Annotated in this window: 62 protein-coding genes and 1 tRNA gene (2 of these 63 only partly in view); 28 read left to right on the forward strand and 35 right to left on the reverse strand. The window is 66.2% G+C overall.

The annotated features are described in order from the left end of the window. The 6 genes from ACWHYQ_RS12630 to ACWHYQ_RS12655 form a co-directional block, all read right to left on the reverse strand. Positions 1–681, reverse strand: the 5' portion of a protein-coding gene (locus tag ACWHYQ_RS12630; protein ID WP_447972477.1) for a polysaccharide biosynthesis/export family protein. 516 nt of this gene lie to the left of the window's left edge; the window shows 681 of its 1,197 coding nt (coding positions 1–681); the start codon lies at positions 679–681; its stop codon lies beyond the left edge, outside the window. Between the two features lie 47 nt (positions 682–728). Beyond that, positions 729–1,955: an HD-GYP domain-containing protein gene (locus ACWHYQ_RS12635; protein WP_447972478.1), complete on the reverse strand. Its 1,227-nt coding sequence runs from the start codon at positions 1,953–1,955 to the stop codon at positions 729–731. After that, the gene (locus tag ACWHYQ_RS12640; protein ID WP_447972479.1) at positions 1,939–2,769 is read right to left on the reverse strand and encodes an ExeA family protein; all 831 of its coding nucleotides are present in this window, start codon (positions 2,767–2,769) and stop codon (positions 1,939–1,941) included. Before ACWHYQ_RS12640 ends, ACWHYQ_RS12635 begins: the two co-directional genes overlap by 17 nt. Before the next feature lie 125 nt (positions 2,770–2,894). Then, a complete protein-coding gene (locus tag ACWHYQ_RS12645) occupies positions 2,895–3,758 on the reverse strand; it encodes a hypothetical protein (protein ID WP_447972480.1) in 864 nt (287 codons plus the stop codon). A gap of 3 nt (positions 3,759–3,761) precedes the next feature. After that, on the reverse strand, positions 3,762–4,394 hold the full coding sequence (locus tag ACWHYQ_RS12650) for a hypothetical protein (protein ID WP_447972481.1): 633 nt from the start codon (positions 4,392–4,394) through the stop codon (positions 3,762–3,764). Between the two features lie 82 nt (positions 4,395–4,476). Further along, entirely contained in the window at positions 4,477–4,821 is a 345-nt protein-coding gene (locus ACWHYQ_RS12655) for a hypothetical protein (protein ID WP_447972482.1), read from the reverse strand. Positions 4,822–5,044: 223 nt separating this feature from the next. On the opposite strand from ACWHYQ_RS12655, the gene ACWHYQ_RS12660 reads away from it, so the two are divergent. From ACWHYQ_RS12660 to ACWHYQ_RS12685, 6 genes are all read left to right on the forward strand, one after another. Further along, positions 5,045–5,923, forward strand: a complete 879-nt coding sequence (locus tag ACWHYQ_RS12660; RefSeq protein ID WP_447972483.1) for a hypothetical protein — start codon at positions 5,045–5,047, stop codon at positions 5,921–5,923. After that, the gene (locus ACWHYQ_RS12665; protein ID WP_447972484.1) at positions 5,920–6,138 is read left to right on the forward strand and encodes a hypothetical protein; all 219 of its coding nucleotides are present in this window, start codon (positions 5,920–5,922) and stop codon (positions 6,136–6,138) included. Before ACWHYQ_RS12660 ends, ACWHYQ_RS12665 begins: the two co-directional genes overlap by 4 nt. Before the next feature lie 45 nt (positions 6,139–6,183). After that, entirely contained in the window at positions 6,184–6,477 is a 294-nt protein-coding gene (locus ACWHYQ_RS12670) for a PqqD family protein (protein WP_447972485.1), read from the forward strand. A 16-nt stretch (positions 6,478–6,493) separates the two neighbouring features. Beyond that, entirely contained in the window at positions 6,494–7,627 is a 1,134-nt protein-coding gene (locus ACWHYQ_RS12675; protein WP_447972486.1) for a nucleotidyltransferase family protein, read from the forward strand. Between the two features lie 110 nt (positions 7,628–7,737). After that, positions 7,738–8,067 (forward strand): hypothetical protein, encoded by a 330-nt coding sequence (locus tag ACWHYQ_RS12680; RefSeq protein ID WP_447972487.1) that lies wholly within the window; start codon positions 7,738–7,740, stop codon positions 8,065–8,067. A gap of 42 nt (positions 8,068–8,109) precedes the next feature. Further along, on the forward strand, positions 8,110–8,895 hold the full coding sequence (locus ACWHYQ_RS12685) for an ElyC/SanA/YdcF family protein (protein WP_447972488.1): 786 nt from the start codon (positions 8,110–8,112) through the stop codon (positions 8,893–8,895). 15 nt (positions 8,896–8,910) lie between these two features. On the opposite strand, the gene ACWHYQ_RS12690 is transcribed toward ACWHYQ_RS12685, so the two are convergent. From ACWHYQ_RS12690 to ACWHYQ_RS12760, 15 genes are all read right to left on the reverse strand, one after another. Continuing rightward, entirely contained in the window at positions 8,911–11,475 is a 2,565-nt protein-coding gene (locus ACWHYQ_RS12690) for a DNA internalization-related competence protein ComEC/Rec2 (protein ID WP_447972489.1), read from the reverse strand. A 28-nt stretch (positions 11,476–11,503) separates the two neighbouring features. Further along, positions 11,504–12,859, reverse strand: coding sequence for a phosphoglucosamine mutase (gene glmM, locus ACWHYQ_RS12695; protein WP_447972490.1), 1,356 nt, complete (start codon positions 12,857–12,859; stop codon positions 11,504–11,506). A gap of 64 nt (positions 12,860–12,923) precedes the next feature. Continuing rightward, a complete protein-coding gene (gene folP / locus ACWHYQ_RS12700; RefSeq protein WP_447972491.1) occupies positions 12,924–13,745 on the reverse strand; it encodes a dihydropteroate synthase in 822 nt (273 codons plus the stop codon). 151 nt (positions 13,746–13,896) lie between these two features. Beyond that, positions 13,897–15,711 (reverse strand): ATP-dependent zinc metalloprotease FtsH, encoded by a 1,815-nt coding sequence (ftsH, locus tag ACWHYQ_RS12705; RefSeq protein WP_447972492.1) that lies wholly within the window; start codon positions 15,709–15,711, stop codon positions 13,897–13,899. A gap of 97 nt (positions 15,712–15,808) precedes the next feature. After that, a complete protein-coding gene (hpt, locus tag ACWHYQ_RS12710) occupies positions 15,809–16,357 on the reverse strand; it encodes a hypoxanthine phosphoribosyltransferase (protein WP_447972493.1) in 549 nt (182 codons plus the stop codon). 6 nt (positions 16,358–16,363) lie between these two features. Continuing rightward, positions 16,364–17,854, reverse strand: coding sequence for a tRNA lysidine(34) synthetase TilS (gene tilS, locus ACWHYQ_RS12715; RefSeq protein ID WP_447972494.1), 1,491 nt, complete (start codon positions 17,852–17,854; stop codon positions 16,364–16,366). Between the two features lie 11 nt (positions 17,855–17,865). Next, complete coding sequence (locus ACWHYQ_RS12720; RefSeq protein WP_447972495.1) at positions 17,866–18,813, reverse strand: bifunctional riboflavin kinase/FAD synthetase; 948 nt, start codon at positions 18,811–18,813, stop codon at positions 17,866–17,868. Positions 18,814–18,831: 18 nt separating this feature from the next. After that, a complete protein-coding gene (gene hemB / locus ACWHYQ_RS12725; protein ID WP_447972496.1) occupies positions 18,832–19,806 on the reverse strand; it encodes a porphobilinogen synthase in 975 nt (324 codons plus the stop codon). A 91-nt stretch (positions 19,807–19,897) separates the two neighbouring features. Then, a complete protein-coding gene (locus ACWHYQ_RS12730; protein ID WP_447972497.1) occupies positions 19,898–20,290 on the reverse strand; it encodes a CBS domain-containing protein in 393 nt (130 codons plus the stop codon). A 12-nt stretch (positions 20,291–20,302) separates the two neighbouring features. Beyond that, the gene (gene cobA / locus ACWHYQ_RS12735) at positions 20,303–21,883 is read right to left on the reverse strand and encodes a uroporphyrinogen-III C-methyltransferase (RefSeq protein ID WP_447972498.1); all 1,581 of its coding nucleotides are present in this window, start codon (positions 21,881–21,883) and stop codon (positions 20,303–20,305) included. Further along, positions 21,880–22,827 (reverse strand): hydroxymethylbilane synthase, encoded by a 948-nt coding sequence (gene hemC / locus ACWHYQ_RS12740; RefSeq protein WP_447972499.1) that lies wholly within the window; start codon positions 22,825–22,827, stop codon positions 21,880–21,882. The genes cobA and hemC overlap by 4 nt, the downstream gene beginning before the upstream one ends. A 7-nt stretch (positions 22,828–22,834) precedes the next feature. After that, entirely contained in the window at positions 22,835–23,170 is a 336-nt protein-coding gene (locus tag ACWHYQ_RS12745; RefSeq protein WP_447972500.1) for a hypothetical protein, read from the reverse strand. Between the two features lie 255 nt (positions 23,171–23,425). Beyond that, positions 23,426–24,817, reverse strand: a complete 1,392-nt coding sequence (gene hemA / locus ACWHYQ_RS12750; RefSeq protein WP_447972501.1) for a glutamyl-tRNA reductase — start codon at positions 24,815–24,817, stop codon at positions 23,426–23,428. 21 nt (positions 24,818–24,838) lie between these two features. After that, a complete protein-coding gene (ccsA, locus tag ACWHYQ_RS12755; protein ID WP_447972502.1) occupies positions 24,839–25,642 on the reverse strand; it encodes a cytochrome c biogenesis protein CcsA in 804 nt (267 codons plus the stop codon). Positions 25,643–25,789: 147 nt separating this feature from the next. Beyond that, on the reverse strand, positions 25,790–26,329 hold the full coding sequence (locus tag ACWHYQ_RS12760) for an NUDIX hydrolase (protein ID WP_447972503.1): 540 nt from the start codon (positions 26,327–26,329) through the stop codon (positions 25,790–25,792). Positions 26,330–26,469: 140 nt separating this feature from the next. On the opposite strand from ACWHYQ_RS12760, the gene rsmI reads away from it, so the two are divergent. Continuing rightward, positions 26,470–27,210 carry a 16S rRNA (cytidine(1402)-2'-O)-methyltransferase gene (gene rsmI / locus ACWHYQ_RS12765; protein WP_447972504.1) on the forward strand — a complete coding sequence of 247 codons (741 nt, stop codon included), beginning with the start codon at positions 26,470–26,472 and terminating at the stop codon, positions 27,208–27,210. On the opposite strand, the gene ACWHYQ_RS12770 is transcribed toward rsmI, so the two are convergent. From ACWHYQ_RS12770 to ACWHYQ_RS12780, 3 genes are all read right to left on the reverse strand, one after another. After that, a complete protein-coding gene (locus ACWHYQ_RS12770) occupies positions 27,182–27,457 on the reverse strand; it encodes a sulfurtransferase TusA family protein (protein ID WP_447975566.1) in 276 nt (91 codons plus the stop codon). The two genes, rsmI and ACWHYQ_RS12770, sit on opposite strands and share 29 nt — an antisense overlap. A gap of 129 nt (positions 27,458–27,586) precedes the next feature. Then, positions 27,587–28,330 carry a hypothetical protein gene (locus ACWHYQ_RS12775; protein WP_447972505.1) on the reverse strand — a complete coding sequence of 248 codons (744 nt, stop codon included), beginning with the start codon at positions 28,328–28,330 and terminating at the stop codon, positions 27,587–27,589. 226 nt (positions 28,331–28,556) lie between these two features. Continuing rightward, positions 28,557–28,643: transfer RNA gene (locus ACWHYQ_RS12780), tRNA-Leu, on the reverse strand. A 182-nt stretch (positions 28,644–28,825) separates the two neighbouring features. Here ACWHYQ_RS12780 and ACWHYQ_RS12785 point away from each other — a divergent pair. The 15 genes from ACWHYQ_RS12785 to ACWHYQ_RS12855 all read left to right on the forward strand — a co-directional run bounded on the left by ACWHYQ_RS12785 (position 28,826) and on the right by ACWHYQ_RS12855 (position 40,556). Beyond that, positions 28,826–29,137, forward strand: coding sequence for a Fe(2+)-trafficking protein (locus ACWHYQ_RS12785; protein ID WP_447972506.1), 312 nt, complete (start codon positions 28,826–28,828; stop codon positions 29,135–29,137). A 134-nt stretch (positions 29,138–29,271) separates the two neighbouring features. Continuing rightward, complete coding sequence (locus ACWHYQ_RS12790) at positions 29,272–29,727, forward strand: bifunctional nuclease family protein (RefSeq protein WP_447972507.1); 456 nt, start codon at positions 29,272–29,274, stop codon at positions 29,725–29,727. Positions 29,728–29,872: 145 nt separating this feature from the next. Continuing rightward, complete coding sequence (locus ACWHYQ_RS12795) at positions 29,873–30,352, forward strand: bifunctional nuclease family protein (protein WP_447972508.1); 480 nt, start codon at positions 29,873–29,875, stop codon at positions 30,350–30,352. 20 nt (positions 30,353–30,372) lie between these two features. Further along, positions 30,373–30,801, forward strand: a complete 429-nt coding sequence (gene rplM, locus ACWHYQ_RS12800) for a 50S ribosomal protein L13 (RefSeq protein ID WP_447972509.1) — start codon at positions 30,373–30,375, stop codon at positions 30,799–30,801. 55 nt (positions 30,802–30,856) lie between these two features. After that, complete coding sequence (rpsI, locus tag ACWHYQ_RS12805) at positions 30,857–31,249, forward strand: 30S ribosomal protein S9 (protein WP_447972510.1); 393 nt, start codon at positions 30,857–30,859, stop codon at positions 31,247–31,249. 100 nt (positions 31,250–31,349) lie between these two features. Next, positions 31,350–32,435 (forward strand): N-acetyl-gamma-glutamyl-phosphate reductase, encoded by a 1,086-nt coding sequence (gene argC, locus ACWHYQ_RS12810; RefSeq protein ID WP_447972511.1) that lies wholly within the window; start codon positions 31,350–31,352, stop codon positions 32,433–32,435. 13 nt (positions 32,436–32,448) lie between these two features. Then, on the forward strand, positions 32,449–33,696 hold the full coding sequence (argJ, locus tag ACWHYQ_RS12815; RefSeq protein WP_447972512.1) for a bifunctional glutamate N-acetyltransferase/amino-acid acetyltransferase ArgJ: 1,248 nt from the start codon (positions 32,449–32,451) through the stop codon (positions 33,694–33,696). Positions 33,697–33,938: 242 nt separating this feature from the next. Further along, the gene (rpsB, locus tag ACWHYQ_RS12820; RefSeq protein WP_447972513.1) at positions 33,939–34,724 is read left to right on the forward strand and encodes a 30S ribosomal protein S2; all 786 of its coding nucleotides are present in this window, start codon (positions 33,939–33,941) and stop codon (positions 34,722–34,724) included. Between the two features lie 80 nt (positions 34,725–34,804). Further along, positions 34,805–35,401 carry a translation elongation factor Ts gene (gene tsf / locus ACWHYQ_RS12825; RefSeq protein ID WP_447972514.1) on the forward strand — a complete coding sequence of 199 codons (597 nt, stop codon included), beginning with the start codon at positions 34,805–34,807 and terminating at the stop codon, positions 35,399–35,401. Then, positions 35,398–36,126 (forward strand): UMP kinase, encoded by a 729-nt coding sequence (pyrH, locus tag ACWHYQ_RS12830; RefSeq protein ID WP_447972515.1) that lies wholly within the window; start codon positions 35,398–35,400, stop codon positions 36,124–36,126. Before tsf ends, pyrH begins: the two co-directional genes overlap by 4 nt. 18 nt (positions 36,127–36,144) lie before the next feature. After that, positions 36,145–36,702, forward strand: a complete 558-nt coding sequence (gene frr / locus ACWHYQ_RS12835; RefSeq protein WP_447972516.1) for a ribosome recycling factor — start codon at positions 36,145–36,147, stop codon at positions 36,700–36,702. An 11-nt stretch (positions 36,703–36,713) separates the two neighbouring features. Next, complete coding sequence (gene alr, locus ACWHYQ_RS12840) at positions 36,714–37,958, forward strand: alanine racemase (RefSeq protein WP_447972517.1); 1,245 nt, start codon at positions 36,714–36,716, stop codon at positions 37,956–37,958. Continuing rightward, on the forward strand, positions 37,955–38,734 hold the full coding sequence (locus ACWHYQ_RS12845; RefSeq protein WP_447972518.1) for an MlaE family ABC transporter permease: 780 nt from the start codon (positions 37,955–37,957) through the stop codon (positions 38,732–38,734). The genes alr and ACWHYQ_RS12845 overlap by 4 nt, the downstream gene beginning before the upstream one ends. A 25-nt stretch (positions 38,735–38,759) precedes the next feature. Further along, entirely contained in the window at positions 38,760–39,566 is an 807-nt protein-coding gene (locus tag ACWHYQ_RS12850) for an ABC transporter ATP-binding protein (protein ID WP_447972519.1), read from the forward strand. A gap of 12 nt (positions 39,567–39,578) precedes the next feature. Next, a complete protein-coding gene (locus ACWHYQ_RS12855) occupies positions 39,579–40,556 on the forward strand; it encodes an MlaD family protein (protein ID WP_447972520.1) in 978 nt (325 codons plus the stop codon). Positions 40,557–40,710: 154 nt separating this feature from the next. On the opposite strand, the gene ACWHYQ_RS12860 is transcribed toward ACWHYQ_RS12855, so the two are convergent. Together ACWHYQ_RS12860 and ACWHYQ_RS12865 are read right to left on the reverse strand one after the other, a co-directional pair. Further along, positions 40,711–41,019: an MTH1187 family thiamine-binding protein gene (locus tag ACWHYQ_RS12860; RefSeq protein ID WP_447972521.1), complete on the reverse strand. Its 309-nt coding sequence runs from the start codon at positions 41,017–41,019 to the stop codon at positions 40,711–40,713. Positions 41,020–41,047: 28 nt separating this feature from the next. Beyond that, entirely contained in the window at positions 41,048–41,692 is a 645-nt protein-coding gene (locus ACWHYQ_RS12865) for a precorrin-2 dehydrogenase/sirohydrochlorin ferrochelatase family protein (protein WP_447972522.1), read from the reverse strand. Between the two features lie 196 nt (positions 41,693–41,888). Here ACWHYQ_RS12865 and ACWHYQ_RS12870 point away from each other — a divergent pair, with 196 nt between their 5' ends. After that, on the forward strand, positions 41,889–42,341 hold the full coding sequence (locus ACWHYQ_RS12870; protein WP_447972523.1) for a c-type cytochrome biogenesis protein CcmI/CycH: 453 nt from the start codon (positions 41,889–41,891) through the stop codon (positions 42,339–42,341). 38 nt (positions 42,342–42,379) lie between these two features. On the opposite strand, the gene ACWHYQ_RS12875 is transcribed toward ACWHYQ_RS12870, so the two are convergent. After that, entirely contained in the window at positions 42,380–42,925 is a 546-nt protein-coding gene (locus ACWHYQ_RS12875; protein ID WP_447972524.1) for an HNH endonuclease, read from the reverse strand. A gap of 173 nt (positions 42,926–43,098) precedes the next feature. Here ACWHYQ_RS12875 and ACWHYQ_RS12880 point away from each other — a divergent pair, with 173 nt between their 5' ends. After that, the gene (locus ACWHYQ_RS12880) at positions 43,099–43,407 is read left to right on the forward strand and encodes a Rieske (2Fe-2S) protein (protein ID WP_447972525.1); all 309 of its coding nucleotides are present in this window, start codon (positions 43,099–43,101) and stop codon (positions 43,405–43,407) included. On the opposite strand, the gene ACWHYQ_RS12885 is transcribed toward ACWHYQ_RS12880, so the two are convergent. Continuing rightward, the gene (locus ACWHYQ_RS12885) at positions 43,388–43,891 is read right to left on the reverse strand and encodes a hypothetical protein (protein ID WP_447972526.1); all 504 of its coding nucleotides are present in this window, start codon (positions 43,889–43,891) and stop codon (positions 43,388–43,390) included. The genes ACWHYQ_RS12880 and ACWHYQ_RS12885 overlap by 20 nt on opposite strands. Before the next feature lie 297 nt (positions 43,892–44,188). On the opposite strand from ACWHYQ_RS12885, the gene ACWHYQ_RS12890 reads away from it, so the two are divergent. From ACWHYQ_RS12890 to ACWHYQ_RS12900, 3 genes are all read left to right on the forward strand, one after another. Continuing rightward, the gene (locus tag ACWHYQ_RS12890) at positions 44,189–44,632 is read left to right on the forward strand and encodes a gamma-glutamylcyclotransferase family protein (protein ID WP_447972527.1); all 444 of its coding nucleotides are present in this window, start codon (positions 44,189–44,191) and stop codon (positions 44,630–44,632) included. A 100-nt stretch (positions 44,633–44,732) separates the two neighbouring features. Next, positions 44,733–45,059, forward strand: a complete 327-nt coding sequence (locus ACWHYQ_RS12895) for a (2Fe-2S) ferredoxin domain-containing protein (RefSeq protein ID WP_447972528.1) — start codon at positions 44,733–44,735, stop codon at positions 45,057–45,059. A 98-nt stretch (positions 45,060–45,157) separates the two neighbouring features. Beyond that, the gene (locus tag ACWHYQ_RS12900; RefSeq protein WP_447975567.1) at positions 45,158–45,661 is read left to right on the forward strand and encodes a MogA/MoaB family molybdenum cofactor biosynthesis protein; all 504 of its coding nucleotides are present in this window, start codon (positions 45,158–45,160) and stop codon (positions 45,659–45,661) included. A 92-nt stretch (positions 45,662–45,753) separates the two neighbouring features. Here ACWHYQ_RS12900 and ACWHYQ_RS12905 read toward each other — a convergent pair whose 3' ends face one another. From ACWHYQ_RS12905 to ACWHYQ_RS12920, 4 genes are all read right to left on the reverse strand, one after another. Further along, positions 45,754–46,155, reverse strand: coding sequence for a CBS domain-containing protein (locus ACWHYQ_RS12905; protein ID WP_447972529.1), 402 nt, complete (start codon positions 46,153–46,155; stop codon positions 45,754–45,756). 28 nt (positions 46,156–46,183) lie between these two features. After that, positions 46,184–47,218: a zinc-binding dehydrogenase gene (locus tag ACWHYQ_RS12910; protein WP_447972530.1), complete on the reverse strand. Its 1,035-nt coding sequence runs from the start codon at positions 47,216–47,218 to the stop codon at positions 46,184–46,186. 59 nt (positions 47,219–47,277) lie between these two features. Beyond that, a complete protein-coding gene (locus ACWHYQ_RS12915) occupies positions 47,278–48,210 on the reverse strand; it encodes a PhzF family phenazine biosynthesis protein (RefSeq protein ID WP_447972531.1) in 933 nt (310 codons plus the stop codon). Positions 48,211–48,293: 83 nt separating this feature from the next. Further along, on the reverse strand, positions 48,294–49,532 hold the full coding sequence (locus ACWHYQ_RS12920; RefSeq protein ID WP_447972532.1) for a hypothetical protein: 1,239 nt from the start codon (positions 49,530–49,532) through the stop codon (positions 48,294–48,296). Between the two features lie 138 nt (positions 49,533–49,670). On the opposite strand from ACWHYQ_RS12920, the gene ACWHYQ_RS12925 reads away from it, so the two are divergent. Next, entirely contained in the window at positions 49,671–49,919 is a 249-nt protein-coding gene (locus tag ACWHYQ_RS12925) for a hypothetical protein (protein WP_447972533.1), read from the forward strand. Between the two features lie 86 nt (positions 49,920–50,005). Here ACWHYQ_RS12925 and ACWHYQ_RS12930 read toward each other — a convergent pair whose 3' ends face one another. From ACWHYQ_RS12930 to ACWHYQ_RS12940, 3 genes are all read right to left on the reverse strand, one after another. Continuing rightward, positions 50,006–51,970, reverse strand: a complete 1,965-nt coding sequence (locus ACWHYQ_RS12930) for a B12-binding domain-containing radical SAM protein (protein WP_447972534.1) — start codon at positions 51,968–51,970, stop codon at positions 50,006–50,008. Positions 51,971–51,979: 9 nt separating this feature from the next. After that, the gene (locus ACWHYQ_RS12935; protein ID WP_447972535.1) at positions 51,980–53,887 is read right to left on the reverse strand and encodes a B12-binding domain-containing radical SAM protein; all 1,908 of its coding nucleotides are present in this window, start codon (positions 53,885–53,887) and stop codon (positions 51,980–51,982) included. A gap of 71 nt (positions 53,888–53,958) precedes the next feature. Then, positions 53,959–54,235: the end of a class I SAM-dependent methyltransferase gene (locus tag ACWHYQ_RS12940; RefSeq protein WP_447972536.1), read on the reverse strand. Its footprint extends 1,226 nt past the window's final position; the window shows 277 of its 1,503 coding nt (coding positions 1,227–1,503); the start codon falls outside the window, past its right edge; its stop codon occupies positions 53,959–53,961.

The raw sequence follows: 54,235 nt of genomic DNA on the forward strand, positions 1-54,235 counted from the left end.
GACAAAGACAATGTCTCCGTCCCGGAGCCGCAGGTCCGCCGACATATCCCCGGTCCGCAGGGCGTTCTCGATATTCGCGACCCGGATGAGGTTCTTGTTCTCCGCGCGCGGGGAGATCACCACGATCCTGCTCATATCCGCTTGGTCGGTAAAGCCCTCGCCGGCCGTGATGGCGGTCAGAACCGTCGCACGTTTGTCAATCTTGATCTTGCCCCCGCCTTTCCGCACTTCTCCCGTCACATAGATCCACCGCTCCCGCTCCGCGCCCCGCAGCAGTCTCACCTGGACACGCGGGCTCCGCACATAGGGCGAGATGGCTTCGGCGATGCGCGCCTCGGCCGCTTGCTCGTCCAGTCCCTTGACGTCAATGTCGGTGAACGCGACGGTGATCAGCCCGCTGGCCCGCACCGTGAGCTGATATTTCTCTTCCCCGCCCCCGCGCCGCACGATGACCTCCAGGGCGTCGCCTGGCTGGATCAGGTCGTCCGGATCCAGCTCCTTCTTCTCCACCTCGACCACCGGCTTGGCCGGCGCGACCGGCAGCTCAAAGATCGGGTCCGGCACCTTCGGTTGAACCGGGCTGGGCCAGTCCGAGCAGCCGAGTAATAGCACGGCGACGCTGAGCGCCGACACGAGCGATCGTCCCGCCCCGTTCACGCGCAACCGAGCGATCCTCTCCACGGTTTGAATCGACCTCCGCACAGCGACGATGACTTACACAGACCTGCTCAAAAGGCAAGCTGGACCCGATCGACGATCTCCGCCACGTGCACCAACGGCGACGCACTCAGATCAATCTCGCGCGGCTCCCGCAGCCGCTGGCCGGCCTGGTCAATCATGATCTTCACGACGGGCCGCAAGGGAAACCGCGGGTTCAGCCGCAGGACTTCGCCGGTCTCCCCGGACGTCAGTTTGACCCACGTGCCGACCGGAAACAGGGAGAACTGCTGAAGCAGACTCTTGAAGATGCGTGTGGGGAACGCCGCCTTTTCTCGCACGAGTAGCAGGCGCACGGCTTCGAACGGGAGCATCGCTTGGCGGTTCAGTCGCGACCGTAACATGGCGTCTAGAATATCCGACAACCCGATTACGAAGGCGAACTCGTGAATCTGCGGTCCCTGCAGCTTGCGCGGATAGCCGGCCCCGTTGAGCCGCTCATGTTCTTGGCCGACCACTTCGGCGAGCCAGGGGCTGTCCGGCGCGACCTTCTTCAAAATCTCCTCGCCGAAGAGGGGGTGCCGCTGGAGAATGGCGATCTGCTCTGGCGACCACCGGCCCGGCTCGTCCAGCAACTGCTCCGGCAGCCGGCACATCCCCACATCATGAACCAGTGCCGCCAGCGCCAGCCTGACCAGCTCGTCCTGCCGGTAGCCCAGGCCCATGCCGATCTTGATAGCGTAGATGGCCACGTGCACCATGTTGCCCACCAGCGAGGGGCCGCTCTGGTGCGAGATCGCGCGGACGAGGAGACGGTCGTCCTGGGCGAGGGACATGACGAAGCCGCTGGCGATCTGCGAGAGATCGGCGATGGCGAAGGGACGGCCCTGCCGTACCAGTTTCACCACGGAGGCCAGCGCCACTTCCGCCTGGGCATACCAATCCACCGCCGGCGCAGCCAGCCCTGCCGATGGCGGCGGCGCCTTGGTCGGAGCCCCCTCCGGCTGCGACGCGGGGGCGCGCGCGACGGACAGTGACGGTTCCGGAGGAGCGACCGGCGGGGCCGGGGGCTGCTCCAATGCGCGAAATGTCACCGGCTCAGCGGCCGGCGGGGTGGCCAGGGCGCCTTCGCGACGGATGTGGTCCCTGAGCACGCTGAGCTGGATGGGCGGCGGAGCACCGGCGGCCGGAGCGGGAGCCTGCGGCGGCGCCGCCGCCGCTTCCCCGGCCGGCTTCTTTTCGACAGGCTCCGGCTCGGGGCCCTGGGCGCCCCGGATGAGATCAGTGAGACGCACCACCCAGTGCTCCTACGCGAAAGTCTGCGGCCACACGGGTCACGATCGGGGCATCCACCTGGGCCTTTCGCTCCAGACAGGCGGTGAGGAGCGAGAGGTCGGCCAACGTGTTGATGTTCCGGGGAATGCCTCCCGAATGCTTGAAGATCAGGTCAATGGCCTCGGGAGCGAAGATCGGGCGCCCTCCGTCCGCCCCGGCGGTCTTCAGCCTGAACTCGATGTACCGTGTCGTCTCCTGCAGATCGAAGGCGGGCAGATGAAACCGGATGGCGACCCGTTGCGCAAACTGCGGGATCGCGTTGATCCGTTCGTTGAGTTCGGGCTGCCCCAGGAGAATCAAGGTCAGCAGGAACCGGTCGTTCAACTGGAAGTTCAGCAGCAGCCGCAGCTCTTCAAAGACCGTGTCGTCTCGGATGGCCTGGGCTTCGTCAACGATAATGATCGTATCCTTGCCCTGCTTGAGGTTCTCGACCAGGTACTCGTTCAGGCGGTGCAGGCGGTCCAGCTTCGACGTGTTGGATTCGACACCAAGCTGGTAGAGGACTTCGCCTAGAAACTCCTGGGCGTCAACCGAAGGATTGGCGATCAGGGCGGTATCGTACCGGTCCTGCGCCAAGTGCTGGATCAGCTTGCGACTCAGGGTCGTCTTCCCGCAGCCGATTTCACCGGTCAGCAGCACCGCGCCCTTCCGGGCCTGGATCCCATAGAGAAGCCTGTGGAGGCCTTCCTCGTGCTTCGGCGAGGGGAAGTAAAACCTCGGATCCGGCACGTTCTCGAAGGGCGAGAGCTTCAGCCCCCAGTAGGGCTCATAGTGCACGGCGACATCCGCTTGTGGATAACCCCCGCTGACCCGAGCGACATTGTGCCGATAACGCCTTGATTTGTCAAGGTGGTTTCGGTTCCACCCTCTATTTTGTCGCCAATTCGCTTGCGAAGACGCCTCTAAGGCTTCGCCCCTTCCTCCTGTGATTTGGGCGCCGGGGCCTTCCGGGCAGCCGAACGCGGTGCACCGGCCTTCGGTTTGAAGGAAGGCTTGCCAGCTTTGCCCGCCTGTGGGTCCATAGGTTTTGTCTCGGTGGGCGGATTTCCCGCAGCGGTGGCCGGCGCCTCCTTTGCCGGCGCGGCTGGCGACGGGCCAGGCCTGGCTGGCTCGATGGCAGCCACAGGCTGATGGGAAGCGAGAAATCCCTGATAGTCCACCACAAGTTGGCCGACTGGCTTCCCCGAGTCGTCCTTCACCCAGTCTCCCTCCTCGGCCGCAACGAATTCGGGCGGGTCGAAAGTCAGGCGGGCGGGCGTTGCGGAAACAGGCCGCAGCGGAACGGCCTTGATTGGGTCCACAGCATCTGGTTTCCCAGGCGGGATGCGTGCCCGGTGATTGGCGATCATCAGGTGCAGCTTGCCGCCCTTGACGAAGAGTCCGCCGGACGTGAGGGTCTGATAGGTCGCTTTCGATTGAATGACCGCGAACACGACCCATTCGGAGGGCTTCGCTCGGTAGAAGGCTTCGCGAATCCCCGGGGCAATCTGAATCAACTCACCGAACGACAGCAGCGGTTGCGGTGTCGCCCCTTCGTCGGCGCCGAGCACGCGCACGCGCTCCAGGACCTCGGCGAGCGTGGCATCGCTCCATTCCACCGGATGGTCATACTGCACCCGCGCGGCTTGGGTCGGGTCACGGAAACCGTCGAGCCGGATCAGCCACGTCGGGGTGCTGTCCACAGCCCGTTTCACCAGGGGCTCCGCGCAAGCCTGCGTGAACAGCACCAGCAGAACCAGGACCGCTCTGGCCAGACCCGGGCTCACCGATTACCCCTGCTTCCGGACGCATCCGGCCCGATCATCCACATCTTTGGGATCCGTCCACGTAAAGCCCGCTTCCGTGGGACACATCCCGCGCGCGAGTGCCCAGACCGCGAGGGTCACCAGGCTCGCGACCGGATAGCCGACTGGCCCAGAATACCTGGCTGTCGAGCGCCAGGCCAAATTTCCGGTCTCAAGATCGAAGCTCCGAAGATGCACCGTGACGTAATAGTACGTCGGTTTCTGCCCCAGTCCCCCATGCTCGGTAATCACCCGCCGCGCTTCAAACTCGGTGGAGATCGTGGAGCTCCCGAACAGCACCTGCTGGGCGCCCGCCATTTTCGCGGCCACCATGATGCGTTTTTCGTCGTCCGGGGTGTTGCTGAGCTTGAGCTTGTTCTCCTCTAGGATCTTCTCCAGCCTCACGCCCTCGACCACCGTATGGCCCCGCTCCTTCAGCCACTTCACCACCACGTCCCTGACCCATTCGTGGTCCACCCAGACGACGTAGGTCAGACTCTCGTCTACGGTCTTGGTTGCAAAGTGCGTCCGGAACGCCTCCGTGACCGGGAAGGCTTTGGCAAAGCCGCTGTACCAGTTGACACAGCCGCCTAGGAGGGCGGCCGCTAGGAGCAGCACCGCAGGGGCTCTACGTCGCCAAGGAACCGGCTTGGAGTGCAGGAGAGGAAAGACCGACGGTGGTGGCGAAGGAGTGGCGTGGCTACTTACCAAAGATCTCCCTGTATTTCTGCTTCTCCGCTTCGCTCAGGCTGTTGAACTGTTGTTTGGCTCGCTCCCGCTCCTCGGGGGACATCTTCTCGTAGGCTTCCTTAGCCGATTGCCTGTCCTTGACCAGCTTCTTCACCTCGAGCTTCTCTTCCGCGGTCAACTGGCTGGGATTGTCCATCGCTTTGAAGGCAAGAGCCGCCTTCTTCATCACCCCTTCTAGGCCTTGCATGGAAACCGCGGCGACTACCGAGACGGCAACGCAGGCGAGCGTGAGCCCGGCGGCAAACTTCCAGTTGTCCCGAATGGCACTGGAGCGCCTGCCTCTCTTAATATACATAAGCCCCCCTTGGGAGCGCTAGTGTACTCCAATTCCCGGTCCGGTGCAAGAACTCGTCTCGATCGTTCTCTCTCGCAGAGGCGACCGGCAAGACGGCTCACGCGACTTACCACACCTGCTTGACATTCCGGAGGCTCGCGGATATCGTAAGGTCGTGTCGCTAGACCAAAGGGAGGAGGGCCCGCCCCGCGGTTTCTTCTGCTGACCGCTGCCGCGCGAGACCATGGCCACGATTCACTACGACATCGGCGGGCTCCGCGTGACCGTTCGAAGCCGAGTCGAGGAACTCCGTCCCGTCCTGGAAACCCTCTTTCCCCGCTGGTCCGGGGAGGACGACGGCTCCTCGCCGATCCACCTTGACCTCGCGGCCAACGGCGACGGTTTTTCCCTGAATGGTGCCGCGGAGCCCTACCATACGCCCTCCGCCGACACCCTCATCCCCGCACTCGAGGTTCGCCTCAGAACCCTGTATCTCGCGCGGGCCGGCGACGCCCTGCCACTGCATTCGAGCGGCTTTCTCAACGCCGAGGGCGAGGCGATCCTCATCCTGGGACCGTCCGGCGCCGGGAAGACCACCCTGTTGTTGAAGGCCCTCGCCGCCGGCTCCCACGGACTCTCCGATGACCTTCATCTCTGGGATCCGGTCACCGGCATGGTCACGGCCTATCCGAGAGCCTACTCAGTCAGGGAAGGAACCTTCGACGCCTTTCCTGACCTCAGATGGATGGCGGCCGGCGTTCGGCCTTCGCGGTGGAACCACCAACGCCTGTGGTACATCCATCCAGGCCGATCGGCCACGTTCCCCCCGCCGAGGCCCGTGAAGCTGGCGGCGCTGGTGCTCCTCGCTCGCACGACGGGGGACGACTCGCTCCGGCTAGTGCCGCAGTGGCAGCGGCTCTCGGCTCTCCTGCCACATGTCTGGGCTGACGAGACGGTCCTGCTCGACGGACAGATCCCGACCATCCTGCACGCGTTGACGAAGATTCCCGTCTGGCAGGGCACCGCTGACGCAGCCTTGAGAACATTTCTCTCCGACGGGAACGGGGCTGGGCCAGTCTGCTCAGCCGCTGTGTCCCCCCGAGACCAGGAGGCGATCGTATGAGCGACCATCGCGAGCCGGAGACCATGGGACCCGAGTCGCCCGCGTCTGCGGCGAACCTGCTGGACGAAGCCATGCTCGCGGAGATCAATCCGGGACGCCGCGAGTTCGTCAAACGCCTGCTCATCACCACAGGAGCCACGGTCGCGATGATGACCTCCCTGTCGATCCCTGAAGTGATGGCCAAAGGGGGCAGATCGCCCGGGGCTGGGACCTAAGGGCAAACGTTGACGATATTTGTGTCGGCTCGGTATGCTGGCGCCATGGTGCCCGTCGAACCAGGCCATTGGGCCCCGAAACCGCTTGCCGGCTTGCACTTTCTGGAGGTGGAGGACGGCTCCATCATCCTCGACCCTGCGGGCAGAAAGATCCACTCGCTGAATGCCTGGGGGACGATCGTCTGGCTGTTGTGCGACGGCCGGCGGTCGGCGCAACGCATCGTCGAATTGACCGGCCGCCAGAACGAGCAGCTTCGTGCGTCGGTGATCGAGATCCTGGAGATCCTCAGACGAGAGGGCCTGGTCGAGGCCCTGCCTGTTGGAGACTCTGCTCAGTAAGCCGCCCGCGGAAGACATGATCCGGTTCCTCGCCCCGGATCCTGACCGACAACCCGATCCAACCCTGCACGTCACGCTCGCGGCACTGGTGAAGGGGAGATTGGGGCCGGCCCTGTACGAACGCCTTTCCAAGGCCGGCCTGCTTTCCCGACTCCCTCCGAACCAACAGGAGGTCTTGCGGGAGGCCTATCTCGGCAACGCCAGGCGCAACCTTATCCGGGAACATGAATTACGTCGGGTTGTCGCGGCGCTCGGCCGCCGCCGGATTTCGGCGATGCCCCTGAAGGGAGCGATCAGCCTCCTGGAGCCCATCTATTCTTCCCCGTCCGTCCGCGTCATGAACGACCTCGATCTCTTAGTGAAACCCGACCACCGCCAAGGCGCGATCGATTGTTTGGCCGAACTGGGTTACCGTCCCAAGACGAAGGAGCTGGTGCTGCTCGATGCGGAATATCCGATGGAGCAGGGCGGCATCACCGTGGACCTGCACTGGCACCTGTTGAGGATCGCGCCATTCGGCGACGCCGAGCCGGTCTGGAACCGAGCGCAGCCCCTCGATGGTCCTTGGGGCACCCTGTTTCTTCCTTCACCGCTTGACCAATTCTACATCCGGTTTCTCCACGATACGCTCCAGGACCACCACCTGCACAGGGTCCACCTGTGGCAGGCTTACGAGGCCGCCCTGCTCTTCCGTCGCCTGGAGGCCCGCCGGGAAGTTCCCCCTTTGCTTGAGCGGGCCGCCCAGGACGGGCTCGCCCTCATTCTGGGCGTCTATCTGGCACAGACCGACCGATTGTTTCCTTGCATCAGCAGGCTGGAAGAGCCGGCGCTCCGGAGAATCCTGGATCGGGGCCGATCCGAGGTCCGCGCGCTGGAAGCCCTCGGACCCCTGCCCAGGTTTCTCCACTTTGCGGTCGGCCGTGATCTGCTGCTCCGACTCAGAAAGCAGGCCCTCGGCGGATACCGGCGCGCGTTCGTGCAGATCCTATGGCGCGAGAGCACACTGGCAGAACCCACGGACGTGGTCCCCCCCATGCCCGTGTCACGGCTTGCGCACATCCTGAAGCTCGCCGCGCTCCAGGTCCTGGTGGTTCTCTGGCGATTGGGCCGGCGGGTGCTCCCGCACCCCAGGCGCCCTTCGAGCCCTTGACCAGGCTCCCCTAGGCGGCTACGATGCGGCATCTGGCAGGACGCGTACGTAGGGGGCGGCTCAGGTTACCGGCTCCACCGGATTGCCGCCGTCGTGGTCGAGGGCCGCAGATGAAATGGGAGATCGGCACGGCCGTGGTGGCGCGCCGGTTTCAGAGACGCCGGCGACGGGGGGCGGCGGCCGTTGCGCTTGCGGTCGCGGGCTCGCCAACGCTGGTGGTCCTCGCGAGGTCCGATGTCGTCAGCGGGTTGCTGCCCCATCTCTTCATCGCGCTGGCTGGCGCCTTTGTTCTGATCGCGGTCAGCGTGTTTTACGTCCTGTACCGGTGCCCCAACTGCAATGCGCGGCCCTGGGGCCGGACGCTGATCGGCGTCAGCGCGCGACGGTGTCCCTCGTGCAAGATTGGATTGACGGTCCCGGATCTCAAGGACGAGCCGTAGCGTGCGCCCAGGCGGGCTCGCTCGACGGAGAAAGGAGCCACCATGGATGGGATCAAACCGTTTCTGGCGGCGTATCTGAACCCGCTCCCGATCTGTGTCACGCTGCTCGCGGTCGGCGTCCTCCTGCTCTGGCTGTCGGATCGGACGAGGGCCGGACGGTGGCTGGTGACGATCGGTCTGGTGCTCCTGGCCGTGTTCGGCGAAGGGACGTTGTCCTCCCATCTGCTCATGCCGCTGGAGCGCCAATACCAGGAGATCGATCCGGACAAGCTCCGTCAGGATACTGCCGTGTCCGCTCCGTACGTGGTCGTGCTGAGCGCTGGCCACGTCTCTGACCCGCAGGCACCCCTGGCAAGGCAGATTACCTGGATTGGGCTCGTACGGCTGATCGACGGGATCCGCCTCCACCATGCCCTCCCGGGGAGCAAGCTGGTCCTGTCCGGCGACTCCGCCTACGATCCGGTGCCGGAGGCCGCTGCAATGGCCAAGCTGGCCCAGGAACTGGGGGTCAATCCAGCCGATCTCATCGTTGATACCAAAGCGAAAAACACCGAGGAGCAGGTCCAGCGGGTCCAGGCGATCGTGGGCCCGGCCCCCTTCATGCTGGTCACCTCCGCCATGAACATGCCCCGCGCCATGGGGCTCTTTGAGAAGGCCGGTCTCCATCCCGTCCCCGCCCCATCTGCCTATTACTTAAAAGGCCACCCGCCCAATGAGAGCTTCAATATCGTTGATCATTTCCCGCGTGCGCAAAGTTTCCGCACCGCCGAGCACGCCATCCACGAGTACCTGGGGATGGCCTGGTCCACGCTCCGAGGCCAGATGTAGGGTCGCGCCGGCTGCTCAGCCCGCCCCCATCCATTGGGCCCAAAGCCGCTTGAGATTCTCGCGCTCAGCGGGCCAGGTCCACCCATTGATCGGGACCGGTCTGGGTCGCTGCGCCCGCGTCCGATGCACTGTGAAGGGGGAGGCGGACAGGCTCGCTACAACCGTCACCGCCCCATCCTGATCCGTCCGATAGAGCCGGATGCCCGCTCGTTCGTACGCGCTCAGCACCTCGAGAGCGGGATGTCCGTAGGGGTTGCGTCGCCCGACGGAGATGACAGCGATCTCCGCCCCGATGGAACGAACCCACTCGAGGTCCAGCGAGCTCCGCGCGCCGTGGTGGGGCACCTTGACCACAGCGGCCCGGTGCGGGCTTCGGGCCTGCCGCAGCCGCGCGAGCCCCTCCCGCTCGAGGTCGGCGGTGAACAGCACTGCATGCGGCCCGCAGTCCAACCGGGTGACGACGGAGAGGTTGTTCAAGAGGGTCCCGGTCTTCGCACCCGCAAGATCCTCACGCTCCGGGACCTGGCCGGCCGGACCGTGGTCGGCTGGTGGATTCAGGACATCCAGCCGGCAGGGGCCGGTGGACAGGATGCGATCGCCCGCGCGGACAACCCGCTCTGTCAGGCCCCGCCGCACGAGGGCGTCCCTGAGCCTGGCGTAGAATTCCTCTTCCCTGCCGACTCCGTTGCTCCAATAGGCGCCGACCGGAAAGGCGTCGAGCACCCAGGCCAGCCCGCCGACATGGTCGAGCTGGGGATGGGTCCCGATCACATGATCGAGCCGCCTGATCCCCCGGTCCCACAGGAACGGGCCGACGACGGCCCGGCCCATGTCCAGCGTGTCGTAGTGCGCCCCTCCGTCAATCAGCACGGTTTGGCCGTCGGGCAGCTCGATGACCGTCGCGTCGCCCTGCCCGACGTCCAGAAACGTGACGCGCACCGTCTCCCCGTCCAGCCCCGTCCTCGGAGACCAGCACCACCAGCCCAGCAGGAGCGCGACCCCGAGCGTGGCGATCGCCCGGGCGAGCCGGCCCGCCGTCCGGCGGACGGCTAGCCCGAGCAGCACGTAGAATCCCGCGATGGCCGGGATCGTCGGCGAGGCCACGTGCCATTGCGCGCCGGGCACGGCTGCCAGCCAGGCGACCGCGTCGGCCAGCCACTCGTAGAGCCGCTGGATGAGCGCTCCGGCGGGCAGCCCCTCCGCGCCAGTCAGCCCCAGCCAGAGGGCCGAGGCCAATCCCAACGGCACCAGGATGAACCCGACCACGGGAACGACGACGAGGTTGGCGACCAGCCCGAGCCAGGCGACCTGGTTGAAGTAGTAGGCCACCAGCGGCGCCGTCGCGAGCGTCACGCCGCCGGTGATCGCGGCGTACTCGCGGAGCCAGCGCCGGAGGGACCAGGCCAGCGGCGGCTCTGGCATCGCCTCCTGCGCCGGATCGGCAGTCCGTTGAACGACCACCGCGATCGCCAGCACCGAGAGATAGGAGAGCTGGAAGGAGATGTCATAGAGCGCCACCGGCTCATGCAGCAGGATGAGCCAGGCGGCGGCCGCCAGGGCCAGGATCAGCCGGTGCCCGCGGCCCAGCCACACGGCCAGGAGGAAGACCAGGATCATGACCAGCGAGCGCACGGTGGCCACCTCGGCCCCGGCCAGCACGGTGTAGAGGACCACCGGCAGGGTCGTGAGCAGCGCGGCCAGGCGCGTGACCGTGATCCGGCGCGACAGCGCTAGCAGCCAGGCGGTCGGAAGGTGCCGGCCCAGGACCTTAGCGCAGGCAAACGCGAGGAACGCGATGAGGCCGAGATGGGAGCCGGAGATGGAGAGGATGTGGACCGTGCCCGTGGCCATGAACCGGTCCCGCACCTCCGGGGCCAGGTAGCCGGGCTCGCCGATGACGATCCCAAGGTAGAGGCCGAGCGCCGCGCCGTTCAGCGTGGAAACGGCGGCCTCCCGGATCCGGTGGCGCCACCTTTCGACCCATCGCCACGCCTGCCAGCGGGAGAGCTCGGAGCGAGCCAAGACGGCGACCTGCCCGGGGCCGGACAGGGACGCCACGGCCCCAATCCCTTGGCGCGCGAGCAAGGCTTCGAAATCCGCGCCGCCGGGGTTCGCCGGACCAGATGGCGCCCGGATCCGCGCCGTGACGACCACCTGGTCGCCTTGCCCGAGCACCCGGTCCGGGTCGCGCCAGGTCAGACGCAGCCGCCCCCGGACCGGGCTGGAGTCGGCGAGGCTCGGGCCGAGCTGGGACACCGCGAGGACGGCCACGAGACGCCCGGGCGCGTAGCGGACCGGCTCGACGATGGTCCCGACGAGCGTGACCGGCTCCGATCCAGCCGATTCGGCGAGCGGCGGCGTGGACTGGAGCCAGGCCGCGCCGGTCCAATACACCACTCCAGCCAGGGTCGCGCCGTAGACCAGCAGGCCCTGGCGGGCCGTCAGGCGCTCCGCCCATTCCAGTCCCGTCAGCGCGAGCCCGCCGAGCAGCAGGAGCAGGAGGATCAGGGCGGGAAGATAGGGAAGGGAGGACCCCAGCGCCAGTCCGACAAGGAACGCGGCCGTGACCGACAGCAGCATGCACGCCGCGAGGCAGGCCCCGGGTCCGCTACCGGCACCCGATCCGGGCCCGCACGACCCCGGCCAAGTCGTCGGCGACCGACCGGATCAAGGATTCCGGCTCGCCCTCGACCATAATCCGGAGTAACGGCTCGGTGCCGGAGTAGCGCACCAGGACCCGCCCCATCCCGTTCAACCTGGCTTCCGCGTCCTGCAGCCCCCGGCGGACCTCGGGGATGTCCTCCAGCGCCGGCTTCTCGCGCACCTTCACATTGAGCAGGACCTGCGGTACCGGCTTCATCGAGCGGGCCAGATCCGACAGCGGCCGGCCCGTTCGCTTCATCAAGGTCAAGAGCTGCAGCCCGGAGATCAGCCCATCGCCCGTGGTGTTGTGATCGAGAAAGATCAGGTGTCCCGACTGCTCGCCGCCAAAGTTGTAGCCCTCGGCGACCATCCGCTCGAGGATGTACCGGTCTCCCACCGGTGTGCGGACGAGGCTGATGCCGGCCTTTGCCAGGGCCCGCTCCAGCCCGAAGTTGCTCATCACGGTCGCGACGACCGTGTCGCGCTTGAGCCTTCCTCGCTCGTGCAGATCCACGGCCAGCGCGGCCATGGCGTGGTCGCCGTCCACGATCGAGCCCTGCTCGCAGACGAAGATCGCACGGTCGGCGTCCCCGTCGTGCGCGATGCCGAGGTGCGCCCGGTGCTTCAGCACCGCCTCCTGTAAGCGCTCCGGATGGACCGCGCCGCATGCCTCGTTGATGTTGGTGCCGTTCGGTTCGTCGCCGATGACCCAGACCGTCGCTCCGAGCTCGCGGAAGACCTTCGGCGACACCTTGTAGGCGGCGCCGTGCGCGCAGTCCACCACGAGGCTCAAGCCCTGGAAGTCCACGTCCCGCGGGACCGAGCGTTTGACGAACTCGATGTAGCGGCCCTCCGCATCGTCAATCCGGTAGGCCTTGCCCACGGCGTCAGCGGTGGGGCGGAGGTGCTCGATCTCGTTCGAGACGATCAGCTCCTCCATCCGCGCCTCGACCTCGTCGGGCAGCTTGAAGCCGTCGCTGGAGAAAAACTTGATCCCGTTGTCCTGATAGGGGTTATGGGACGCCGAGATCATCACGCCCGCGTCGGCCCGGAGGCTGCGCGTCAAAAACGCCACCGCCGGGGTCGGCATCGGGCCGACGAGCAGCACGTCCACGCCCATCGAGCAGATGCCGGAGGTCAGCGCGGACTCGAGCATGTAGCCGGACAGCCGGGTGTCCTTGCCGATGACGATCTGATGGCGCCCCGCCCGCCGCTTGAACAGGAACGCCGCCGCCCGCCCGAGCTTCATGGCCGTCTCGCTCGTCATCGGCTCGAGGTTGGCGACGCCTCGCACGCCGTCCGTCCCGAACAGCTTCCCCATCTTTCCCCTCCAGCGAGCAGCAAATAGTAAGCCGCGCATAGCCCTCGGAGCTACTTGCTGTCTGCTACGCGCTATTCGCTCTCCTCACGATCGCATCCACGACTCGCACGACGTCCCGGATCGGCGCCACGTCGTGCACCCTGACGATCCGGGCGCCTCGCAGGACCGCGACCGCCACCGCAGCGGCCGTGCCCGCCAGCCGCTCCCCAACCGGGCGGCCAGTGATCTCCCCGATGAAGGCCTTGCGAGAGACCCCGACCAGCACCGGGCGGCCCAGGGCGCAGAAGCGGTCGAGTCGGTCCAGGAGCGCAAGATTGTGGGCGAGCGTCTTCCCGAATCCGACCCCTGGATCGAGGATGATCTGCTCCCGACCGATGCCCGCCGCCTCCGCTGCCGCCAACCGGGCCCGAAAGAAGGCCAACACATCTTCAACCACATCGTCATACCGGGGAGCCTGCTGCATCGTCTTCGGCGTCCCCTGCATGTGCATGAGCACCAAGCCGGCTCCGGATTCGGCCACCACGCCTGCCAGCTCGGGGTCAAGGCGAAGGGCGCTGATATCATTGATGATGGCCGCTCCGACGTCAAGGGCCCGGCGGGCGACTCCTGCCTTTGTCGTATCCACTGAGAGGGGGATCGGCAGCTCGCGTCCCAGCCGGGTCAGGACCGGCATCAGCCGACGGAGTTCCTCGGCCTCCTCCACGGGCTCGGACCCTGGCCGCGACGATTCGGCGCCGACGTCGATCAGGTCAGCCCCCTGCTCCGCCATGGCAAGGGCATGGTCCACGGCCGCCCCGGGGTCGAGGTAGCGGCCCCCGTCGGAGAAGGAGTCGGGGGTCACGTTGAGCACGCCCATAATCAGCGGGCCGCGGTCCAGTCGGATCACACGCCTTCCGGCCACACGCAGCTCGCACTGGGAGGACAAGGCAGAAGACATCGCGGCTCTGGCCTGCTCGGAAGGCTCCGCTCGGCTCGCACTGAGCCGGCGGCGGTTTGAAGGAGGACTGGCTGCGGCCGGAGGAGGCGGAACAGCCTGGTCAGGCTGGCACGGTTTGGGGAAGCGAGCCCTGCCGGATGATTTCGTCAATCTCCGTCCCCTCGAGGACTTCCTTTTCCAACAGCGCTTCGGCTAGCGCCTTGAGGGTTCCCATATGCTCGGTGAGCATGCGCTTCGCGCGTTCGTAGTTCTCGATCACCAGCCGCTTGATTTCGTGGTCAATCTCGATGGCGACCTGTTCGCTGAAGTCGCGGCGCGTGGCGATCTCCCGCCCGAGGAAGATCTCCTCCTCCTTCTTCCCGAAGGTCAGCGGCCCGAGCTTGTCGCTCATGCCCCACTCGCACACCATCTTCCGGGCGAGGTCTGTGGCGCGCTCGATGTCGTTCCCCGCCCCGGTCGTGATGTGGTTGAGCACCAGCTCCTCCGCGACCCGCCCGCCGAGGAGAATGGCCAGCGTGTTGTAAAGGAACTCCTTCGTGTAATTGTGGCGGTCGTCGGTGGGGAGCTGCATCGTGACCCCGAGCGCGCGGCCGCGCGGAATGATCGTCACCTTGTGCACCGGGTCGGTGCCCGGCAGCAGCTTCGCCATCAGGGCGTGGCCGGCTTCGTGATAGGCGGTGACGCGCTTCTCCTCTTCGCTGAGGATCATGCTCTTGCGCTCCGCGCCCATCAGCACCTTGTCCTTCGCCATCTCGAAATCGGACAGCTCCACCATCTTCTTGTTCTGCCGCGCCGCCCACAGAGCCGCCTCGTTCACGAGGTTCTCCAGGTCCGCCCCGGAGAACCCGGGCGTGCCCCGCGCGATTTTCTCCAGCTCCACATCTGGCGCGATCGGGACCTTCTTCGTATGCACCTTGAGGATCTCGGTCCGGCCGCGGAGGTCCGGGCGGTTGACCACGATCTGCCGATCGAAGCGGCCCGGCCGCAGCAGCGCCGGATCCAGGACGTCCGGCCGGTTGGTCGCGGCGATCAGGATCACGCCTTCCGTCGTGTCGAACCCGTCCATCTCCACGAGGAGCTGGTTGAGCGTCTGCTCGCGCTCGTCGTGCCCACCGCCGAGCCCAGCGCCCCGGAGCCGGCCGACCGCGTCAATCTCGTCAATGAAGATGATGCAGGGGGCGTGTTTCTTCCCCTGCTCGAACAGGTCCCGGACCCGGGACGCGCCGACGCCCACAAACATCTCCACAAAGTCCGAGCCGCTGATGCTGAAGAAGGGCACACCCGCCTCGCCCGCGATGGCCTTGGCGAGCAGCGTCTTGCCGGTCCCGGGTGGCCCGACGATCAGGACACCCTTGGGGATCCGGCCGCCCAGCTTCTGGAACTTGCGCGGGTCCTTGAGGAACTCGATGATCTCGGCGACCTCCTCCTTGGCCTCGTCAATGCCGGCCACGTCGGAGAAAGTGATCTTCTTCCGATCCTCGGTCAGCATGCGCGCGCGGCTCTTGCCGAAGGAGAGCGCCTTGTTGCCCCCGATCTGCATCTGGCGCATGATGAAGAACCAGAGGCCCAGGAAGAGGATGAACGGCCCCCAGGTCACCAGGAACGTGATGTACCAGGGACTCTCGTCCGGCGGCTTGGCCTCGATCTGGACGTTCCGCTCGCGCAGCACGTTCACCAGCTCCGGGTACTCGACCGAGTAGGTGCGGATCCTGGTCCCGTCCTTGAGAATCGCGTTGATGTGATTGGCCTTGATCGTGACCTTGGTGACCTCGCCCTTGTCCAGATAGGTCATGAAATCGCTGAAGATGACTTCCTCTTCGGGGGTATGGGTCGGCACGCTGAACAGATTGAACAGGAGGATCATGAAGAGGCCGACGACAACCCAAAACAGGAGATTTTTCACGCGTGAGTTCATCCGACTCCTCCACGCACCGTCATGAAGCGGGGGACGGGGACCTGAGAAGACCGGTGGATTCTACCATAGACCCGGAAAACCTGACAACTCCGGCCGCTTAGAACCCCTGCCCTTCGTCATCCACCTTGTCCAGGACGGCCAGGTAGGGAAGATTCCGGTATTTCTGCTGGTAATCCAGGCCGTAGCCCACCACGTACTTGTTGGGAATCTCAAACCCCACGTAGTCCACCGTGACATTGACTTTGCGGCGAGCCGGCTTGCTCAGCAGCGCGCAAGCCCGGATGGACTTCGGCTTCCGCTTCGACAGTGTCCGGATGAGGTACTGGACCGTCAGGCCCGAGTCCACAATGTCCTCGACGAGCAGGACATCCCGGCCGGCGATGTCCTCGGTCAGGTCGGTGACCATCTTGACCCTGCCAGACGACCGCGATGTGGAGCCGTAGCTCGTGACCACGATGAAATCCACCCGGAGCGGGATCCGGATGGCCCGCGCGAGATCGGCGTAAAACGCGAAGGCGCCTTTGAGGACCCCAACCAGGATCAGGTCCTTGTCGGCGTAGTCGGCCGTGATCTGCCGGCCCAGTTCCTTGATGCGGGTCCGCATCTCTTCCTGCGTGACGATCGGCCGTCCGAAAATCCGCTCCATAGTTGCCTAGCCTCTCCCCTGCTGGCTGCTGTCCAGCAATTCCACAATGACCGGCCTTCTCGTCGAGGGGCTCGCGCAAAAGCGATGGTCGGCCCGCAGACCTCCGACCCACAGGATGCCTTCGGGCGCCGCAATGATCGGGACGCGGCGCCGCTCCCCACGCGGCAATTTGATGTCCGTGAAATAATCCTGCACCTTCTTGCGGTGGCCTCCCATGCCCTGGGGGTGGAAGCGATCCCCGCGCTTCCACGGGCGGGCCACCAACGTCCAGGTGAATCGGTCTCCATCCAGGACCGCTGCGGCCCGCGTTCCGGGCGGGAGTTCCCCACCCGCCAGCGACCCGGGCTCCCCGCACCGGATCCGAATCAGCTCGCCCGTAAGCGGCCACCGGACCTCGCCGGGAATGGGCAGCACCAGCCCACCCTCCGGCAAGCCGCTGTCCGCCGACGCTGGTCCGGCTGACCGGCTCCCGGCCGGCAGCCCCTCGAAGCGGATGACCTGATACTCCCGCCTCGCCACGGCCCCTCGCACATGAAGCTGGGCTCCGGACCGTCCGTGGACCACTTGATTCAGGACCGTCTCGACCGCACTGAACGCAGGCCCCCGCGACAGACCGGCGGTTCGCCGTAGGACTGCTCTCAGGATCCGCCGCTGGAGCGCCACCGGGAGCCTGAGCAGGCCCTCGCGGTCCAGCCGCAGTCCCGCGGAGCTATCCTCCACGACGAGGTCGGCAAGATGCCGCCGGGCCTGCTCCTCCACGTACCGGTCCTCGTCCCGGAGAATCCGGGCCTGCCGCGCCAGCACCCGCAGGAGCGTCGGATTGAACCGTTTCAGCACCGGCACCAGGTCCTGCCGGATGCGGTTGCGCAGGTAGCAGGGCTTCGCGTTGCTGGCATCCTCGCGGAAGGGCTGCCCCTGGACGTCGAGGTACGCGAGGATCTCGGCCCGACTGGTCGCCAGGAGCGGCCGGACGAACAACCCTTCGCGCATGTCGGGAATGCCGGCGAGGCCGGATGTGCCCGCCCCGCGGAGCATCCACATCAGCAGGGTTTCCACCTGGTCGTCCGCCGTATGGCCCAGGGCCACCCGGTCCATGTCCAGGGCTGCCGCGGCGCGCCGCAACGCCTGGTATCGAGCCTCCCGAGCGCGCTCCTGGAGCGACCCGCCCGCTTGGACTCGCCCTGGGGGCCCCTGCAAGCTGATCCGCCCCAGATGGAGTGGGATGCGCAGCCGGTCGCAGACCCCCGCCACGAATCGCGCGTCCTCGTCGGCATCCCCTCCGCGCAACCCATGGTGCACGTGGATCGCGTGGACCGTCAGCGCCCACGCTGGGGCGAGCGCCATCAGGACGCGCAGGAGCGCGATGGAGTCCGGGCCCCCCGAGACGGCGACCAGGACCTTGTCGCCGGGAGCGACCAGCCGTCCGGCCCGGGCAAATGCCGCCACACGGCGTTCGAGCGGCGCCCCGCGCCGTTCGCCTTGCTCCGCCCGCGCCATGCCCTTCGTCCTCATGAGACTTCGGCAACCGACCCGGCGGCCTTGAGGGATTCCCGCGCCTGGGCCACATCCACGCCGATCCGGGCGGCCAGCTCCTCGGGCGAGGCGAAGGCGAGATCGCCCCGCAGCCGCTCCACGAACTCCACCCGGATCGTCTCTCCGTAGAGATCCACCTGCTGATCCAGGAGATAGACCTCAAGCAACCGCTGTCCCGCCCCGAAGGTCGGACGCGAGCCGATATAGGACACCGAATCGAAGGCGCGCGCTTTCCACACCGCCTTCGTCGCGTAGACCCCATCGGCCGGGACCACCCGCCCCGCGGGCAGCGCCAGGTTGGCGGTCGGCCACCCCAGCGCTTTCCCCCGTTGCTCGCCGGCGATGACGGCCCCCTCTAGCGCATAGGGGCGACCTAGGCACCGCGCCGCCGCCCGCACGTCCCCCTGCTGCAGGAGCAGCCGAATCCGCGTGGAGCTCACCGGCGCGCCGTCCACGCGCACGGGCGCCACCGGATGCACGCGGAAGCCGGCTTCGGCGCCCAGGCGCACGAGGTCCCCGATCCGCCCCGCCCGGCCTTTCCCGAACGCGAACTGCTCGCCGACGAACAGTTCCCGCACACCGATCCCGTCTCGAAGGACCCCGAGCACGAATTCCTCCGGGCTGAGCGCGGCAAAGGCCCGGTTGAACTCGAGCACCACCACCTCCTCGATACCGGATTGTTGCAGCCGGGCAAGCTTCTCCTCCCGCGTCGAGAGCAACTGCAGCTCCACGGTCGGCGCCAGCACGACCACCGGGTGTGGCTCGAAGGTCAGCACCATCGGCGTGCCGCCCACCCGCGCCGCCGTCTCCACCACGGTCTTCAACAGGGCCTGGTGCCCCCGGTGGAGCCCGTCGAAGTTGCCGATCGTGAGCACCGGGAACGGCGCCCGTTGGTACGCTGCGAGGCCCCGCGTGATCTTCATCGCGTCATGCGCTGGGTCTCAGCCGTTGAGCAGGCGGGCGGCCTCTCGGGCGAAATAGGTCAAGATCACGTCCGCCCCGGCCCGCTTGATCGAGAGGAGCGACTCCATCATCGCCCGGCTCTCGTCCAGCCACCCGGCCCGGGCGGCGGCCTTGACCATGCTGTACTCGCCGCTCACTTGATAGGCCGCCAGCGGGAGCCGCATCTGCGCGCGCGCGGCCGCGATCACGTCCAGATACGGCAGCGCCGGCTTGACCATCACGATGTCGGCTCCTTCCTCGATGTCCAGCTCGATCTCGCGCAGGGCCTCCCGGACGTTGGCCGGGTCCATCTGGTAGGATTGCCGATCCCCGAACTTCGGACTGGAGTCGGCGGCCTCCCGGAACGGCGCGTAGAAGCAGGACGCGAATTTCGCCGCGTAGGCCATGATCGGCAGCTCCGGGAACCCAGCCCGGTCCAGGGCGTCGCGGATCGCGGCGACGCGCCCGTCCATCATGTCGGAGGGCGCGACCATGTCGGCGCCGGCCTGCGCGTGGGCGACCGCCATGGCCTGGAGACAGTCCAGCGTCTCGTCGTTCAGGATCCGCCCGTCGCGCACCAGGCCGCAATGGCCGTGGGTCGTGTACTCGTCAATGCAGACGTCCGTGATCACCAGCAGGTCGGGCACATGGTCCTTGAGCGCCCGGACCGCCTGCGGCACGACCCCGTTCGGGTCGGAAGCCGCCGTGCCCCGCTCGTCCTTCCGGTCCGGAATGCCGAACAGCACGACAGCCGGAATCCCCAGTTGCGTGACCTCTGTGGCTTCCTTGACCAGCAGATCCACCGACCAGCGGAACTGTCCCGGCATCGAGCCGATTTCCTCGCGCCGCCCCCGCCCGCCGATCACGAACATCGGATAGACGAGATCCGCCGCCGCCAGCCTGGTCTCGCGGACCAGGCGGCGCAGCGGCTCCTGCTGCCGGAGCCGCCTCAGCCGCTGGCGCGGAAACGCCATATTGTAAGCTCCTGGCTACCAGTCAGCCGTGAACAGCTCACACGATCCGCGGTCCACGGCTGGCCATCGACTATTCGCTACTCGCTGTCCACTATTTTCTCGGCAGGTTGGTCAGGAAGACCACCAGGTCCCGGACCGAGATCATGCCAGTCAGCTTCCCGTCCCGCGTCACCCCGAGATGGCGCAGGTGCTCGCGCGCCATCAGATCGTTCGCATCGAGCAGGGTCTTGTTCTCCTCGATCGTGATGATGGGCGCCGACATGATCTGTTCGACCGTCGTCTTTGTGGGATCGGCCCCGACCGCGACCGACCGGCGGACCATGTCGGTATCGGTCACGATCCCGATGATGTCCTTGCCGCGCGTCACGAAGAGGCTGCCGATCTCCCGATCGCGCATGAGTTGGGCCGCCCGCCGCACGTCGGTGTCGCGGTCCACCGTCACCAGTTTCTCCAAAGGCACCATGAACGACTTCACAGGAACCATACCGCTCTCCTCCTATCGCTGACCGCCGCGCAGCGGGACCGCGGCTTCCTGCGGGCTCGAACAATAATAGTTGATGATGGCTTCGACCAATGCCGGAATCGTGTTCTCCCGCGCGGTGACCGCGACGGACAGCCCCAGCTCCGACGCCGTCCGCGCCGTGATCGGCCCGATGCAAGCGACCGTCATGCCGGCCGTCAGCTCCGCCATCTCCGCACGGCTTTCGAAAAGCTGACGGAAGTTCGCCGCCGTGGACGAGCTGGTGAAGGTGAGCACGTCCAGCTCCCGGTTGCGGAGCCGGGCCTTCAGCGTCTCCACCTCGACCGACGGCAGGACGGTCCGGTAGACTGTGACGACCCGGACCTCGCAGCCCCGCCGGCGGAGCTGCTCCGGCAGCAGCTCGCGGGCGACGGCCGCGCGCGGAATGAGCACGCGCTGGCCAGCAACGCCGGCCTCAAGCAGCGTCTCGAGCAGGCCCTCGGCTTGGTACTCCGACGGCACGAGGTCCGCCCGGAGGCCCCAGCGGCCCAACTCCTCCGCGGTCCGCGGGCCGATGCAGCAAAGACGCAGCCCCGCCAGCGCCCGCACGTCCTGGCCCTGCCGGTGTAGCCGCTCCAGGAATTGGCGCACGCCGTTCACGCTTGTGAACACCAGCCACTGGTACCGCGCCAACTCGGCCAGGGCTGCATCCACGTCTCCCCAATCCTCCGGCGGCACGACTTGAATCATGGGACACTCAACCGGCTCGGCCCCCGCCTCCGCCAGCAGGTCCGCCAGCTCAGACGCCTGCTCCCTCGGGCGCGTGACGAGGACGCGCTTCCCGAACAGGGGGCGGCGCTCGAACCAGTTCAACCGGTCGCGGAGCCGAACGACCTCCCCGATCACGATCACGGTCGGCGGCTCCATAGCGGCCTCCTTCGCCTTCTCCGCGATGTCGGCCAGCGTGCCGACGACCGTCCGCTGGCTTGCGCGGGTCCCCCACCGGATCAGGGCGACCGGCGTGGCCGGCGACTTCCCCTCGGCTAAAAGACGCTCCACGATCATGCCGAGATTCTTCATGCCCATGAGGAAGACGAGCGTCCCGTTGGCCGAGGCCAGCCGGGGCCATTCCAGCGCACTCCCACCCTTCTCCGGATCCTCATGGCCGGTGACGAAGGCCGCGGTGGAGGCCAGGGCCCGGTGCGTGACGGGAATGCCGGCGTAGGCTGGCACCGCCACGGCCGAGGTGACGCCGGGGACAACCTCGAACGGCAGCCCCGCGTCGGCGACGGCTTCCGCCTCCTCGCCTCCACGCCCGAAGACAAACGGATCGCCGCCTTTCAGCCGGACAACGATCTTCCCCGCCTGGGCCTTCTCCACGATCAGCCGGGTCACTTCCTCCTGGCTTTGATACCGGCCGCGTCCGCGGCGCCCGACGTAGATCCGCTCGGCGTGCGCGGGAGCATACGCGAGAAGGACCGGGTTCGCCAAGTGGTCGTAGAGCACCACGTCCGCCCGTTCCAAGCACTCCTTGCCCCGAAGCGTCAGGAGCTTGGGGTCCCCTGGTCCTGCCCCGACCAGGTACACTTTTCCAACCCGATTAGCGTCGTTCTTCATGAATTACTGTAGATTTCTTTTAAGATCGTGTTGCCGCCGTGCGCCAACAGTCGCTCAGCCAGCCGGACGCCGAGCGCCTGTGCCTCCTCCGCCCGCCCTTCGAGCCGATCCCTGACCAGGCGACGCCCATCGACGCTCGCGATCAGGGCTTCCAGCGCCAGGCGGTCGCCTTGCACCGTCGCGTGCGCCGCGATCGGGACCTGACAGCCTCCTTCCAGCCGTTCGAGCAGGGCCCGTTCCGCTATGACCGCCAGCTTAGTGGGAAGATGGTCCAGGGGCGCCACCAACTGGCGCACGAACCGGTCGTCGCGGCGGCCTTCGAGGCCGAGCGCGCCCTGCCCGATGGCTGGCAGGCTGACCGCCGGGCTCAGGTACTCGGTGACCTCGTCCGCCCAGCCCATCCGCTTGAGCCCGGCCGCGGCCAGGATGATCGCCTCGTAGTCCCCCTGCCTTAGCTTGCGGAGGCGCGTGTCGAGATTCCCCCGGAGCATGGTGACAGCGAAATCGGGTCTCCGGTTGAGAAGCTGGGCCTGCCGCCGCAGGCTGCTCGTGCCGATCCGAGCGCCGCGGGGCAGCTCATCCAGCCCCCGCCCGGAGTGGCTGATCAGGACGTCGCGCGGATCCTCGCGCGCCGGCACGCAGAGGATCTCCAGCCCATCCGGGAGCCGCGTTGGGACATCCTTCATGCTGTGCACGGCCAGATCAATGTCGCCCCGCTGGAGCGCCTCTTCGATCTCCTTGACGAAGAGGCCCTTGCCGCCGATCGCGGCGAGGGGCACGTCGGTGATCTTATCGCCGGAGGTCTTGATGCGCTCCAGCCGCACCGTGAGTCCCGGGGCGAGAGCCTGCAATCGGGCCTGGACCCATTCGGCCTGCCAGACGGCCAGCCGGCTCCCGCGCGTCCCGACCACGAGCGTTGACCGCTCCCCGCTCCTTCCGCTCACACGCCCCTCACCGGCCTGGCTCCTGGTAGGGACTCGGCCCCGGCCGGGGCCGTTCCCCGGGCAGCTTTTCGCCCATATCATCTCGCCCCGTCCCTGGCTGCTCCGGCGCGGCTGGCCCCGCGGACACGCCTCGGTACATCCCCATCCCGCCGCGATAGTAGGATGCCACGAGCAGAAAGCTGACCAGCGCCAGGATCGAGAGCAAGTACACGACAACATCCCAGCGGAAGCCCTCATTCTCCCGGTAATCGTACCCGCACCGTGGACAGTCCGGCAGCGGATCATGTCCGAGATACGTGTGCCGGCATTTCGGGCAGGTGAACAGCTTCGGTCCCTTCGCCATGCCGCCCACCCTCCATCCGACGCCCCGCCGCCTGCAGGCCCCTCCGTCGCATCCGTCGCGGCGCGATGCCCCCTCTTCCGACCATCCATCGAGCCGAGGCGGACCACCCGGTTCTCCACCGCCGGAGGCTCGGCAGTATCCGGGCTCGACCAGCATCCCTGCCTGAAGTGGAGCGGCCTTTGCAGTCCGGGAACTCAGAAGCCCGCCGCCCGCAGCCGTCGTCGCCGCAGGGGCGCCGAGGGACGGGGCCGGGCGCTACTCGCCGTCGTCATGGGGCGCGACCTGGCCGGGCGCCAGCTCGGCCGCTGCGCGGCCGGCTAGCTCTTCGGCGTCGGCCCCCTGAGGCGTCGCCGGCACGCCCGGCTGGGCACGCAGACCCGGCTCATCCAAGCTGAAGAACCGGCGCGCGGCCTCGACGAACATCGCGCCTCCGTCCGAGTGGGCCTCCGCTTTCAGGGTCACCAGCGGACCGTGGAGCAGCTTGTTCACGATCGAGGAAGCCAGGTTCTCGATGAGACCGCGCTCCTGTGGCGAGAGGGTCCCGAGACGGCCGAGCGCCTTGTCCACCTCGGCCCGCCGGATTTCCTCGGCCCGCCGCCGCAAGGCCACGATCGTCGGCGTGACCTCCAGCGACTTCAGCCACTGGAGCATCACCTTCACATCCTCCTCGATCATCCGCTCGGCGCGGCCCGCCTCCCGCATGCGTTCCTCGCGGTTCTGCTCGACCCTGAGCTGCAGGTCGTCAATATCGAAGAGAAACGCGTTGTCAATGTCCTTGACGGCCGGATCGATGTTGCGGGGCACCGAGATGTCAATCAGGAAGATCGGGCGGTTCATCCGTTGCCACACCGCCCGCTGAACATCCTCGGCACGAATGAGGTAGTGCGAGGCGCCGGTCGAGCACAGCACGATGTCGGCCTGCGCCATCTCCCGCCGAAACTCATCGAACGGAATCGGCACGCCGTTGAACCGCTTCGCCAGCTCCACCGCGCTGTGCATGTCCCGCGTCGTGATCATGACCTGCCGGACCCCCTGGCTGATGAAGTGCCGGGCAGCCAGCTTGGCCATCTCCCCGGCGCCCACCAGCAGGACAGCTTTCTCGGCCAGACTGGAGAAGATCTTCTTGGCCAGCTCGACCGCCGCGTAGCTGACCGACACGGCTGTCTCGGCGATCTTGGTCTCGGTCCGGACTCGCTTGGCGACCGAGATCGCCTTTTTGACCACCTTGTTCAGGATCACGCCGCTCGCCTTGTGCGCGAGCGCCACTTCGAAGGCGTCTTTGAGCTGGCCCAGGATCTGGGGCTCCCCAACGATCATCGAGTCGAGGGAGGAGGCGACGCGGAACAGGTGTCCAATCGCCCGCTCGTCCTGGTACCAATACAGATGCGGCGTCAACTGCTCGGAGGAGAGTGAGAGGTGCGTGTCCGCCAGGAACTCCTGGATGCTGGCGTAACCCTGCTCCGCCTGATCCACGACCGCATACACCTCGACCCGATTGCACGTGGAGAGGAGCACCCCCTCCCGGACCCCGGGATAGGTGCGGAGCCGGCCCAAGGCCTCCCCCAGACGGCTTTCGGGGACGGCGAGCTTTTCCCGCACCTCGACCGGCGCAGTCTTGTGGCTCAACCCCACGACGATGATGTTCATACGCGGCGACGCCCCCGGCCCTCAGGCGACCGGGCCATGGGGTTTCAGCACGACCCCGATGAACGTCAGCACGACCCCGGCAAACCCGATGATCGTCAGGTAGGCGGCGCGCTTGGCCCGCCAGCCCACGGTCATGCGTCCCATGAGAACCACGAAGTAGAAGCCCCAGGTGACCAGAGCCCAGGTTTGCTCGGGATTCCAAGTGAGGTAGGCCCCTTCGGCAAACTGAGCCGAGATCGCCCCGGTGATGATCCCCAGCGTCAGGAAGGGAAACCCCAGCACGATGGATTGTTGGTTCAGCCGATCGAGGAGATCCAGCGGGGGAAGCTTCGCGTAGAGGACGTTAAACCGCTTGGATTTCAGCAGTCCGTCCTGGATCAGGTACATAATGCCCGCCACGAACGCGACGGCGAACCCGACCGTCCCCAACATGCTCAACGTGACGTGGACCCAGACGGTCTTCAGCACGGGCCCGAGCGTCGGTACCTCCCGCGGAAGGGCGGCGGCGGAGACCAACGAGATAAACGCGAGCGGCAGGATGAAGGAACCCAGCACGTGCAGGCGGTGGCGGAGGCCCACGACCAAGAACACGAGGACCAGCGCCCATGAGAAAAACGACATCGCCTCGTCAAAGCTGGCGAGGGGCACGTGGTCCACCGTCATGATCCTGGTGGCCAACGCGATCGTGTGGCACAGGAACCCGGCCCCGGTCAGGAGCAACAGGACCTTCGAGAGTGCCTCGGACCGTCGAAGCAGGTAGGCGAGGGAGCAGGTGGTCCCGAGCAAGTAGAGCGCCACCGTGGCCATGAAGAAGGCGACCGGCATCCCTGCTATCCTCGCAACTTTTCAGAGAAAAATTTCACAGGCCCGACTCGGCGATTATAGCCCCGCTAAAGCCAGGGAGTCAAGAAAAGGCAGGCGGGAGCGGGCGGGAGCCAGGGTGGCGGGCCGGTTCCCTGCGGGGGGTGGGAGTCAGGCCTCCCGGAGAAAGTCCCGCAGCGCGCGCTCCGTGCTGGGGAAGGCCAGCTCGCTCCAGGGAATGGCCTCCGGAGCGAACAGGCCCGCGTCAAGCGTTTCGTCGCCCGGCCCGGTGCGGCCGCCGACCGCTTCGGCAACGTACACGACGATGATCACCGGATGATCCGGGTAGGAGTAAATGTTCAACAGCCGTGTGATCCGCACGTCCAGGTTGCTCTCCTCGCGAGTCTCGCGGACCGCTGCGGCCTCGAGCGGTTCGCCTCGGTCCACAAACCCGCCCGGAAAGACCCACTTGCCGTAAGCGGGCTCGATCCCGCGGCGCACCAGCAGGATCCGGCCTTCAATGGGCACGATGGCGCCGACAGCGACCTTCGGGTCCAGGAAAAAGACAAAGCCGCACGCGCCGCAGACCAGACGCTCCGGTTCGGCGGGCTTCAGCACGCGACGCCGTAACGGGCCTCCGCATTTCGGGCAGAACGAGTATTCCGGCCGCCGCAGCTCCTCGAACGATCCGATGCGTGCGTTCGCTTCCATATCTGTGCTCCTCCGCCGCCGGGCGGGGCTGGATTGTAGCACAGCCGCATGCCGAGCGCAGCCCGCCCCGGTTAGACTTTCACCACGGCTGCGGCGTAGGATGCGGGCCGTCGGAGGACGGTGCAGAGGAAGGGAGTCCTATGGCTGGTGTCCTCTATCTGGTGAGCCTGCCGATCGGCAATCCGGAGGACGTGACGCTCCGGGCGATCCGAATCCTGACCGAGGTCTCCGCGGTCGCTGCCGAGGATCCCCAGACCACCCGGGCGCTGTTCGATCGGTACGGCATTAGCACGCCCCTCACTAGCTATCAGGACAGCAACAAGGAAGAGAAGGCGCCGGTCCTGATCCGACGGCTGCAGATGGGCGATAGTCTCGCCCTCGTCTGCGATGCCGGTACGCCGCTCCTCTGTGACCCTGGCTTGTTTCTGGTCGCGGAGGCGCTCGCCGCTGGCATCCGGGTCGTCCCAATTCCGGGCGTATCCGCTGTGACCGCGGCGCTCCCCGCCTCTGGCCTCAGCGCGGATTCCTTCGTGTTCGTGGGGCCCGTGCCGCGCACAAGGCGCGGGATGGCCTCGTTCCTTGCCGTCGTAGCGCGGGAGCCGCGCACGCTCGTGGCCTTCGAGACCCCCCGTCGCCTGCGGGCGACGCTCCGATCGCTTGCCCGCGTGCTCGACGACCGCCGCATCGCCGTTGCGTACGACCTGACGCTGCCGTCGGAAGCCATCCGGCGCGGCACGGTCCAAGCCGTGCTGGGGACGCTGCCGCAGGGGGCCGTGGGCCAGGCGGTCACGCTGGTGATCGAAGGAAGGAGGCGTCCCGCCGATGGGTGCAGCGGAACGCAAGCAAAGGAGGTTAGATCCCGGCGCGCTTCTGGATCATGACGCGGTACGCCCGGTCGTGGCGCTCCTGGCTGAGCACCAGGTGCCCGTCGTCGGTCACGCTGCGCGGCACGTTGCGAATCGGCTCGCCTTCATCGAGGATGACCGCGAGAATCTGGCCCGGCTCCATGGTCTCCAGCTTGAGCTTGGTCTTGACGAAATTGTACGGACAGATGACGCCGCGCAGGTCCAGTTCAGCGTCCGCCTGCAGCGCCCGGCCGGTGGCGTTGCAATTCGTCTCCATCTCCATAGCCACGCTCGCTCTCCCATCCTGATTCGCACGAAGGGGCGCCCGCACAGGCAGCGCCTGAAACAGCGGGGGCGGCCGAAGCCGCCCCCGCCAAGCCTCACCGTTCGTCCCGGTGTTCCGACGGACCGTTTATTGCGACCCGCCGATGCCCTTCACCAGGTTCGGCTTCTCCGCGTCGCCGTAGTCGGTCTTGGTCGTGGTCCCCTGGAAGTAGCCAGGCTGGGGATCGCACTGCCAGCAGGGCGCCGCCCCCGTCACTTCGCCGACCTCGCTCGTGAAGCCCTTGGCTTCCTTGACCTCGCCTGGCAGCACCATGCCGGGCACGCCGCCAGTCAGGCCTCCCGAGTTTGTGATGATCCCACGCTCGGTCGTCGGATCAGGTCGCTGCCCAAGCCCCCCGAAGCCGGCCAGCTTCTCGTTGCCGCGCAGCACGTTGATCTCCCGGACCAGCTTGCGGCCCGTGCCGTAAGGCTGCTTGGCGGTTGTCTCTTCGACGGCCTGGACGATAACGTCGTCCCCGTTGTTGATCATCTTGATCTGGTCCATATTGGTGTCGTCGTCAATATAGACCGTGATCGAGGACATTGCTCCCGCGCCGGCCCGGCCCTCGTCATGCGAGCTACCACCCGTCTCCAGGTGGATCTTTCGGCCCGGAATATCAATCGCGAGCACACGGCCGTACAGCGTCTCCGGCTGCGACAGCCGCTCCAAGAATGCAGCCCTGTCCCACACCTGCGACCGCGAGCCGACCCCGGCGTTCTCACCTACCCCGGTGCCGAACCCTGAGTGCTGCGGCAGACGCTCCTGGGCGACGGCCACGGCGACGGTCCCCGCAAAGAGGATCATTGCTCCCAACGCAAATACCTTACGCATGAGCTGCCTCCTTGTAAGTTAGACAATAATATAATCCAACGGAAAGGACACCCCAGCTTGAATCTGGTTCTGGACACCCGGAAGAATGAGTTCAACCGCCGGTAGGCGGGACTATAGACAAGCCCGCGAGCCATGTCAAGCGAAAATCCATGGGTCTTGTGGCAAGTCAGCCCGGCCACCACTCCCCCCTGTGGCTGGCAGGTCCAGCCCCCCTCCCCGGTAGGGTTGGTGCCCGGAGGGAGGATCGAACTCCCACTCTCTTGCGAGAACCAGATTTTGAGTCTGGCGCGTCTGCCAGTTCCGCCATCCGGGCAGCCTGTTCTGCGCAGCGGCCGAGGGGACCGGCCGGCCAGTATGGGTTCGGAACCCGGGTCCTTCTAACACGATCCGCCGAGACCGTCAACGTTCGCGTGGAGACCCGCGCCGCCCCGCCCGCTCCCTGGATCTCCGCACTTCCCTTTCTGTTGAAACGGGTGCTACAATGCGGGCCTTGGAATGCTCTTGCAACTCGAGCAGGAGGAGCGCGCGATGCCCACGGTCCAGTGCGTGAAGTGCGGGAAGGCCGAAGAAGCCATTACCGATCCCATCTTCATGGGGAAGCTCGAAGCCGAGATCAAAGCGAAGGTCTGCAAGACCTGCTGGAAGCAATGGGAACACATGCGCGTCATGGTGATCAACGAATACCAGATCAACCTGGGCGATGAGACCGGCCGCGAGCTCGTCAAGAAGCACATGCGAGCCTTCCTCAATCTGGGCGAAGCGATGGACACGTCCAAGGTCCAGGAGAACTATCGCCCCGTCCAGTAGCCGGGCCTTGTGCCCCGCGCCCGCTCTCACCTGTCCGCCGAGCCGGCGACCAGGCCGGTTTCGTTGACAAGGTCTAGAAATCGGTGGTAGAGTGCCGAGTCGCTTCGGTGAGTAGGACTCGAGGGAGTGCCCCCATGCTCACGCAGATGAAAGTCCGGGGCCTGATGTTCGATCCCTATAACAACGCGTACATCGTGGTGCTGAAGGACGAGGACAATGCGGAGATGCTGCCCGTGTGGGTGGGAAAAGCCGAAGCGAGCGCGATCAGCTTCGCGCTTGAAGGGATTCAGGCGCCCAGGCCCATGACGCATGACCTGATCAAGTCGGTCCTCGACGCGGTTGACGCGAAGCTGATCAGCGTTGTCATCACCGATCTGAAGGATAACACCTACTACGCCAAGCTGCACCTGATGTACGAGGACGCGGAGTACACGGTGGACTCCAGGCCGAGCGATGCGATCGCGCTGGCGTTGCGGACCAACACCCCGGTTTTCGCCAAGGAAGACGTGATCCGGAAGCAGGCCTCTGAGGAGCTCGACCAGTGGCTCGAAAACCTCAAGCCCGAGGACTTCGGAAAATACGAACAGTAACAGCACAGTAGCAGCATGAAACGCCCGCCCATCGGTCAACGCCCCACGCCCCCCCCATGTCAGTTCGAAACGCCTGGAACGCGGCCCCGCGGCGGCCGCGTCGCAGGTGGCCCGCGAACACTCGGGCCACGGCAGGGTGGTGTCCATGAGCGATCTGTCTGAAGGGAAATCGGACCTAGTCCCGCTGAAGGTGCACGGGGTACTGGCCGATCCCAATACGGAGACCCACATCGTGATCCTCCGCGACGAGCAGCATTCGGAGATCCTGCCGATCTGGGTGGGTACCGCGGAGGGCAATGCCATCCGGCTTGCGCTTGAGGGGATCGTCACCCCGCGGCCGATGAGCCATGACCTGCTCAAGAACCTGACGGAGCACCTCAATATCAAGGTGGCGCGCGTGGTCGTCACGGACGTCCGGAACAACACCTATTATGCGTCCATCCACCTGGTCTGCCAGGGCGCGGAGCGGACGGTGGATTCCAGGCCGAGCGACGCGATCGCCCTGGCGCTGCGCACCCGCAGCCCGATCTACGTCTCGCAGGAGGTCCTCCGGCAGCGCGGCGGCAACCTAGACGCTTGGCTCGAAAAGCTCGGCGCCAAGAATCCCGGCAAATACGAAGTCTGACAAGGAGCGCAAGAACCATCATGAAGACCTACCTGGCCAAACCGGCGGACGTGACCCGCAAGTGGCACCTCGTGGATGCGGAGGGCAAGACCCTGGGGCGCTTGGCCGCCCGCGTGGCGAGCCTGTTGCGGGGCAAGCACAAGCCGACGTTTACCCCACACGTGGACACCGGCGACCACGTGGTGATCATCAACGCGGAAAAGATCCGGCTCACAGGGGACAAGCTCAGGACCAAGGCCTATATCTCCCACACCGGGTACCCCGGGGGGCTCAAGTCCGAGACGGCGGAACACCTGCTAGCCCGTCGGCCGGCCGAGCTGCTCACGCGGGCGATCCGCGGAATGCTGCCGAAGAATTCGCTGGGGCGGCACATGGCGAAAAAGCTGCGGGTCTATGCCGGGCCAGAACATCCGCACCGGGCCCAGCGCCCGTCCCCCCTCGCGTTGTAACGTTCCGAAGCGACGACGCACCCCTCACTGGCTGGCAAGGAGGCACAAGACGAGCATGGCTGTGGCGCAGCAATACGCAACCGGAAAACGCAAGTCCGCGATCGCGAGGGCTTGGATCGCCCCCGGATCCGGCGAGCTGGTCGTCAATGGCCGGCCGTTCGAGCACTACTTCCCACGGCCGTCACTGCGAAGCATGATCCAATATCCCTTGGAGGTCTCCGGGCTCGCGGGCAAGTGCACTGTCCGGGCGACGCTCTGCGGCGGGGGCCCCACCGGCCAAGCTGGGGCGCTGCGCCACGCGATTGCGCGCGCCCTCGTGGCCATGAACCCTGCGCTCCGGGAGAGTCTTAAGAAAGAGGGCCTCCTCACCCGCGATTCCAGGGTCAAAGAGCGGAAGAAGTACGGGCAGAAGGGGGCGAGGAAGCGCTTCCAGTATTCGAAGCGGTGAGGTCTGGAATCTCCTGACCGTGGAAAGGGAAGGCCTCACGGCCTTCCCTTTTTTATGCAGCGGGCCCGGGGGGACGCCGCGAGGGAGGAGAACGTCGCACATGGGCACATCGACAGGGCCACTCAGGGTCGCCGTCGTTGGGGCGAGCGGCTACGTCGGGGGCGAGTTGCTCCGGCTGCTGGCCGGCCATCCCCGGCTGGTTGTGAGCGCCGTCACCTCGGAGAAATCCGCCGGGGTGGCGGTCTCCGCGCTCTTTCCCCATCTGGCCGGCGCGATACCCCAGGCCTTCGAGGCCCTCGTCCCCGAAGCCGTCGCGGAGCGGAGCGACGCCGTCTTTCTGGCGCTGCCGCACACGAAGTCGCTCGCACCGGTCGCCGCCTGCCGCGCGGCGGGCAAGCCCGTGGTGGATCTGAGCGCCGATTACCGGCTGAAGGACCCGGTGGCGTACGAGGCTTGGTACGGAACGCCCCACCCGTACCCCGAGCTGCTCACGGAAGCGGTGTACGGGCTCCCCGAGCTGCACCGGGCGGAGATCAAGCAGGCCAAGCTGGTCAGCTCGCCGGGCTGCTACCCGACCGCAGCGATCCTGCAACTCGCCCCCCTCCTCGCCCAGGGACTGATCGAGCCGGACACGATCGTCATAGATGCCAAGTCGGGGATCTCCGGGGCGGGCCGCAGCCCCGCCCTGCCCTACCACTTCCCCGAGGCGCACGAGGCGATGGAGGCGTACAAGATCGGCCGACACCGCCATGTCCCGGAGATCGAGCAGGAGCTGACCGCGGTCGCCGAGCAGCCCGCCGCCTCCGCCGGGAGAGCCGGAGCGGTTCGGGTCGTCTTCACGCCGCACCTGGTCCCGCTGAACCGCGGCCTCCTCAGTACCGCCTACGGCCGGCTGCGCCGGCCACTAGAGTCGGCCGAGCTACGCGAACTGTATCGGGACTTCTATCAAGGCGAACGGTTTATCCGGATCATGGACAGCGAGACCGCGGCCAATCCGCGGCACGTGCGCGGCTCCAACTATTGCGACCTCTCAGTCCACGCGGATGCGCGCACGGGCTGGATCGTCACCGTGGCCGCGCTCGACAATCTGGTCAAGGGGGCCGCCGGCCAGGCGATCCAGGCAATGAACCTCATGCTCGGGCTGCCCGAGGAATCGGGCCTCACCTTGCCCGGCCTCTATCCGTGACACGCCGGATTCCATGACGCAACGCCACGCTCCGACCGCATCCAGCCAGCCCGCCGTGCGGGCGATCCGCGGGGGGGTCACCGCCCCCCGGGGATTTCTCGCGGCCGGCGTCCATGCCGGGATCAAGAAACGGCCGCTGCTCGACCTCGCCTTGGTGGTCTCCGAGCGCGAGGGCCCCGTCGCTGGCCTCTTCACCCGGAACCACGTGGCGGCGGCGCCAGTCGTGCTCGACCGCCAGCATCTCCGACACGGCCGGGGTCGGGCCATCGTCGTCAACAGCGGCAATGCCAACGCCTGTACCGGCGCGCGAGGCCTCGCGGACGCGCGCGAAATGGCCGACCTGGTGGCCCGAGCGCTCGACGTGGACCGCCGCACCGTCTATGTCGGGTCCACCGGCGTGATCGGGCGGGTCTTGCCCATCGCACGGATCCGGCGAGCCGTGCCCGCGCTCGTCGCGGGCCTGACGCGCCGCGGGGGCCGACAGGCGGCGCAGGCGATCCTGACGACCGACCTCAAGGTCAAGGAAGCGGCGTTCCAGGCTCGGATCGGCGGGCGGCTCGTGACCGTCGGCGGCATGGCCAAGGGCTCCGGCATGATCCATCCGGACATGGCCACGATGCTCGCCTACCTGACGACCGACGCGGCGATCGAGCGCAGCACGCTCCAGGGAGCCCTCGCCGCCGCGGTGGACACCTCGTTCAACTGCATCTCGGTGGACGGCGACACGAGCACCAACGACACCGTCCTGTGCTTGGCCAACGGCCTGGCCGGAAACCCCCCGCTCCGCAGGGGCTCCCGAGAACTGCCGACGTTTCAGCGCCTGCTCGAGCGCACCTGCCACGAGCTGGCGATGCAGGTCTGTCGGGACGGCGAGGGCGTAACCAAGGTCGTCGAAATCGCCGTCACTGGGGCGCGCACCAGGGCGGAGGCGAAGCAGGTCGCGCGGACGGTGGGCACGTCCAGTCTCGTCAAGACCGCCCTGTTCGGCGAGGACGCCAATTGGGGCCGCATCCTGGCGGCCGTGGGTCGGGCCGGGGTGCCGGTCAACCCGGACCGCATCACCGTGGCCTATGCGGGCGTCCCCATCTACCGGGCCGGGGCCGGCCTCGGCCCCGCGGCGGAACGCCGCCTGGACCGGATCGTGCGGCGGCGGGAATTCACAATCACGATCGACCTGGGACAGGGCTCGGGGACATTCCGGCTCTGGACCACAGATCTCTCCTACGACTATGTGCGCATCAACGCGGCCTACAGGACCTAGGGGTAATCACCAAGCGATCTTGCAATGGCTGCGCGACTGTGGTAGCGTTCCAAAGCTTTGCAGGAAAAGGGGGGCTCCGCCCGCGTCTGAAGCCGCGGTGGCGGGGCCGATGAGTCAAATCCGCATTGGCGTGTTGGGCACGCCACTCGGCTTGGGAATAAGGGGAGCAAGACCTCTCGCCCCGACGACCCGCTGCAGCGGGTCGCCGGGGCGCTCCGCAAGCGAGGAAAGGAGGTGAACGGATGGCCGTTGTGACGATCAGGGAGCTGCTCGAGGCCGGGGTGCATTTCGGGCACCAGACGAACCGCTGGAACCCGAAGATGAAACGGTTCATCTTCGGCGAGCGCAACGGGATCTACATCATTGACCTGCAACAGACGGTGCAGCGATTCGAGGTGGCCTACAGCTTCGTCCGGGACACGGTAGCGAACGGCGAGCCCGTGCTCTTCGTCGGGACCAAACGCCAGGCGGTGGACCTGGTCGAAGAAGAGGCCAAGCGCTGCCGCATGCCCTACGTCAACCAGCGCTGGCTCGGCGGGATGCTCACCAACTTTCAGACCATCCGCCGGAGCGTGGAGAAGCTCAAGAAGCTCGAGGCGGCGCTCACCGACGGGACCCACGAGCGGCTGACCAAGAAGGAGGTCGGCCAGATGGAGAAAGAACGGCTGAAGCTCGACAAGATCCTGAGCGGCATCAAGAACATGAACAGCCTGCCTGGCTGCGTGTTCGTCCTGGACACCAGGATCGAGCGCATCGCGGTCCAGGAAGCCAACCGGCTCAGCATCCCCGTCGTCGCGATCGTGGACACCAACTGCGACCCCGACGGCATTGACTACCCCATCCCTGGCAACGACGACGCCATCCGGTCCATCAAGCTGATCGCCTCGCGGATCGCCGACGCCTGCATCGAGGGCGCGCACCTGCGCACCCAGCGCGAAGAGGGAGAGAAGCCCGAGGCCCTGGCTGTCGCAGAGGTGCGGGCGCCCCGCTCCAGTGGCGTCGGCGTCGAAGGCATCCCGGCGACCTGACGGGGCCCGGCTTGGATGGCGGAGAGCGGAACGCCCGGCCGACGGGCGAATGACCCAGCGTGAGAGGGAGACGAGACGGGATGGCTGCGAACACTGCGTTGGTGAAAGAGCTTCGAGAGAAAACCGGGGCCGGCATTCTGGATTGCCAGAAGGCCCTGAACGAGACCGGCAACGACATCGAAAAGGCGATCGAGCACCTGCGCGAGAAGGGCCTGGCGGCCGCCCAGAAGAAGGCGGGCCGGGCGACCAATGAAGGGCTCATCGCGGCCTACATCCACCCCGGCAGCAAGATCGGAGTCCTGCTGGAGGTGAACTGCGAGACCGACTTCGTCGCGCGCAACGAGGAGTTTCAGGCCCTGGTGAAGGACCTGGCGCTCCAGATCGCCGCGGCGAACCCCGCCTTCGTCAAGCGGGAGGACGTCCCGGCCGCGGTGCTCGAGAAGGAGAAGGCCATCTACCTCGCGCAAGCCAAGGAGATGGGCAAGCCGGAAGCGGCCTGGCCCAAGATCGTCGAGGGAAAGGTGGAGAAGTTCTACCAGGAGGCCTGCCTCCTCGAGCAGAGCTTCATTAAGGACCCTTCCATCACCATCAAGGACCTGCTGGCGCAGAAGATCGCCAAGATCGGGGAGAACATCACCGTCCGACGCTTTACCCGCTACCAGTTGGGTCAAGAATGAGCGCGGCGCGATACCGCCGGATCCTGCTCAAGATCAGCGGCGAGATCCTGGCGGGCGATCAGGGGTACGGGATCCAGCCCTCGGTGCTGGAGAGCATCGCGAATGAGATCGCCTCCGTCGTGGCGCTGGACGTCGAAGTGGCGATCGTGATCGGCGGCGGCAACATCTTCCGGGGGATCGCCGCCAGCGCCACCGGCATGGAGCGGGCCTCGGCCGACTACATGGGCATGCTCGCGACCGTGTTGAACGCCCTGGCGCTCCAGAACGCGCTGGAGCGCAAAGGGGTCACCACCCGCGTCCAGTCGGCCATCGAGATGCGGCAGCTCGCCGAAGGGTACATCCGCCGCCGCGCGATCCGCCACCTCGAGAAGAAGCGCGTGGTCATCTTCGCCGGCGGGACCGGCAATCCCTACTTTTCCACCGACACCGCGGCGGCGCTCCGGGCCATGGAGATCGGCGCCGAGGTCATCATGAAGGGCACCAAGGTCAACGGGATCTACGAAGCCGATCCCGTCACCCACCCCACGGCCAAGATGTTTGCCGAGCTGCCGTTCTTGTCAATCATCAACCAGAAGCTCAAGGTGATGGACTCGACCGCGATCACCTTGTGCATGGACAATAACTTACCCCTGATCGTCTTCAACCTGAAAGAGGAAGGGAATCTCATGCGGATCGTCAAAGGCGACCGGATCGGCACACTCGTGACCGCGACTGCCGGCCGCTGAACCGCGAGGGGAACCGCCATGCCAACCGCTACAAAACAGAGGATGATCGAGCGGATGGAGGGCGCGATCGAGCACTTGAAGCGCGAGCTGAGCACGCTGCGGACCGGACGCGCATCCCTCGCCCTGCTCGACGCGGTCCGGGTGGATTACTACGGCACCCCGACCCCGCTCAAGCAGGTCGCGAACCTCGCGACCCCGGACCCCCGCCTGATCACCGTCCAACCCTGGGAGCCCTCGATGATCAAGGAGATCGAAAAGGCCATCCTGGCTTCGGGGTTGGGGCTCACGCCATCGAACGACGGCAAGGTCATCCGCCTGCCCATCCCGCCGCTCACCGAGGAGCGCCGGAAGGAGCTGATCAAGCTGTGCAGGAAATTTGGTGAGGAGGCCAAGGTGCACATCCGCAACCACCGGCGCGACGCGAACGACGAGCTGAAGCGCCTCCACAAGGAGTCCAAGCTGTCGGAGGACGACCTGCGCCGGGGCGAGGCCGAGACCCAAAAGCTGACCGACCAATACATTCACAAGATTGACGAGATCCTCAAGAAGAAGGAGGAGGAGATCCTCACCGTCTGAAGGTGCTCCCCGTGCCCGATCCCCTCGTGGCGCCCCCCCACGCGTTCCTGCCCGCGCTGCCTCCCACCCGCGCCGTGATTGACCTGTCTGCGCTCCGGCACAACCTGGAACAGGTGCGCCGCCGACTCGCCGCCTCCTGCGGCATCCTCGCCGTCGTGAAGGCCGATGGGTACGGACACGGTGCCGTGATGGTCGCGCGCACGCTCGTGCAGGCTGGCGTCGCCGGGCTCGGCGTGTCCACGCTCGCGGAGGGCGTCGCCCTTCGCGAAGCGGCCGTCACGGCCCCGGTGCTGGTCCTGGGCGCGCTGCTGCCCCATCAATACCCGGATCTGGTGGCCTACCGGCTGACGCCGGTCATCCACGATCGGGTGACCGCGGTGCGGCTCGCCGACTATCTGGCCGCCAAAGGCCTGGTCTATCCAGTGCACATCAAGGTGGAGACCGGCATGGGACGATTGGGGCTCGACCCGCACGAGGTGCTCCCGCTCCTGCAGTCCGACGCGTTCGCCAAGACGCTTCGGCTGGAGGGGATCATGACGCATCTCGCGGACGCAGACGGCGAGGACGCTGGCTATACGGAGGAGCAGGTCGCGCGCTTCCGCGCGGTCGTGGACCGGCTCGCCGCCACGGGTCTCTCCGTCCCGCTGATCCATGTCGCCAACACCGCCGCGATCCTCCGCTATCCGGCGGCGCATTTCACCGCGGTGCGGCCCGGGATCATGCTGTACGGGTACCACACACTATCGGCCGCTCCCGCGGACGTGGACTTGCGCCCCGTGTTGACCCTGGCTGCGACGGTCGTCCAGGTACGTGAGATCAAGGCCGGCGACAGCGTCAGTTACAACCGGCAGTTCGTCGCGCCGCGCGCGAGCCGGATCGCAGTTCTGCCGATCGGCTACGCGGACGGCTACAGTCGCGCCCTGTCGAACCGCGGCACGGTCCTCGTCCGCGGGCGGCGGGTTCCTGTGTGCGGGCGGGTCTGCATGGACATGACGATGGTGGACGTCACGGAGGTGCCCGAGGTCATGCCCGGCGACGAGGCCGTTCTCATCGGACGGCAGGGCGACGAGACGATCTCGGCTCTGGACCTGGCCGGCTGGCTGGGCACCATTCCCTACGAGGTGCTCTGCGGGATCGGCCTGCGCGTCCCCCGCCTCTATCTCCATGAGTCACCGGAGCCGGTCCACCCTGCATTGTCCACCGGTTTCGGTTCCCCTATAATGAGCCTGCCGGATGAAGCGAGCCGGCGGTCGTGAACCACGGATCGTTCAGCCTCAAAGGCTCGGTGCTCGGATCCCTCCTGGTCGTCCAGGAATTTGCGATCCTGTGCGGGCAGGCGGTCGCGGGGCTGTTCCGTCCGCCTTGGTACGGCCGGGAGACCATCCTCCAGCTCGACCGGATCGGGGTCGGCTCCCTGTTGATCGTGGTCCTGACGGGGATGTTCACCGGGATGGTCCTTGCGCTCCAAGGAGCGGTCCAGCTCGAGCCCTATGGCGCGGTGATGTACGTGTCCCGCCTGATCAGCACCTCGGTGGTGCGCGAGCTGGGGCCGGTCCTGGCTGCCTTGATGATCGCGGGCCGCGTCGGCTCCGGAATTGCCTCCGAGATCGCCTCGATGAAGGTGACCGAGCAGATTGACGCGCTGCGCGCTGAGGGAACCGACCCGATCCGGAAGCTCGCGACGACCCGGCTGGTCGCGTGCCTGGTGATGATCCCGGTCCTGACGGTCATCACGAACGCGATCGCGATCGCCGGGGGGTGGCTGGTCGCGCGGCTCTACCTGGGCATTGACTCGTTCTTCTACTGGACCTGGGCGTTCGAGGCGCTCCGGCTTCGCGACCTGGTCCAGGGGGTGACCAAGCCCCTGGTGTTCGGCTTCATTATCGCCATGGTCGGCTGTTACGCAGGCTTTCACACCAAGGGCGGGACGGTCGGCGTCGGGGTCTCGACCACACAGTCCATGGTCTCCTCGTCCATCTTGATCTTGGCAACCGACTTTTTCCTGACCAAGCTCTTCATGGCGATGCCCTGAGCAGCCCGCTCCTGAGAGACGCGCCATGATCACGCTCGATTCCGTGTGGCTGACCCTCGGCGACCGGCAGGTCCTGAGTGACGTATCCGTGAAGGTGCGTCCCGGCGAGACCAAGGTCATCCTCGGCGGCAGTGGCTCGGGCAAGACGACGATCCTCCGCCTGGTGCTCGGGCTGCTGAAGCCGGACCGGGGCACGATCTGGGTGGACGGCCAGGAGATCACCGGCCTGCCGGAAGGCGACCTGCCTCGGATCAGACGGCAGATGGCAATGGTCTTTCAGAATGCGGCCCTCTTCGACTCGCTCACGGTCCACGAGAACGTCGGATACCGGCTCTGGGAGCAGGGCGACCTGCCGGATGTGGAGATCGAGCGGATCGTCCGCGAGAGCCTGCGCTTCGTCGGCCTCGAGGACACCCTCGACAAGATGCCCGCCGAGTTGAGCGGCGGCATGCGGAAGCGGGTCGGCATCGCGCGGGCGTTGGCGAGCGGCGCCAAGATCCTGCTCTACGACGAGCCCACGGCCGGGCTGGATCCGTACAACACCTGCGCGATCAACCGGCTGATCCTGGACCTCAAGAGCCAGGGCGTGACCCAGGTGGTCGTGACCCACGACCTCCAGACCGCCTACCAGGTCGCCGACGGAATCGTGCTGATCCGGAGGGGGCGGGTACGCTTCGACGGCACGCCGGCCGCGCTGCAGGCGTCCGACGACCCGCTCATCCGCCGGTTCCTCGACCCGGCGAGCCTGCCGCCCTCCGAGTGGCAGAGCTTCCTGCGGCCCGGGGAGACGCAGGACGAGCCCAGTCCTGGCAGTGCGGGAGCGGCCCGATAAGCAGGACGTGCGATGAGCCGACAGGTGCAGCTCACATGGTCGCAGGTCCGGGTGGGCACGGTGGTCGTGCTCGCCCTGGCGAGCCTCGTCGTGATGATCCTGAACCTCGAGGAGGGCGTGGGGCTCCTGGCGCGCCAGACCCGGTATCGGGCCGTCGTCGCGCACACGCAGGGGCTGAAGCTGGGCGGCCCGGTCCGCTTGAACGGCGTGGACGTCGGGAACGTGCGCGAGATCGGCATCGCGCAGGACTCGCCCCGCGTCGAAATCGTCTTCTCCGTCAAGAGCCACGTGGTGCCCCACATCCGCCAGGACGCGGTCGTGCGCATCCGCCCGATGGGGCTCCTGGGGGACAAGTACCTGGAGATCCTCCCCGGCACGCCGTCCCTGCCCGCGCTCCCACCTGGGAGCGTGCTGCCCGGCCAGGCCGAGACGGACCTGACCGGGATCGCGCACGACGCCTCGGCGACGATAGAGAGCGTGAACGCGGCGATGCAGGAGATCCAGCGGTTGCTCGCCGGGCTCAGCCAGGGCCAGGGCACCGCGAGTAAGCTGCTCACAGACCCGTCGCTCTACGACCGGTCAACTCGCGTGTTGGAGCGGATCGAGCAGGCGTCCGACAAGGGTGTGCGGTTGCTGGAGAAGGTCGAGCGGGGCGAAGGGACGGTCGGGAAGCTGGTTGCGACCCAGGAGCTCTACGACCGGGCGAACCGAGCGCTCCAGGAGTTGACCGAGCTGACGACGCGGCTGAACCAGCGGGACGGGACGCTGGCGAAGCTGGCTGACCCAGTGCTGTACCAGCGGCTGGACGCGCTCACGAGTCGCGGGGAGAAGCTGCTGAACAAGCTCGAGCAGGGCGAGGGAACGATCGGGAAGCTCGTCACTCAGGACGACCTCTACCGGCGGACGGACAAGCTCCTGACCGAGATCGAGGAGCTCGTCGCGGACGTGAAGAAGAACCCGACGAAGTATTTCAAGATCTCGGTCTTCTAAGAACGCCAGCGGTCCTCTCGCACCACCTGCCCCGCCGTTCGCTCAAGAACTGCAGCGGGTGACGAAGGGCGACCAGCATGGGTCCCCCGCGCTCCGCTCACCCAAGTCCGCTTTGGCGGGATGGCCGTGGCTCCCCGCGCAGGCGCTGGCGTCCTCACGTCTTGAGCTTCCGCTTCAGGCGGCGCTCGACGCTGGCGACCTTGCCCGAGAGGCGGCCGGTGTGGCCCTTGCGGTAGTCCACCTTGATCGTGCACGAGATTCGGTTGCAGTCCTTCCTCATCCGCTCGAAGCAGCGGCGGACGACCCCGAACACCTCGTCCCATTCCCCCTCCAGGATCGTCCCCATCGGATTCAGCCGGTACTCCACCCCGCTCTTGTCAATGATGTCCAGGGACCGGGCCACGTACTTGCCGACGCTCTCCCCCTTTCCCAGGGGCGACATGCTAAACTCGAGCAATACCATGTCCGTTCCATTCCCTCCGCAGAGTTCCCTACTGTGACGCGGCCTGCTGCTTCGCCTTGTGCTCCAGCCAGGCCGCGGGATACTCGATCGTTGCACTAAGCCTGAAGCCGGCGAGGGCCTCCCGCAGCCGCGCCCGCCGCTGCTCCACGTCTGGCTCGACCTCCCTGGTCTCGTCCCGGATCTCCGCCAGCCATTCCAAAAATAGCCGGAACTCCTCGTCGAAGACCCGCTCCAGCTCCTGCCGGAGCCGGCTCGCCAACACCGGGGCGACCCCGCTCGTGCTCACCGCCAGCCGCAGCGGCCCGCATCCAAGCAGCGCCGGCAGGAACGCGTTCGAGTATTCCGGCTGGTCCACCGAGCAGAGCAGGAAGCGCTCCTTCTGCGCCAGCTCCAGGAGCGACCGTGAGAAGTCGGGGTCGTCCCGCAACGAGTTGATCACCAGGACCACCCCCTGCGCGTCGGTCTCCCGGAACCGTCGCACCCGGTGCAGAATCTTCGCCGAGGCCGTGAGCTTCTTGAGCTGGTCGTTCAACGTCGGGCTGACTACGGTGACCTTGGCGCCAGCATCGAGGAGCTTCATCGTCTTGTCCGCCGCCTCGTCGTCCCCGCCCAGGACCAGACAGGACCGGCCCTTCACGTCGAGCGATAGTTGAAACCCAGGATTGGCTCCCATGTTCCTCTTCTCCCTCCCCCCACCATAGAAGGGGTCGTATCATACCAACAGCGGCAGGCGCCCGTAAACGACTCGGCTTGGCTCTCCCCTTTGCGGTTACGGCCCTGTATAATGACCGGCCATCTGCGAGACGGATCAGCCTAGACAGTAACTAACGGAGCGCTCGACTGATCTCGTCCTGGCGAAGGGGGAGCGCATGGCGAAGGAGACTCTACGGGTGGCCGGCCTGGCGGCCGGTATTATTCTCTTGGCCGCGGCGGCGGCCTGGATGGGGTTGGCGCACGGTTGCGAGAAGCCGACAGGCGACGGCGTCATCGCCGGGCGGGTGACGATCGCGCCGGAGCTGCAGGCCAAGGTCACGCCCTCGGCGGTGCTCTTCGTCATCGTGCGGCGCCCGCAGGGCCCGCCGCGCCCGATCGCTGTGAAGCGCTTCGACGCGCCGCGCTTCCCGGTCAGCTTCGAGATCACCAACGCGGACGTCATGGTGCCCGGCTCCGAGCTGCGGGGGATGGTCGAGGTGATCGCACGCCTGGACAAGGACGGCGTCGCGGGTCCGGTGCAGCCGGGTGATCTGGAAGGCGAGTTCGCGAAAAATCCGACCCTCGCCGGTGCGAGGGACATCGAGATCGTCATTGACAAGGAGCGGTGAGCCCGACCGCCTCGGTCGGGCTCACCGCTCGCCGCTGGCTATTCGAACGGGCTGTCCGCATCGAGCTCCATATTCCAGTAGAGGTAATCCCGCCAGCTCTCCGGCGCGTTCCGGATCCCGATCGTGATCGTGACCGTGGGATTCCACCGGGGTTTGATCGGCTTCCGGATCAGCCGCATCCCGGCCTCCTCGGGCGTCCGCCCGCTCTTGCGGTTGTTGCACCGCCAACAGGCGGTCACGATGTTCTCCCAGGTCTTCTTCCCGCCCTTCGCGATCGGCACCACGTGGTCGAAGGTCAGCTCTTCCGTCCGGAACTTCTGGTTGCAGTACTGGCAGGTATAGCCGTCCCTCGTGAAGATGTTGATCCGCGAGAACTTGACGGCCCGATGGCTGTCCTTCAAGCGGACCAGCTTGAGCAGCCGCATGACCGCCGGCAGCTTGAACGTGATGGACACGCCCTGGATGTCCCGGTCGTAGACCTCCAAGACCTCCACCTTCCCCTGCCACAGGAGGGTGATGGCCTTCTGCCAGTGCACGACGCGGAGCGGCTCGTAGGTGGCGTTGAGCAGCAGCGTGAGTTCCATGCCGTCCTCAAACTCGGCGCCCCGCCCCAGTCACGGGCGGGTTCCCGTAGTGTATGCCACAGTCATTTCCTGAAATCAAGCTTAGGGCGGCTCCGGCCCAGACCCTGTGCGGGGGCGACACTCTTGTCGTCGGCCGGCCCCCCGAGTACACTAGCGCACTACGGAGGCGTCGCATGGCGAAGCTCATCACGGTCGCAAAGCTGTCCGATCTCGAACCGGGAGCCTGTCTGTCCGTCGAGGCGGAGGGAACCACCGTCGCGCTCTTTAACGTCGGCGGCACCATCTACGCGCTGGACAACACCTGCCCCCATGCAGGAGGGCCCTTAGGCGAGGGCACCTTGAACGGCGGGGTGGTCGAGTGCCCCTGGCACGGCTGGCGGTATCACGTGCAGACGGGCGAGCGCGTGGAGAACCCCGAGATCAAGGTGGCATGCTACCAGGTCACGGTGGAGGGGGAGCAGATCAAGGTTTCCCTGCCGTAGCGGTCTGGCCCGGAGGCCCGGGGGCCGGGGAGGCCTCCGGCGTCAAGGGCATCAAGTCGCCGGCCGGCATGCTGATTGCCTCGACGGCGCGCCGTTTCAGGTTCACGCGCCACAGGTACTCGCGCTCGAACCACTGCTTGGTCCCCTCCTCCCGGATGATGACCTTGACGAGGTAGACATCCGGCGCCTCCTGCTGGACTCTCCATGCATCCAGCCGGACCCCCTGTCCGCGATCGGCCAGGCGCTTGACCCGGTTGTTCACGGCTTGCAGGATAGTCGGCGCGCCGTGGGCGGGGTGCGTCTGAACCAGCGCCATCGCCTCGGCGGCCCGCGGGTCGGCCATCGGATTGATGGACGACGGCCGGAGCGCCCAGTAGGCCGCTCCCGCAATGACCAGGAGCCCCAGCACAACGTAGTGCAGGATGGTGACCAGCGAAGGGCTCTTGTTCCGAGCTCCCCCCTGCGAACTCTCCAGCGTTGCCATGTCACAATTCCTGCGGCGAAGATCCTCGCCGAACGGCTCCGCCGCCGACACGGATCGCCCGCGCCCGAGCCAGCCCGGAGCATAGTCAGCGATCTCGATCCTTGTCAACCTCGCTTCATCGGTTTGCGCCCGCGACGGCGCGCCGCTCGCGGCCTTGACAATCCGGCAAGCTGATGTGATAGAAGTAACCGCTCGCGACCCGATTCTGCTCAACGGTAGCAGTCATTTCGCGGGAATGACGGGCGGTACAATGATCAACGTCGCCGTCTACAGAGTTCTCTGCAGAATGGTCCCACGATGAAATTCTTCGTGTACGCCGACAACTTGAATCCCACACAGCTCAAGCGGCGGGCACCCGAGCACCAGTTCGTGTGCCGGGCCTACCTCCCGGACCACTCGATCCACTTCTGCCGCTGGTCTTCGCAGTGGCGCTGCGGGCTGGCGAGCGTGACGCCGACCCCCGGCGAACAGGTGTGGGGAATTGTGATCGAGATCACGGACGAGGACCTCAAGCTCCTCGACGAATTCGAGGGAGAAGTCCCCCCCGGCGCCTTCCGCCATCTCCCGGTCACCGTGATCAACGAGGAGAACGAGAAGCTGTTGGTCACCACCCACGCCGCGACTCCGATCGGGAAGTTTAAGCCGAAGGAGCATTACCTCAACTGGGTCATCGCCGGCGCGAAGCACTGGAAGCTCCCGGACGAGTGCATCGAGCGGTGGCAATCGTACTGGCCGAAATGAACGCTTCGTAGAGGCGCGAGTCGCGCGGCTAGAGGATCCCGCTTCCTTTCCCCTAGCCCCTCGCCTCTAGCCCCGAACCAGAACTGAAAAGGAGCCCCCCATGCCGAAACCGAAATATCACATCGTCGTCTGCACGAACAGCCGTCCCCCCGGCCATCCCAAGCCGTCCTGCGGCGGGGCCGGCTCTCCCGGCGTGCTGATGGCCTTCAACATGGGACTGATGGAGCGCGGCTACCAGCCGGGCGAGGTGTTGGTGACCGGATCGGCCTGTTTGGGGCCCTGCGAGCACGGCCCGACGGTCGTCGTCTATCCGGACGGGATCTGGTATTCCAGGGTCAAGGAAGCGGACGTGCCCGCGATCCTCGACGAGCACATCGGCAAGGGACAACCCGTCGCGCGCCTCAACCCGGATTTCGTCTGGGCCTGATTCTGCGCTGAGCGGCCCTCTGGCAAAGGCGACCCATGAATGGGGAGCAGCATCGGCACGAGCAGGGCGCTGCGGAGCAGCGGCCGGGAGCCGCCTCTTTGTCCCACGAGGAGCACAAGCGTCACGCGCCGCGGCGGGTGGGCTGTCTCGTCATCACGTGCAGTGACACCCGAACGCCCGAGACTGACACGAGCGGTGCGCTGATTCGGCGCTTGCTGACGGAGGCCGGACACGAGGTCGTCGGCTATCACGTCGTCAAGGACGAGCCCGCGGCGATCCGGGCTCTGATCGAGGCAGGTGTCAGGCAGGACGGAGTCCAGGCGGTCATCATCAACGGCGGAACGGGCATCTCGCGGCGCGATTCCACCTTCGAGGCCGTGGACGCCCTCCTGGAGAAGCGGCTCGACGGATTCGGAGAGATCTTCCGGTACCTGACCTACCTGGACATCGGCTCGCCGGCCATCATGAGCCGGGCCACCGCCGGCCTCTACAAGGGCCGCATCCTCTTCTCCACGCCGGGCTCTGAAGCCGCGGTGCGGCTCGCCATGGAAAAGCTTATCCTGCCCGAGCTGGGCCACATCATCCGCGAACTCGCGAAATAGACCGGCTAGAGGAACGAGGCAAGCGGCGAGAGGGAAGCTTTCCGACGCCTATCCTGTCAACCTTCACCCTTGGCCTCTAGCCCCTCGCCCTATCAATCTTGCATGATCTTCGGCTCGGACACGCGCTTGAAGTAGACCAGCAGGTCGCGGACGGAGACCAGGCCAACGAGCTTGCCAGCCTCGGTCACGCCGAGATGGCGGACTCCGAGATCGCCCATCATGTCGTGCGCGTCCTGCAGCGTCCGGGATGCCTCGATCGTCACGATGGGACTCGTCATGATCTGCCCCACCGTCAGCTTCGCCAGGTCCAATCCGGCCGCGACCGCCCGGCGGACGATGTCGGTTTCGGTGACGATGCCGACCAGCTCCCCGCCCTTCTCCACCAGCAGCGAGCCGATCCGCTCGTCGCGCATCCGCGTGGCCGCATCCCGCACCGAGGCCGTATGGGCGATCTTCTTCAGCTCCCTGCGCATCACCTGAGGCAGTGTAGACATGTGCGAGTCCCCCTTCGTCAACGAGCCCTCATGCTCCAACCGACAACACCAGCTTCCCGAACACCCGCCGGTTCAGCATCCACTCTTGGGCGGCCCGCGCCTCCGCGAGCGGAAAGACGCGATCCACGACTGGCTTCACCTGCCCGCGCCCGACCAGCGCCGCCGCTTGCAACAGTTCCGCCCTGGTCCCCATGTAGGACCCCTGCAGGGTGAGTTGGCGCGAGAAGAGGTACCGGAGATCCACCTTGACCTCCGGCCCGGTCGTCGCGCCGCAGGTCACGAGCCGGCCCCCCTTGGCCAATGCCCCGAGACAGGCGTCCCAGACCGCCGGGCCGATGTGCTCGATCACGACGTCCACCCCGCGCCCGCCTGTCAGGGCCCTGACCTGCTTCGCCAGATCCTCCGCGCCGTGCAGGAGCACCGCCTCGGCGCCCAGCGCCCGGGCCTTCGGCACTTTCTCCTCGGACCCGACGGTCGTGAAGACGCGGGCGCCGGCCGCCTTGGCGAACTGGACGGCCATGCTCCCGACTCCGCTGCCCGCCCCCATGACGAGGACGTCCTCCCCCGGCTTGAGGCCCGCGCGCGTGAACAACATGTGCCAGGCCGTGACCGAGACGAGCGGAAAGGCAGCCGCCTCCTCGAAGCTCAGGGTCCCGGGGATCGGGAGGACGTTCAGGTCTGGCACCGCGACCAGCTCCGCGTAGCCACCGTCCACCTGGGCACCGATGAGGGAATAGGATGGACACTCGTTGTCTCGGCCCGCCAGGCAGGCGGCGCAGCGCCAGCAGCTCACCCCGGGGGAGACGAAGACCCGGTCGCCGACCGAGACGCCCGACGCCTCGCTTCCAAGCCGTTCGACGACGCCAGCAATGTCGCAGCCGGAGATGTGCGGGAGCGGGATCTTGTAGGCCGGGATGCCCTGCCGAATCCAGATATCCAGATGGTTCAGCGCGCAGGCGCGGACCCGAACGAGCACATCCCGCGGCCCGACCCGCGGAGGCGCCACGTCCTCATAGGAGAGGCGCTCCGGCCCCCCATGCTCATGAAACACCACAGCCTTCATGAGACCAACTGCCAGTGTCTAGCTTGGAGTTTTGAGTGCGTGTGCAACGCAACACTCACCTAAAAGGTAAGCGTCCCTTCCATGATCAACACCGCCTGCCCGCCTACCTTGACTGCCTGGATCGCGTCGTCTTCCGATTCCACTTGAATCACGATCCGGGAGGGCCGGTCCACCTCGTATCCCTGCTCCGCGATGATCTCGGTCGTCGGCCCGACTTCCACGACGCCATTCTGGACCAGGTAGGCGCCCAGGGCTCCGCTCGCGCTTCCCGTCGCCGGATCCTCCGGCACGCCGATCGAGGGGGCGAACATGCGCGTGTGCACGCTGGAGGCTGCCTCCACGGTCACGGTCGTGAAGACCATGAGACCGTTGGCCCCGTAGCGGGCGCACAGCTCGTTGATGGCGGCCACGTTCGGCACGATGGACCGGACCGCCGTCAGCGTCCGTACCGGCACGATGATGACCGGCAACCCGGTGGAGACCACCTCGACCGGGAACTTGGTGCCAGTGATCGCGCTCTTGGCAAGCCCCAGGGCGTTGGCGACCTCGAACAGGTCCTTGACCGGCTCGATCCGCCCCAAGAACTCCGGCTTGGGCTGGGACATGACGACCCGGAGGATCTCGCCCTGGCGCACGTACAGCTCGACCGGAAAGACGCCGATGTTGCACTCGTAACTGACGGAGGTCACCGGCTCCATGAGCGAAAGGCGCCGCAACGTGCCGAGGACGAAAAACGCGCCGATGACCGGATGCCCGGCAAAGGGGATCTCCTGGGTCGGGGTGAAGATCCGGATCTTCGCGGAAGCCGAGCGGTCCGCGGGCGGGAGCACGAAGACCGTCTCGGAGAGGTTCATCTCGCGGGCGATCTGCTGGAGCTCCCAGTCGCTCAGCGCGTCGGCTTCGGGGATCACTGCCACAGGGTTACCGCCAAACGGCAGGTCGGTGAAGACGTCGGCCTGATAAACCCTGAGCGTACGGCGCTGCGGCTTCATACGGGCTGCCGGCTACTCTAGGGAACCGCCGGGGGGTTTGTCAACGCGCCCGGCCCGTCGGCCGGACGGCGGGCCAGAGCGTCTCACGCCGGCAGGGGGAGCGCTTCGTAGGACTGGGTCAACGGGTTGCGGACGTAGTCTTCCACGTAATTCCGTAGGTAGCCGTTCCGGTAGAGGCGTCGGTTGGCGAAGGCGGTGTCAATCTTGTGGAGCACCCGCACCTTCACCCCAGTCTTTTTGATGAATTGGGCCAGCGTCACGCCCGCGATATCCGTGTAGTCGCCCCGTCCCGATTGCATGACGCACTTCGGAATATGCACGACCCGTTCGGTCGTCAAGCGACGGGCAATGTCGTCGAAGGTGAGCAGGACGGTGCAGTCGGAGTCGCCACCGAGCGTGGCGTTGGGCACGTAGAGGAACCGGGCTCGGTTCTTGCGGTACATCGTCAGGATCCGGTGGACGCTCCCGCTGACCACGACGGTGTCCTTCTTCTCCAGCTCGAGCGAGTCGAACAGGCTCACGATCGCCTTCCGGTTCAAGAAGGCGGTGATGTAGGACTCGGTGTGGATCGTCTGCAGGTTGGGCAGGCCGGCCTCGTAGATCCGCTGGGCTTCCTCGGCCAGGAACTTCCGCCCCTGGCGCATGAGGGCCGCCGTCTCCTCCTTGATGCCCCGGACCGGCGTGAGGCACCCCATCCACAGCACGCATTTCTGATTGATCCGGGAGATCTCGACCGCGTCGCACGACATGGTGTCGCGGTCGAAGCAGTAGAAGTTCGCCGAGGAGACCGCCGGTCCGTCCAGGACCTTCATGAGGTGCTTCACCGAGGGCGCGTGCGGCATGAGCCGCTGCCGGTACCGGCCGAGCGTGATTACGGACAGCTCGAAGTTGATCCGGCCGGGATACTGGGCCGCGAGCTGATGAATCTTCGGTACGTGGACGAATCCGACTGTGAAGAAGGTCAGGTTCTTGTCCGTGTACTTGAGAAAGTCCTCGACCCACTCCATCGCCTTTGGATGGAGGAACAGGTCCGTCCACTCCATGTACTCGTTGCCCCCCAGGCACCAGAACTGCTTGGGGTCCGTCGGCTTCTTCTGGATGTAATCGAGGATGAACTCCCAGTCCTCCTGAGTCGTCCGGGGGGGATCCATCGTCTCCCGGTAGGAATGGTCGATCTCGTAGCAGAACTCGCACTTCACCGGACAGGTCTTGCCGAGGCTGATGGGGATCTTCCCAGCGTCCATCTCCAGACGGAGCGCCTCGCGGTAATCCTTGCCCGTGAAGATCGGAGTCGGCTGGAGGATCGGGAGCGCGGTGCCCATGGATGCGATCACCCTCGACCAGCGAGCCCGGCGAGGCGTCGGCACGCCGATTGACAGGCGGTCCAGCCCTTTGCCACACTGAGCCCGTCGACGCTCGGACGGTGTCCGTCACCGACCACTGACCGCCGCCCCCTGACCATGCCGGATCTCAACCTCGCCCGCGCGTTGGAACTCTTCGGCCTGGCCGAGCTGCCCGACCGCGAACGCCTCGAGCGGAAGCGCCGGGAGCTGTTGGCCACCTGGCATCCGCACCGATACGCCAATCTCACGAACAACCCCCGGAAGTACATGCAGATGTACAAAAAGGGCGAGGCCATGACCCGAGAGATCGAGGCGGCCTACCAGCTCCTGCTCGCTCGCCTGGAGGACAGAGCCGGCAACGACTAGCGCGCCGGTAGCCAAACCTTCAGCTCGCGGCTCCAGAACGTTGCGCTTGCCCCTGCTGTTCGCTACGCGCTAAGTGCGCTGTCCCCTTATGAGATAGCGTGGCTGACGACGCGGGCCATTGACCGTTCGCTCTCCTTCGCCGCCTCAGCATCGCCCCTCGCCACGGGCCAGGTCACGAGCCCCGTCACGCTGTCGGCCCCGCGGACCGGCTCGCCCGCCTTCCGCTTGACGTAGATCTGCGGGAGCCGGTTGGTGCCGAACTTGGAGATGTACAGAAAGACGTGCTCCCGGGCGTTCACCCGGACCGCCCAGGGCTCGAAGTCGTTCTGATAGAACTCCTCGCAGAGTTGCATGGCCTCCAGGCAGCCGATCCCGTTCGGCTCGTTGAGGGTGTAGTAATAGTCCAGCGGGAGATCGTACTCCTCCTGCTTGTGAATCGTGATCCCGAATTTCTCCGGGTTCCGCACCATCGGGGTGTGCCGGTAGGCCACGAAATAGAACAGCTCGACCGAGTGGATATATTCCTTGTTGTCGAGGATGAACCGCCGCGTCTCCTCGGCCTCTTCCCGTGTCTCACCCGGGAAGCCGTAGAAGGCCATGACGTGGTTCCAGATGCCGGCCTTGGCGGCCTCGCGGAGGTTGCGCTCGATCACGGACTTCTTGACGTGCTTGTCCATGAGCCCGAGGACGCGCTCGTTGGCCGACTCCATCCCGTAGTACAACGTGCAGCAGCCCGACCGTGCGGCCAGCCTCCAAATCTCGGGATCCTGGAGCGACTCCTCGAAGCGGATCAGGGTGGTCCACTTGATCCCGACGTCCTGCTCGACCAGAAGCTGGACGACCTTCTTGAACAGCGCGGGCGGATACGACTCGTCGGCGAACAGGAAGTGCTCGGCCCCGTACTTCTCCTTGAGCGCCTTGACCTGCTGCACGACGAGTTGGGCTGGCATGCCCCGGTACTGATCGAAGTAGCCCTGCCCGTGATCGCAGAAGGTGCAGCGGCCCCAGTAACAGCCGCGCGTCGCCAGGTACGGCAGGATGCGGACCGGCACGAAATAGCTGTCCAGGGGCAGCCCGTCGAAATCCGGCAACGGCAGCGCCGTCGTCTTCTCGGTGTAGATCTCCCGGTTCACGTGGATGCCTGCCGCGTCGCGCCAGATCAGGTTCGGCACGGAGCCGAAGCTCCGCACCCCGCTGAGCGCTTCCAGGAGCCACACCAGCGCGTGCTCGCCTTCGTAGAGGATCGCCGAATCGAAGACCTCGTCGAAGAAGCGCGTCTGCTTCGGGAAGTCCTCGTGCAGCCGGGTGATCACGTTCCCGCCGACCGTGACGTGGATGTGCGGGAAGGCTTCCTTGATCATCTTGCAGAAGGTCAGCCCGGCCATGAGCTGCATCTGGGTCCCGATCGAGACCCCGACCACGTCCGGGGCCTCCTTGCTGACGGCGGGGAGCACGAGCTGCCGACAGACATCCCGGTACACGTTCACCTGCTCGTCTTCCAGGCACGCGAACACCTCGCGGGACACGCCCGGCCGGTACCCCAGGTTGCTCTCCATCGGATAGAACACGATCGAGGCCGGATAGTAGGCGGCGGAGATGTACTGCATGACGAGCCGAAACGTGTTGAGCGCCCACTCGAGCTTGTCCGCATCGTAGAACGCCTCGCTGCGGACGATCCGTTTAGCCGACTCGGCCCGCTCGGCCAGCTCGAAGACGTCCACAGCTAGCTTCTCGGCGAGCAGGGCCTGCTGGTCGGTCTCTGCTTCGCTCAGCCCTTCGACCTTCGCCCTGGCCTCCAGCGCCCGGAGCTGCATCGCCATGCGCGTCCGCGCCCACACGAGGAAGGTGTCGCTGAAGAAGAGGTCGTACATCTCGATGTTGACGTCCTTCTGGACGACCGGGTAGCCGTACTGTCGGAGCACGGCGGTGAGGCAGGGCAGCGCGAGGTAGGGCGCGGTGGGCACCCACTCGGGCGGGAACAGGAGCAGGGTCTTCAGCTTGCGCCCGTCGCGGGCGGTGGGCAGTTTGCTGTCGAGCTGGATCAAGCTCATGGCCGGCTATCAGGCTTTGCCGCCGACCGGGCTCAGGTCCCCGACCCCGACTTCCGGAGGGCGGAACTGGAGCGCCGGGAGCCGGTTCGTGCCGAACCGGGCGACATAGAGGAAGACGTACTCCCGAATGAAAATCTTCAGGTCCCACCCGGGGTAATGACTACGCTCAAACTCCTCGAAGACTTCCTCGGCCTCCTCGACGCTCAACCCTTCCCGGACCGTGTAGTAGTAGTCCAGCGCCAGGTCCCATTCCGGATTCACATAGGGGGTGACCCCGAACTTCTCAGGGTTTTTGGCGACCGGCGTGTGCCGGCTCAGATCGAAGGTCCCGAATCCGATCGAATGGACCAGGTCCTTGTGCTCCTCCAGGAATCGGATGGAGTCCAGCGCCTCCTCCCGCGTTTCCCCGGGGAAGCCGAAGAAGCCCATGACATGGTTCCAGATCCCCACGCCGGCGGAAAGCTGCAGACTCCGGCGGATCACATCGCCCGTCGTCGCCTTGTCCATTAGCTTGAGCACGCGCTCGTTCCCCGACTCAAAGCCGAAGTGCAGGTACCGGCAGCCGGAGGCCGCCGCATCCCGCCACACTCCTTCATCAAGCAGGCTCCGCTCGAAGCGCATGTGGGTCGTCCATAGGATGTCGAGCTTCGCCTCGATCAGGCGCCTGGTGAGCTTGCGGAACAGCGCCGGCGGATAGGACTCGTCGGTAAAGTGAAAGTGCCGTGTGGAGTATTTCTCTTTAAGATAGCGGATTTCCTCGATGATCTCGTCAATCTTTTTCGTCCGATAGCCGGCCGTGTACCCCTCGCCATGGTCACAGAACTCACACCGGCCCCAGTAGCAGCCGCGGGTCGCGAGATAGGGCAGGATCCGGTCCGGCACGAAGTATTTCTCGAGCGGCAGCCCATCGAAGTCCGGCGGCGGCAGCGCGTGCATGTCCTCCGCATAGGTCAGCTCAGAAGTGTGGATGCCCGCCGCGTCCTTGTAGATCAGGTTCGGCACCCCGGACAGCTCCCGCCCCGCTCCCACCGCCTCGATCAACTGGAGAAACGCCGTCTCACCTTCGTAGATCACGGCTGTGTCGAACAGGCTGAAGAGGCTGGGCTTCTGCGGCAGTACGTCGCGAAGCCGGGTCACCGTGTTGCCGCCGATCGTCACGTGGATGGTCGGGAACTGCTCCTTGATGAGCGCGCAGAAGGTCATCGTCGAGAAGAGCTGCTGCTGGAGCACGATCGAGATCCCGATCACATCCGGCCGCTCCGTCTCGATCGCGGGCTTGAGGATGTGCTCGAAGACGTCCCGATAGATGTTCACCTGGGTGTCCTGGACCGCGTCCAGGAGTTCCGACGACACAAACACTTTGTAGGACAGGTCGGTCTCCATCGGCGGCATGCAGATGCGCGCCGGCGCATAGACGAGCGAGATGGTCGCGGTGATCTCCCGGAAGGTGTTGATTGCCCACTCCAACTTCTCGGCGTCGTAGAACTCCTGGCCGCGGACGATCCGCTTGGCCCGCTCCGCCTTCTCCGTCAGCTCGGCGATGCGGTCCCGAGTCAGCTCGCAGAGCGCGAGCTGCAGGTCCCGCTCCCAGTCCTCCAGCTCCCGCTTGCGCGCCAGCTTGCGGAGCCGGTCGAGCTGTTGCGGGACGCGCCGAAGGACGCGGTGCAGGAAGTCGCCGCTGAAGTACCAGTCGTACATCTCCAGGTTCACGTCCTTCTGGACGACCTGGTGGCCGGCGGCGCGGAGGACGGCGGTCAGGGTCGGCAGGCTTAGGTAGGGCTCGGAGGGGTACCAATCGGGGGGAAAGACCAGCATGACCTTCATCTTCCGGCCGCCGGAGGCCCCATCCGACTGCCGGCGATGAAGCTGGATCAGCTCGGGCGTCGCTCGTGCGCCCTTGGAGTACTCAATCCTCATGCCGCCATCCTCCTCATCCGGTGACCTCGATCCCCTGGAAACTTCAGGGCCGAGCCCATTATAGCGGCATTCTATTGACACCCAGAAGCGGAGGTCAAGGGCAAATCGGAGGAGGCGGTCAGCTCCCGGTAATAGCCCGTCAGCAGGCCTCCCCGCTCGCGCTCGACCAGAAGGAGCTGCCGTTCGTCCGCCGTGGTGGCCAGGTACAGGTACCGCAGCCCGGCCAGCTCCCCCACCTCGACGTGCTTCTGGACCCCGGCGGGCGTCCGAACCGTTGATTCCTCCAGGATTCGTGCCCCGAGGAGGGCTCGGTGGATCAATTGGGCGATCGCCCCGTGGTTTTCATAA

The sequence above is a fragment of the Nitrospira sp. Kam-Ns4a genome, assembly GCF_965152595.1.

Bases quoted from the DNA above. Each gene is read 5' to 3' on its own strand.
- ACWHYQ_RS12870 (WP_447972523.1), top strand. From the start codon at position 41,889: ATGGCGAAGGAGACTCTACGGGTGGCCGGCCTGGCGGCCGGTATTATT.
- ACWHYQ_RS12795 (WP_447972508.1), top strand. From the start codon at position 29,873: ATGAGCGATCTGTCTGAAGGGAAATCGGACCTAGTCCCGCTGAAGGTG.
- argC (WP_447972511.1), top strand. From the start codon at position 31,350: ATGGGCACATCGACAGGGCCACTCAGGGTCGCCGTCGTTGGGGCGAGC.
- ACWHYQ_RS12925 (WP_447972533.1), top strand. From the start codon at position 49,671: ATGCCGGATCTCAACCTCGCCCGCGCGTTGGAACTCTTCGGCCTGGCC.
- ACWHYQ_RS12675 (WP_447972486.1), top strand. From the start codon at position 6,494: ATGATCCGGTTCCTCGCCCCGGATCCTGACCGACAACCCGATCCAACC.
- ftsH (WP_447972492.1), bottom strand. From the start codon at position 15,711: ATGAACTCACGCGTGAAAAATCTCCTGTTTTGGGTTGTCGTCGGCCTC.
- ACWHYQ_RS12885 (WP_447972526.1), bottom strand. From the start codon at position 43,891: ATGGCAACGCTGGAGAGTTCGCAGGGGGGAGCTCGGAACAAGAGCCCT.
- ACWHYQ_RS12915 (WP_447972531.1), bottom strand. From the start codon at position 48,210: ATGAAGCCGCAGCGCCGTACGCTCAGGGTTTATCAGGCCGACGTCTTC.
- rpsB (WP_447972513.1), top strand. From the start codon at position 33,939: ATGGCCGTTGTGACGATCAGGGAGCTGCTCGAGGCCGGGGTGCATTTC.
- ACWHYQ_RS12655 (WP_447972482.1), bottom strand. From the start codon at position 4,821: ATGTATATTAAGAGAGGCAGGCGCTCCAGTGCCATTCGGGACAACTGG.
- ACWHYQ_RS12920 (WP_447972532.1), bottom strand. From the start codon at position 49,532: ATGGGCACCGCGCTCCCGATCCTCCAGCCGACTCCGATCTTCACGGGC.
- tsf (WP_447972514.1), top strand. From the start codon at position 34,805: ATGGCTGCGAACACTGCGTTGGTGAAAGAGCTTCGAGAGAAAACCGGG.
- ACWHYQ_RS12685 (WP_447972488.1), top strand. From the start codon at position 8,110: ATGGATGGGATCAAACCGTTTCTGGCGGCGTATCTGAACCCGCTCCCG.
- ACWHYQ_RS12775 (WP_447972505.1), bottom strand. From the start codon at position 28,330: ATGCGTAAGGTATTTGCGTTGGGAGCAATGATCCTCTTTGCGGGGACC.
- ACWHYQ_RS12665 (WP_447972484.1), top strand. From the start codon at position 5,920: ATGAGCGACCATCGCGAGCCGGAGACCATGGGACCCGAGTCGCCCGCG.
- ACWHYQ_RS12860 (WP_447972521.1), bottom strand. From the start codon at position 41,019: ATGGTATTGCTCGAGTTTAGCATGTCGCCCCTGGGAAAGGGGGAGAGC.
- ACWHYQ_RS12880 (WP_447972525.1), top strand. From the start codon at position 43,099: ATGGCGAAGCTCATCACGGTCGCAAAGCTGTCCGATCTCGAACCGGGA.
- cobA (WP_447972498.1), bottom strand. From the start codon at position 21,883: ATGAAGAACGACGCTAATCGGGTTGGAAAAGTGTACCTGGTCGGGGCA.
- ACWHYQ_RS12680 (WP_447972487.1), top strand. From the start codon at position 7,738: ATGAAATGGGAGATCGGCACGGCCGTGGTGGCGCGCCGGTTTCAGAGA.
- ACWHYQ_RS12790 (WP_447972507.1), top strand. From the start codon at position 29,272: ATGCTCACGCAGATGAAAGTCCGGGGCCTGATGTTCGATCCCTATAAC.
- ACWHYQ_RS12855 (WP_447972520.1), top strand. From the start codon at position 39,579: ATGAGCCGACAGGTGCAGCTCACATGGTCGCAGGTCCGGGTGGGCACG.
- ACWHYQ_RS12935 (WP_447972535.1), bottom strand. From the start codon at position 53,887: ATGAGGATTGAGTACTCCAAGGGCGCACGAGCGACGCCCGAGCTGATC.
- ACWHYQ_RS12785 (WP_447972506.1), top strand. From the start codon at position 28,826: ATGCTCTTGCAACTCGAGCAGGAGGAGCGCGCGATGCCCACGGTCCAG.
- hpt (WP_447972493.1), bottom strand. From the start codon at position 16,357: ATGGAGCGGATTTTCGGACGGCCGATCGTCACGCAGGAAGAGATGCGG.
- ACWHYQ_RS12895 (WP_447972528.1), top strand. From the start codon at position 44,733: ATGCCGAAACCGAAATATCACATCGTCGTCTGCACGAACAGCCGTCCC.
- rsmI (WP_447972504.1), top strand. From the start codon at position 26,470: ATGGCTGGTGTCCTCTATCTGGTGAGCCTGCCGATCGGCAATCCGGAG.
- frr (WP_447972516.1), top strand. From the start codon at position 36,145: ATGCCAACCGCTACAAAACAGAGGATGATCGAGCGGATGGAGGGCGCG.
- hemB (WP_447972496.1), bottom strand. From the start codon at position 19,806: ATGGCGTTTCCGCGCCAGCGGCTGAGGCGGCTCCGGCAGCAGGAGCCG.
- pyrH (WP_447972515.1), top strand. From the start codon at position 35,398: ATGAGCGCGGCGCGATACCGCCGGATCCTGCTCAAGATCAGCGGCGAG.
- ACWHYQ_RS12720 (WP_447972495.1), bottom strand. From the start codon at position 18,813: ATGAAGATCACGCGGGGCCTCGCAGCGTACCAACGGGCGCCGTTCCCG.
- ACWHYQ_RS12670 (WP_447972485.1), top strand. From the start codon at position 6,184: ATGGTGCCCGTCGAACCAGGCCATTGGGCCCCGAAACCGCTTGCCGGC.
- ACWHYQ_RS12865 (WP_447972522.1), bottom strand. From the start codon at position 41,692: ATGGGAGCCAATCCTGGGTTTCAACTATCGCTCGACGTGAAGGGCCGG.
- ACWHYQ_RS12930 (WP_447972534.1), bottom strand. From the start codon at position 51,970: ATGAGCTTGATCCAGCTCGACAGCAAACTGCCCACCGCCCGCGACGGG.
- glmM (WP_447972490.1), bottom strand. From the start codon at position 12,859: ATGGGGAAGCTGTTCGGGACGGACGGCGTGCGAGGCGTCGCCAACCTC.
- ACWHYQ_RS12875 (WP_447972524.1), bottom strand. From the start codon at position 42,925: ATGGAACTCACGCTGCTGCTCAACGCCACCTACGAGCCGCTCCGCGTC.
- ACWHYQ_RS12690 (WP_447972489.1), bottom strand. From the start codon at position 11,475: ATGCTGCTGTCGGTCACGGCCGCGTTCCTTGTCGGACTGGCGCTGGGG.
- ACWHYQ_RS12660 (WP_447972483.1), top strand. From the start codon at position 5,045: ATGGCCACGATTCACTACGACATCGGCGGGCTCCGCGTGACCGTTCGA.
- rpsI (WP_447972510.1), top strand. From the start codon at position 30,857: ATGGCTGTGGCGCAGCAATACGCAACCGGAAAACGCAAGTCCGCGATC.
- argJ (WP_447972512.1), top strand. From the start codon at position 32,449: ATGACGCAACGCCACGCTCCGACCGCATCCAGCCAGCCCGCCGTGCGG.
- ACWHYQ_RS12770 (WP_447975566.1), bottom strand. From the start codon at position 27,457: ATGGAGATGGAGACGAATTGCAACGCCACCGGCCGGGCGCTGCAGGCG.
- ACWHYQ_RS12730 (WP_447972497.1), bottom strand. From the start codon at position 20,290: ATGGTTCCTGTGAAGTCGTTCATGGTGCCTTTGGAGAAACTGGTGACG.
- hemA (WP_447972501.1), bottom strand. From the start codon at position 24,817: ATGAACATCATCGTCGTGGGGTTGAGCCACAAGACTGCGCCGGTCGAG.
- ACWHYQ_RS12905 (WP_447972529.1), bottom strand. From the start codon at position 46,155: ATGTCTACACTGCCTCAGGTGATGCGCAGGGAGCTGAAGAAGATCGCC.
- ccsA (WP_447972502.1), bottom strand. From the start codon at position 25,642: ATGCCGGTCGCCTTCTTCATGGCCACGGTGGCGCTCTACTTGCTCGGG.
- ACWHYQ_RS12890 (WP_447972527.1), top strand. From the start codon at position 44,189: ATGAAATTCTTCGTGTACGCCGACAACTTGAATCCCACACAGCTCAAG.
- ACWHYQ_RS12760 (WP_447972503.1), bottom strand. From the start codon at position 26,329: ATGGAAGCGAACGCACGCATCGGATCGTTCGAGGAGCTGCGGCGGCCG.
- ACWHYQ_RS12910 (WP_447972530.1), bottom strand. From the start codon at position 47,218: ATGAAGGCTGTGGTGTTTCATGAGCATGGGGGGCCGGAGCGCCTCTCC.
- rplM (WP_447972509.1), top strand. From the start codon at position 30,373: ATGAAGACCTACCTGGCCAAACCGGCGGACGTGACCCGCAAGTGGCAC.
- ACWHYQ_RS12850 (WP_447972519.1), top strand. From the start codon at position 38,760: ATGATCACGCTCGATTCCGTGTGGCTGACCCTCGGCGACCGGCAGGTC.
- tilS (WP_447972494.1), bottom strand. From the start codon at position 17,854: ATGGCGCGGGCGGAGCAAGGCGAACGGCGCGGGGCGCCGCTCGAACGC.
- ACWHYQ_RS12745 (WP_447972500.1), bottom strand. From the start codon at position 23,170: ATGGCGAAGGGACCGAAGCTGTTCACCTGCCCGAAATGCCGGCACACG.